At 70.0% G+C, this 53,857-nt stretch carries 56 protein-coding genes, 2 tRNA genes and 1 pseudogene; 33 read left to right on the plus strand and 26 right to left on the minus strand.

Features of this window, described 5'->3' with window-relative positions; genetic code table 11:
• Positions 1-1,088, minus strand: a 1,088-nt coding sequence (locus ASG40_RS17350; RefSeq protein ID WP_056410454.1) for a polysaccharide biosynthesis/export family protein, incomplete at both ends; no start/stop codon positions are given.
• Between the two features lie 363 nt (positions 1,089-1,451).
• On the opposite strand from ASG40_RS17350, the gene ASG40_RS17355 reads away from it, so the two are divergent.
• The 6 genes from ASG40_RS17355 to ASG40_RS17380 all read left to right on the plus strand — a co-directional run bounded on the left by ASG40_RS17355 (position 1,452) and on the right by ASG40_RS17380 (position 6,376).
• A complete protein-coding gene (locus ASG40_RS17355; protein WP_055888547.1) occupies positions 1,452-1,985 on the plus strand; it encodes a gluconokinase in 534 nt (177 codons plus the stop codon).
• Positions 1,986-2,225: 240 nt separating this feature from the next.
• On the plus strand, positions 2,226-3,086 hold the full coding sequence (locus ASG40_RS17360) for a transglycosylase SLT domain-containing protein (RefSeq protein ID WP_055888549.1): 861 nt from the start codon (positions 2,226-2,228) through the stop codon (positions 3,084-3,086).
• Positions 3,087-3,504: 418 nt separating this feature from the next.
• Complete coding sequence (locus ASG40_RS17365; protein ID WP_055888551.1) at positions 3,505-4,389, plus strand: helix-turn-helix transcriptional regulator; 885 nt, start codon at positions 3,505-3,507, stop codon at positions 4,387-4,389.
• A gap of 230 nt (positions 4,390-4,619) precedes the next feature.
• Positions 4,620-5,465, plus strand: coding sequence for a serine O-acetyltransferase (gene cysE / locus ASG40_RS17370; RefSeq protein ID WP_055888553.1), 846 nt, complete (start codon positions 4,620-4,622; stop codon positions 5,463-5,465).
• Between the two features lie 246 nt (positions 5,466-5,711).
• Positions 5,712-5,924, plus strand: coding sequence for a DUF3126 family protein (locus tag ASG40_RS17375; protein ID WP_055888555.1), 213 nt, complete (start codon positions 5,712-5,714; stop codon positions 5,922-5,924).
• Between the two features lie 122 nt (positions 5,925-6,046).
• On the plus strand, positions 6,047-6,376 hold the full coding sequence (locus ASG40_RS17380; protein ID WP_055888556.1) for a DUF6949 family protein: 330 nt from the start codon (positions 6,047-6,049) through the stop codon (positions 6,374-6,376).
• Positions 6,377-6,394: 18 nt separating this feature from the next.
• On the opposite strand, the gene ASG40_RS17385 is transcribed toward ASG40_RS17380, so the two are convergent.
• The 4 genes from ASG40_RS17385 to ASG40_RS17400 all read right to left on the minus strand — a co-directional run bounded on the left by ASG40_RS17385 (position 6,395) and on the right by ASG40_RS17400 (position 9,699).
• On the minus strand, positions 6,395-7,090 hold the full coding sequence (locus ASG40_RS17385; RefSeq protein WP_055888558.1) for a transglutaminase-like cysteine peptidase: 696 nt from the start codon (positions 7,088-7,090) through the stop codon (positions 6,395-6,397).
• Positions 7,091-7,274: 184 nt separating this feature from the next.
• A complete protein-coding gene (locus tag ASG40_RS17390; protein ID WP_055888560.1) occupies positions 7,275-7,913 on the minus strand; it encodes a transglutaminase-like cysteine peptidase in 639 nt (212 codons plus the stop codon).
• 250 nt (positions 7,914-8,163) lie between these two features.
• On the minus strand, positions 8,164-8,790 hold the full coding sequence (locus tag ASG40_RS17395) for a PilZ domain-containing protein (protein ID WP_055888562.1): 627 nt from the start codon (positions 8,788-8,790) through the stop codon (positions 8,164-8,166).
• Positions 8,791-9,093: 303 nt separating this feature from the next.
• Entirely contained in the window at positions 9,094-9,699 is a 606-nt protein-coding gene (locus ASG40_RS17400; protein ID WP_055888564.1) for a PAS domain-containing protein, read from the minus strand.
• A gap of 233 nt (positions 9,700-9,932) precedes the next feature.
• Here ASG40_RS17400 and ASG40_RS17405 point away from each other — a divergent pair, with 233 nt between their 5' ends.
• From ASG40_RS17405 to ASG40_RS17420, 4 genes are all read left to right on the plus strand, one after another.
• Complete coding sequence (locus ASG40_RS17405) at positions 9,933-10,760, plus strand: rhomboid family intramembrane serine protease (protein ID WP_055888566.1); 828 nt, start codon at positions 9,933-9,935, stop codon at positions 10,758-10,760.
• Positions 10,761-10,947: 187 nt separating this feature from the next.
• A complete protein-coding gene (locus ASG40_RS17410; RefSeq protein ID WP_055888568.1) occupies positions 10,948-11,379 on the plus strand; it encodes a CBS domain-containing protein in 432 nt (143 codons plus the stop codon).
• 165 nt (positions 11,380-11,544) lie between these two features.
• Entirely contained in the window at positions 11,545-13,083 is a 1,539-nt protein-coding gene (locus ASG40_RS17415) for a phytoene desaturase (protein WP_055888570.1), read from the plus strand.
• Between the two features lie 67 nt (positions 13,084-13,150).
• Positions 13,151-14,224, plus strand: a complete 1,074-nt coding sequence (locus ASG40_RS17420) for a phytoene/squalene synthase family protein (RefSeq protein WP_055888952.1) — start codon at positions 13,151-13,153, stop codon at positions 14,222-14,224.
• Positions 14,225-14,508: 284 nt separating this feature from the next.
• On the opposite strand, the gene ASG40_RS17430 is transcribed toward ASG40_RS17420, so the two are convergent.
• Positions 14,509-15,720 carry an NADP-dependent isocitrate dehydrogenase gene (locus ASG40_RS17430; protein ID WP_055888574.1) on the minus strand — a complete coding sequence of 404 codons (1,212 nt, stop codon included), beginning with the start codon at positions 15,718-15,720 and terminating at the stop codon, positions 14,509-14,511.
• A gap of 207 nt (positions 15,721-15,927) precedes the next feature.
• On the opposite strand from ASG40_RS17430, the gene ASG40_RS17435 reads away from it, so the two are divergent.
• The 3 genes from ASG40_RS17435 to ASG40_RS17445 all read left to right on the plus strand — a co-directional run bounded on the left by ASG40_RS17435 (position 15,928) and on the right by ASG40_RS17445 (position 19,653).
• Complete coding sequence (locus tag ASG40_RS17435; protein ID WP_055888954.1) at positions 15,928-16,476, plus strand: formaldehyde-activating enzyme; 549 nt, start codon at positions 15,928-15,930, stop codon at positions 16,474-16,476.
• Positions 16,477-16,495: 19 nt separating this feature from the next.
• The gene (locus ASG40_RS17440) at positions 16,496-17,251 is read left to right on the plus strand and encodes an RNA methyltransferase (protein ID WP_055888576.1); all 756 of its coding nucleotides are present in this window, start codon (positions 16,496-16,498) and stop codon (positions 17,249-17,251) included.
• A gap of 65 nt (positions 17,252-17,316) precedes the next feature.
• On the plus strand, positions 17,317-19,653 hold the full coding sequence (locus ASG40_RS17445) for a putative bifunctional diguanylate cyclase/phosphodiesterase (RefSeq protein ID WP_055888578.1): 2,337 nt from the start codon (positions 17,317-17,319) through the stop codon (positions 19,651-19,653).
• A 21-nt stretch (positions 19,654-19,674) separates the two neighbouring features.
• Here ASG40_RS17445 and ASG40_RS17450 read toward each other — a convergent pair whose 3' ends face one another.
• The 4 genes from ASG40_RS17450 to ASG40_RS17460 all read right to left on the minus strand — a co-directional run bounded on the left by ASG40_RS17450 (position 19,675) and on the right by ASG40_RS17460 (position 22,953).
• Entirely contained in the window at positions 19,675-20,970 is a 1,296-nt protein-coding gene (locus ASG40_RS17450; protein ID WP_055888580.1) for an O-acetylhomoserine aminocarboxypropyltransferase/cysteine synthase family protein, read from the minus strand.
• A gap of 24 nt (positions 20,971-20,994) precedes the next feature.
• The gene (locus ASG40_RS17455) at positions 20,995-21,381 is read right to left on the minus strand and encodes a response regulator (protein ID WP_055888582.1); all 387 of its coding nucleotides are present in this window, start codon (positions 21,379-21,381) and stop codon (positions 20,995-20,997) included.
• Positions 21,382-21,442: 61 nt separating this feature from the next.
• The gene (locus ASG40_RS21365) at positions 21,443-21,619 is read right to left on the minus strand and encodes a hypothetical protein (protein WP_156387794.1); all 177 of its coding nucleotides are present in this window, start codon (positions 21,617-21,619) and stop codon (positions 21,443-21,445) included.
• A 53-nt stretch (positions 21,620-21,672) separates the two neighbouring features.
• Positions 21,673-22,953 carry an O-acetylhomoserine aminocarboxypropyltransferase gene (locus tag ASG40_RS17460; protein ID WP_055888584.1) on the minus strand — a complete coding sequence of 427 codons (1,281 nt, stop codon included), beginning with the start codon at positions 22,951-22,953 and terminating at the stop codon, positions 21,673-21,675.
• A 127-nt stretch (positions 22,954-23,080) separates the two neighbouring features.
• Between ASG40_RS17460 and ASG40_RS17465 the strand changes: the two genes are divergently transcribed.
• Both ASG40_RS17465 and ASG40_RS17470 read left to right on the plus strand, forming a co-directional pair.
• The gene (locus ASG40_RS17465) at positions 23,081-23,425 is read left to right on the plus strand and encodes a DUF3140 domain-containing protein (RefSeq protein ID WP_055888586.1); all 345 of its coding nucleotides are present in this window, start codon (positions 23,081-23,083) and stop codon (positions 23,423-23,425) included.
• 109 nt (positions 23,426-23,534) lie between these two features.
• Entirely contained in the window at positions 23,535-24,830 is a 1,296-nt protein-coding gene (locus ASG40_RS17470; RefSeq protein ID WP_055888956.1) for an MFS transporter, read from the plus strand.
• Here the strand turns inward: ASG40_RS17470 and ASG40_RS17475 are convergent.
• The 3 genes from ASG40_RS17475 to ASG40_RS17485 all read right to left on the minus strand — a co-directional run bounded on the left by ASG40_RS17475 (position 24,811) and on the right by ASG40_RS17485 (position 27,339).
• Positions 24,811-25,350 carry a hypothetical protein gene (locus tag ASG40_RS17475; protein WP_055888588.1) on the minus strand — a complete coding sequence of 180 codons (540 nt, stop codon included), beginning with the start codon at positions 25,348-25,350 and terminating at the stop codon, positions 24,811-24,813. The two genes, ASG40_RS17470 and ASG40_RS17475, sit on opposite strands and share 20 nt — an antisense overlap.
• A 71-nt stretch (positions 25,351-25,421) precedes the next feature.
• A complete protein-coding gene (locus ASG40_RS17480; RefSeq protein WP_055888590.1) occupies positions 25,422-26,594 on the minus strand; it encodes a zinc-dependent alcohol dehydrogenase in 1,173 nt (390 codons plus the stop codon).
• Positions 26,595-26,793: 199 nt separating this feature from the next.
• On the minus strand, positions 26,794-27,339 hold the full coding sequence (locus tag ASG40_RS17485) for a CoA-binding protein (protein ID WP_055888591.1): 546 nt from the start codon (positions 27,337-27,339) through the stop codon (positions 26,794-26,796).
• A 46-nt stretch (positions 27,340-27,385) separates the two neighbouring features.
• On the opposite strand from ASG40_RS17485, the gene ASG40_RS17490 reads away from it, so the two are divergent.
• From ASG40_RS17490 to ASG40_RS17510, 5 genes are all read left to right on the plus strand, one after another.
• Complete coding sequence (locus tag ASG40_RS17490) at positions 27,386-27,844, plus strand: PaaI family thioesterase (RefSeq protein WP_055888594.1); 459 nt, start codon at positions 27,386-27,388, stop codon at positions 27,842-27,844.
• 179 nt (positions 27,845-28,023) lie between these two features.
• A complete protein-coding gene (rsgA, locus tag ASG40_RS17495; RefSeq protein WP_055888595.1) occupies positions 28,024-29,031 on the plus strand; it encodes a ribosome small subunit-dependent GTPase A in 1,008 nt (335 codons plus the stop codon).
• Positions 29,032-29,232: 201 nt separating this feature from the next.
• Positions 29,233-29,694, plus strand: a complete 462-nt coding sequence (rplM, locus tag ASG40_RS17500; protein WP_055888960.1) for a 50S ribosomal protein L13 — start codon at positions 29,233-29,235, stop codon at positions 29,692-29,694.
• Between the two features lie 2 nt (positions 29,695-29,696).
• Complete coding sequence (rpsI, locus tag ASG40_RS17505) at positions 29,697-30,176, plus strand: 30S ribosomal protein S9 (RefSeq protein ID WP_055888597.1); 480 nt, start codon at positions 29,697-29,699, stop codon at positions 30,174-30,176.
• 83 nt (positions 30,177-30,259) lie between these two features.
• Positions 30,260-30,511, plus strand: coding sequence for a hypothetical protein (locus tag ASG40_RS17510; RefSeq protein WP_055888599.1), 252 nt, complete (start codon positions 30,260-30,262; stop codon positions 30,509-30,511).
• A 64-nt stretch (positions 30,512-30,575) separates the two neighbouring features.
• On the opposite strand, the gene ASG40_RS17515 is transcribed toward ASG40_RS17510, so the two are convergent.
• Entirely contained in the window at positions 30,576-30,773 is a 198-nt protein-coding gene (locus tag ASG40_RS17515) for a hypothetical protein (RefSeq protein WP_055888602.1), read from the minus strand.
• Positions 30,774-31,049: 276 nt separating this feature from the next.
• Entirely contained in the window at positions 31,050-32,267 is a 1,218-nt protein-coding gene (oxlT, locus tag ASG40_RS17520) for an oxalate/formate MFS antiporter (RefSeq protein WP_244472450.1), read from the minus strand.
• 788 nt (positions 32,268-33,055) lie between these two features.
• On the opposite strand from oxlT, the gene ASG40_RS21370 reads away from it, so the two are divergent.
• Positions 33,056-33,223 carry a hypothetical protein gene (locus ASG40_RS21370; protein WP_156387795.1) on the plus strand — a complete coding sequence of 56 codons (168 nt, stop codon included), beginning with the start codon at positions 33,056-33,058 and terminating at the stop codon, positions 33,221-33,223.
• Between the two features lie 92 nt (positions 33,224-33,315).
• Here ASG40_RS21370 and ASG40_RS17525 read toward each other — a convergent pair whose 3' ends face one another.
• Complete coding sequence (locus tag ASG40_RS17525) at positions 33,316-34,638, minus strand: methyltransferase (RefSeq protein WP_156387796.1); 1,323 nt, start codon at positions 34,636-34,638, stop codon at positions 33,316-33,318.
• On the minus strand, positions 34,635-35,393 hold the full coding sequence (locus ASG40_RS17530; RefSeq protein WP_055888607.1) for a TlyA family RNA methyltransferase: 759 nt from the start codon (positions 35,391-35,393) through the stop codon (positions 34,635-34,637). Before ASG40_RS17530 ends, ASG40_RS17525 begins: the two co-directional genes overlap by 4 nt.
• A gap of 237 nt (positions 35,394-35,630) precedes the next feature.
• Here ASG40_RS17530 and ASG40_RS17535 point away from each other — a divergent pair, with 237 nt between their 5' ends.
• A complete protein-coding gene (locus tag ASG40_RS17535; protein ID WP_055888609.1) occupies positions 35,631-37,157 on the plus strand; it encodes a CYTH and CHAD domain-containing protein in 1,527 nt (508 codons plus the stop codon).
• 136 nt (positions 37,158-37,293) lie between these two features.
• On the opposite strand, the gene rlmB is transcribed toward ASG40_RS17535, so the two are convergent.
• Complete coding sequence (gene rlmB, locus ASG40_RS17540; RefSeq protein WP_082494641.1) at positions 37,294-38,130, minus strand: 23S rRNA (guanosine(2251)-2'-O)-methyltransferase RlmB; 837 nt, start codon at positions 38,128-38,130, stop codon at positions 37,294-37,296.
• Positions 38,131-38,323: 193 nt separating this feature from the next.
• On the opposite strand from rlmB, the gene ASG40_RS17545 reads away from it, so the two are divergent.
• Positions 38,324-38,399: transfer RNA gene (locus tag ASG40_RS17545), tRNA-Glu, on the plus strand.
• Positions 38,400-38,780: 381 nt separating this feature from the next.
• Here ASG40_RS17545 and ASG40_RS17550 read toward each other — a convergent pair.
• Positions 38,781-39,392, minus strand: coding sequence for a PepSY domain-containing protein (locus ASG40_RS17550; RefSeq protein ID WP_082494620.1), 612 nt, complete (start codon positions 39,390-39,392; stop codon positions 38,781-38,783).
• A gap of 244 nt (positions 39,393-39,636) precedes the next feature.
• Here ASG40_RS17550 and ASG40_RS21375 point away from each other — a divergent pair.
• A pseudogene (locus ASG40_RS21375) lies at positions 39,637-39,750 on the plus strand (IS5/IS1182 family transposase); the annotation flags it as partial.
• A gap of 451 nt (positions 39,751-40,201) precedes the next feature.
• Here the strand turns inward: ASG40_RS21375 and ASG40_RS17555 are convergent.
• Positions 40,202-41,056 carry a glycoside hydrolase family 25 protein gene (locus ASG40_RS17555; protein WP_055888965.1) on the minus strand — a complete coding sequence of 285 codons (855 nt, stop codon included), beginning with the start codon at positions 41,054-41,056 and terminating at the stop codon, positions 40,202-40,204.
• Between the two features lie 166 nt (positions 41,057-41,222).
• Between ASG40_RS17555 and ASG40_RS17560 the strand changes: the two genes are divergently transcribed.
• The 3 genes from ASG40_RS17560 (at position 41,223) to ASG40_RS17570 (ending at position 43,747) form a co-directional block, all read left to right on the plus strand.
• Positions 41,223-41,666: a DUF488 domain-containing protein gene (locus ASG40_RS17560; protein WP_055888967.1), complete on the plus strand. Its 444-nt coding sequence runs from the start codon at positions 41,223-41,225 to the stop codon at positions 41,664-41,666.
• 148 nt (positions 41,667-41,814) lie between these two features.
• Complete coding sequence (locus ASG40_RS17565) at positions 41,815-42,543, plus strand: LuxR family transcriptional regulator (protein ID WP_055888613.1); 729 nt, start codon at positions 41,815-41,817, stop codon at positions 42,541-42,543.
• A gap of 73 nt (positions 42,544-42,616) precedes the next feature.
• A complete protein-coding gene (locus ASG40_RS17570; RefSeq protein WP_055888615.1) occupies positions 42,617-43,747 on the plus strand; it encodes a hypothetical protein in 1,131 nt (376 codons plus the stop codon).
• A 13-nt stretch (positions 43,748-43,760) separates the two neighbouring features.
• Here the strand turns inward: ASG40_RS17570 and tgt are convergent, their stop codons facing one another.
• Both tgt and queA read right to left on the minus strand, forming a co-directional pair.
• A complete protein-coding gene (tgt, locus tag ASG40_RS17575; RefSeq protein ID WP_443136632.1) occupies positions 43,761-44,897 on the minus strand; it encodes a tRNA guanosine(34) transglycosylase Tgt in 1,137 nt (378 codons plus the stop codon).
• Positions 44,898-44,958: 61 nt separating this feature from the next.
• Positions 44,959-46,029, minus strand: coding sequence for a tRNA preQ1(34) S-adenosylmethionine ribosyltransferase-isomerase QueA (queA, locus tag ASG40_RS17580; RefSeq protein ID WP_055888619.1), 1,071 nt, complete (start codon positions 46,027-46,029; stop codon positions 44,959-44,961).
• Positions 46,030-46,280: 251 nt separating this feature from the next.
• On the opposite strand from queA, the gene ASG40_RS17585 reads away from it, so the two are divergent.
• The 3 genes from ASG40_RS17585 (at position 46,281) to ASG40_RS17595 (ending at position 47,830) form a co-directional block, all read left to right on the plus strand.
• A complete protein-coding gene (locus ASG40_RS17585; protein ID WP_055888622.1) occupies positions 46,281-46,529 on the plus strand; it encodes a hypothetical protein in 249 nt (82 codons plus the stop codon).
• Positions 46,526-46,807: a hypothetical protein gene (locus ASG40_RS17590; protein WP_443136633.1), complete on the plus strand. Its 282-nt coding sequence runs from the start codon at positions 46,526-46,528 to the stop codon at positions 46,805-46,807. The genes ASG40_RS17585 and ASG40_RS17590 overlap by 4 nt, the downstream gene beginning before the upstream one ends.
• Positions 46,808-46,942: 135 nt before the next feature.
• The gene (locus ASG40_RS17595) at positions 46,943-47,830 is read left to right on the plus strand and encodes a cation diffusion facilitator family transporter (protein WP_055888624.1); all 888 of its coding nucleotides are present in this window, start codon (positions 46,943-46,945) and stop codon (positions 47,828-47,830) included.
• 75 nt (positions 47,831-47,905) lie between these two features.
• Here the strand turns inward: ASG40_RS17595 and ASG40_RS17600 are convergent, their stop codons facing one another.
• Both ASG40_RS17600 and lipB read right to left on the minus strand, forming a co-directional pair.
• A complete protein-coding gene (locus ASG40_RS17600) occupies positions 47,906-49,891 on the minus strand; it encodes a calcium-binding protein (RefSeq protein WP_055888626.1) in 1,986 nt (661 codons plus the stop codon).
• Between the two features lie 331 nt (positions 49,892-50,222).
• Positions 50,223-50,924 carry a lipoyl(octanoyl) transferase LipB gene (gene lipB / locus ASG40_RS17605; protein WP_244475601.1) on the minus strand — a complete coding sequence of 234 codons (702 nt, stop codon included), beginning with the start codon at positions 50,922-50,924 and terminating at the stop codon, positions 50,223-50,225.
• Between the two features lie 93 nt (positions 50,925-51,017).
• Between lipB and ASG40_RS17610 the strand changes: the two genes are divergently transcribed.
• Both ASG40_RS17610 and ASG40_RS17615 read left to right on the plus strand, forming a co-directional pair.
• Positions 51,018-51,323 carry a FliM/FliN family flagellar motor switch protein gene (locus ASG40_RS17610; RefSeq protein WP_055888628.1) on the plus strand — a complete coding sequence of 102 codons (306 nt, stop codon included), beginning with the start codon at positions 51,018-51,020 and terminating at the stop codon, positions 51,321-51,323.
• Between the two features lie 231 nt (positions 51,324-51,554).
• Positions 51,555-51,639 (plus strand) — tRNA-Leu (locus ASG40_RS17615).
• An 88-nt stretch (positions 51,640-51,727) separates the two neighbouring features.
• On the opposite strand, the gene ASG40_RS17620 is transcribed toward ASG40_RS17615, so the two are convergent.
• Entirely contained in the window at positions 51,728-52,762 is a 1,035-nt protein-coding gene (locus ASG40_RS17620; protein WP_055888631.1) for a tyrosine-type recombinase/integrase, read from the minus strand.
• Positions 52,763-53,019: 257 nt separating this feature from the next.
• Positions 53,020-53,337, minus strand: coding sequence for a hypothetical protein (locus ASG40_RS17630; RefSeq protein ID WP_055888636.1), 318 nt, complete (start codon positions 53,335-53,337; stop codon positions 53,020-53,022).
• A gap of 107 nt (positions 53,338-53,444) precedes the next feature.
• Between ASG40_RS17630 and ASG40_RS20795 the strand changes: the two genes are divergently transcribed.
• Positions 53,445-53,657: a hypothetical protein gene (locus ASG40_RS20795; RefSeq protein WP_082494621.1), complete on the plus strand. Its 213-nt coding sequence runs from the start codon at positions 53,445-53,447 to the stop codon at positions 53,655-53,657.
• Positions 53,658-53,857: the final 200 nt, after the last annotated feature.

Raw genomic sequence — 53,857 nt, forward strand, 5'->3', positions numbered from 1 at the left:
GGGCTCGCGACGGTGGAGAACACGGAGAGGACCTTCTGGACCTCGGAGAAGGGTGCGTTGGAGACGTAGATGAGGTCGCGGTTTCTCATGCGGAAGGCCTGGGTGAGGAACAGGCTGTTGGGGTCGCGCATGTTGATGCGGTAGACGACGGGCACGAGGTTGGTGGCCAGCAGCGGGCTGTCGGGCTTGAGGCGGCGCACGGCGCTGGCGGGCTCGAAGCGGAAGATGAAGGCGCCGGCGGGGTCGGCGAGGTTGTCGGACAGGCCGCGCGACTTGGCGAGCGCCTGGGCCAGCGTGATGCCCTCGGCCGAGAACGGGATCTCGGTGGCGTTGCCGAGCGCGCCGACGGCGAGGAAGGTCTGGGGGTCGCGCACCAGGGTGAGGACGTCGTTGGGGCGCAGGAAGATGTTCTCGCGCGGGTTCGAGACGATGGTGGTCATCGGCACGGTGGCGGTGAGGTTGCCGCGCGAGAGGCGCACGAAGGTCTCGTTGACCGGCGCCTTGACGCCGCCGGCGCCGGCGACGACGTCGAGGATGCGGTCGCCCTTGCCCGAGAGCGGCACGCGGGCGCCGGCGGCGACCTCGCCGGTGACGGTGACCGACTGCGAGATCGGCCGGGTGACCGAGACGAGCACCTGGGGCTGGATGGCCTTGCCGGCGAGTTCGCTCTCGATGAGGGACTGGACGTCCTGGGTGCGGCGGCCGGCGACCTGGATGCGCCCGGCGTAGGGCACCGAGATGGCGCCGTCGCGCGAGACCACCTGCTCGGGGATCATCGCCGACTTGGAGCCGGCCGAGAAGCGGTCGGCCACCAGCGGCCCCGAGAACAGGCCGCCCGAGCCCGCCTCCCACACCGAGACCGCGACGTAGTCGCCGACCCCGATCACCGGTTCGAGCGCGGGCCGCCGGTCCCCGAACGAGGCCAGCAGGCTGTCGAGCGCCCGGCCCCGCATCGCCTCGATCACGGCTGCGTCGAGGTCGACGATCTCGTAGCGCGCGAACGTCCCCTGCGCCGTCGTCACGTCCGCCCCCTCCAGAACGGCGCTCGTCGTCGGACCCGCCGCAGGCAGGATCGACGAGCAGCCCGANTAGCGCGCGAACGTCCCCTGCGCCGTCGTCACGTCCGCCCCCTCCAGAACGGCGCTCGTCGTCGGACCCGCCGCAGGCAGGATCGACGAGCAGCCCGACACCGCCAGCGCGGTGAAGAGAAGGTAGGGAAGGGTACGCATCCAGGGCAGCCTGTCGGTTTCGCCAGCCTGCTGCCTAGACCATCGGCACTGCGAAGTCCGTGGCGGGTGGGTCACAGTCACACCGCGAGCGGCGCCCGCCCCCGCCATCCCCGTTGCCCACACGCCCCGCACCGTGTCCCACCATCAGCGCGCGAATCGTTCACCCCGCTTTAACCGATCCCCCGGTCCGTTGGACCGCAGTCGTCCACGACGGAAGCACGGATGCCATCGACGCCACCGCCCGCCGCACCCGCCCGCGTCCTCGTCGTGATGGGGGTGTCGGGCTGTGGAAAGAGCACGATCGCGGCCCTGCTGGCCCAGACGCTCGGCTGGCGCTTCGCGGACGGCGATGCGTTCCACAGCGACGGGAACATCGCCAGGATGCGGTCGGGCCTGGGTTTGGGCGACGCCGAGCGCGCCCCCTGGCTGGCGGCCATCGCAGCCTGGATCGACCGGTGCCTGGCGGAGGGCCGCTCGGGCGTGATCGCCTGCTCGGCCCTGCGGCGCGCCTATCGCGACGCCCTCGTGCGCGGGCGCGACTCCGTCCTGATCGTCCATCTCTCCGGCGACCGCGCGCTGATCGCCGCCCGGCTCGGCGCGCGGCGCGGCCACTTCATGCCGCCCGCCCTCCTCGAGAGCCAGTTCGCCGACTTCGAGCCGCCGGGCCCGGACGAGAACCCGATCGTGGCGGCCGTCACCGAATCACCCGACGCCATGGTGGAGGCCATCCTGCGCGAGCTCGCGTCCCGCGCCTGAGCCCCCGGCACCGTCCCGGCCGCCGCAGCCGGCATCGGAGGGCTCCAACACCCTGACAACATGCGTGGATCTCCGGAGCGCGGGTCGGCCGGAGCCGCCGAGCGCCTGTGTCATGTGCGCCACAACACACAGGCAAACGGCCGTGCTTGCACCCCGCAACGGCGCCCGAGCCGCTTTCCGGCCGCATTTGGGCTCGACCGATGACCGGACGGCTCAACGCCACACCGGGTCCCGACCAGCATGAACCAGCGCCTCCTGCTCCTCGCCGCCGCCACGTTGTGGTCCGCGCCGGCCCTCGCGCAGCAGGCAGCGGTCCCCCGCGACAACATCAACGCGTTGATCGAGGCCCAGGCGAAGGCGGCCGGCGTGCCGTCGAGCTTCGTCCACCAGGTGGTCAAGCGCGAAAGCAACTACAATCCCAAGGCCAAGGGCGGATCGGCCCTGGGCCTGATGCAGATCAAGCACGCCACCGCCCGGGGCATGGGCTACGGCGGCGATGCCGCCGGCCTCTACGATCCCGAGACCAACCTGCGCTATGGCATCGCCTATCTCGCCGGAGCCTATCGCGCCGCCAAGGGCGACATCATCCAGGCCTACAGCTACTACAGCCGCGGCTACTACTACGCCGCCAAGCGCCTGGGCATCAGCACCAGCGTTGCCGCGCTCGATCCGGCTCCGGCCGCGAAATCGGGTGCCGCCTTCGGCAGCCTGTTCGGCCTGCGTCCGGCCACGGACCCCAACCTGACCGCCGCCAGCACGGCACTCGCCTACGCGCCGTCCGCCGCCACCGATCCGGCCCCGACGGAGGTCGTGGAGGTTCCGCTGCCGCCGCGCCGGCCGGCCGCCTTCCTCGTCGACGTCGCGACCGCGTCCGTCGCGTCCGTCCCGGCAACGGCAGCCGCCGTGTCCCCGGAGGCCGCCGTGGTTGCGGGCCCGGCGACGACGGCCGATGCCACGATCGTCGAGACCGTGGCGGTTCCGCTGCCGCCCCGGCGTCCCTCCCTCGTGCAATTGGCCTCGGTCGGGCGACCGATCGTCGCGAAGAAGCCCGCCGCCGCCGCTCCGGTGCTGGAGGCCTCGGCGCTCCCGTCGGTGCAATAGACCCGCGCCGAGGCCGGGGATCACGCGGAATCGTCGGGCCGGATCGCCATATCGGCCGTCTGCGGCGGGCGCGGCGGCACGGAACGCCGGTCGGGTGGCCGATCACCGGCCAAGAGCGCGAAACACGGATGACCCCGGCGGACCACCGAGCGGCGGTCGTGTCATCACGGCATGCACAAACCATATGTTGCGATGCGAAGTGGAACATAGCATGCAGGCGGGATGCAGGCGCTCCGGCCACCGGTGACGCTCCAACCTGTCGACTCGGAACGATGTTTTACGGCAACGCCTTATCAACAGGCCCTCGAACCGTCCCGCGCCTCGCCGCCGGGCCGGGGCAGGGCGCACCCGACGCCCCTGTGGTCCGACCGCCACGCGGCCGGTGCATCGTCACGTCGGTTCAGGGACGCGCGACCTCATGACCGAGGCGGTGGAACAGGAATCGCTCTTCCTGGCCGAGCTCGGCCGCCGGGTCCGGCATGCCAGGACCGTCCGTGGCCTGTCGCGCAAGCTCCTGTCGCAGACCTCGGGCCTGTCCGAGCGCTACATCGCCCAGCTGGAGGGCGGGCAGGGCAACGTCTCGATCATCCTGCTGCGGCGGGTCGCCAACGCCATGGGCGTGCGGCTCGACGACCTCATCGCCGGCCAGGACATCGCGTCGGAGTGGCAGGTGGTGCGCGATCTTCTCGCCACCGCGTCGGGGGAGCAGATCGCCCTGGCCAAGGGCATCCTATCGGGCAAGGCGGGGGCGGCCGGCGAGGTCCTGCAGCCGCGGGTCGCCGTCGTGGGCCTGCGCGGGGCCGGCAAGTCCACCCTCGGGCGCATGGTGGCCGAGCGCCTCGGCTGGACCTTCGTCGAGCTCAACGCCGAGATCGAGCGCGAGAACGCCCTGTCCGTGAAGGAGATCTTCGCGATCTACGGACAGGAGGGCTATCGCCGCCTCGAGCAGGGGGCCCTGCGCCGCCTCACCGAGCGTCCCGGACCGTTCGTGCTGGCCACAAGCGGCGGCATCGTCGCCGAGCCGCTGACCTACGACCTCCTGCTGCAGGCCTTCTTCACGATCTGGCTGCGGGCCAAGCCGGAGGAGCACATGCAGCGGGTGCGCGAACAGGGCGAGTTGCCGACCACCGGCGACCACGCCTCGGCGATGCAGGAGCTGCGGGCGGTGCTGCTGAGCCGCGAACCCCTCTATGCGCGCGCCTCGGCGGTGGTCGACACCTCCGACGTCGGCATCGACGTGATGGTCGACCGCCTCGCCGGTGCGATCGAGGCCCGGTTCGGGCAGGTCGGCACGACGGGCTGAGCACGACGGGCCGAGGGAGGGCGCTCGTCGCTCACTCGCGCATCGTCGGAGCATCGGATGTCTCCGAAGGCCGGCAGCGACCGTCCGGTCCGATGCGATAGAAGCGCGACGACCTTGATCGCAGGGGTGCCGCGCACCACGCTATGGCTCGACCGGCGGCGTCGATGCGCGATCGCATCGGGGCGAGGCCCGGCCGAGCGTCACCCGCGTCCTCCTCGAGGAGCCCACCGATGTCCGCCAGCCCGTCCATCAGCCCCAGCGAGCCGGCGATCCTCGATCCGGTCTGGAGCCGCCTGCGCGCCGAGGCCGAGACGGTGGTGCGCGAGGAGCCGCAGCTCGCCTCCTTCATCGTCGCCACCGTCCTCAACCACGCCAGCCTCGAATCGGCCGTCTCGCATCGTGTGGCGGCGCGGCTCGGGCACGCCTCCCTGTCGAGCGAGCTCGTCGCCCACGGCTTCCACGAGGCCATCGCCGACGATCCCCGCATCGGCCAGAGCTTTCGCGCCGACATCGTCGCGGTGCTCGACCGCGATCCGGCGGCGAGCCGGGCGCTCGAGCCTGTCCTGTACTTCAAGGGCTTCCACGCGATCCAGGCCCATCGCCTGGCGCATTGGTACTGGACGCACGGCCGGCGCGATCTCGCCCTCTACCTCCAGAGCCGATCCTCGGAGGTGTTCCAGACCGACATCCATCCCGCCGCCCGGGTGGGGCGCGGCATCTTCCTCGACCACGCCACCGGCCTCGTGGTCGGCTCCACCGCGGTGATCGAGGACGACGTCTCGATGCTGCACGCGGTGACGCTCGGCGGCACCGGCAAGCAGGGCAGCGACCGCCATCCCAAGATCCGGCGCGGCGTCATGATCGGGGCGGGCGCCAAGATTCTCGGCAACATCGAGGTCGGGGCCTGCGCCCGGGTGGCGGCGGGCTCGGTGGTGCTGCGGCCGGTGCCGCCCAACACCACCGTGGTCGGGGTGCCCGCCCGCGTGGTCGGCACCGCCGGATGCGCCGAGCCCTCGCGCGCGATGGACCAGTTCGTGAGCCTCGATCAATTCATCCACATGGCCGACGGCATCTGACCGGCCTCGGCAGGCAGTCGCGGGTTGCCCTGCGAAGGCCAGCCGAGGTCTCTTCGATGGCGCATCATGGTCTCCCGCGAACCGCGGACCACGTCGCGGAATGATGCTTGGGATGCAGCCGCTGCGGGTTGCCCCCTCACGGCGGCCATGGCAAGCGAAGCCCCGAACCCATCCCATCGCGATGGCGGGCGCTCCCCGACCGGGGACGCGGACACCCGCCATCGGCCACCGCCCAGAGGTCGCCGCGTGAACAAGACAGACATCGTGAAGGTCCAGGATTACCTGCGCCGCACCTTCTCCAACACCAACATCCGCCTCGTTCCCCGTCCCAAGAAGGACGATTCGGCCGAGGTCTACATCGGCGAGGAATTCCTCGGTGTGGTCTCGGTGGACGACGAGGACGGCGACCGCTCGTTCAATTTCGCCATGGCGATCCTCGACATCGACCTCGAGGATTGAGCGCGGGCCGACCAATCGCCTGTGGTCGGCGTTTACCCTAACGCGAGGTGATCCTTAACACTTCGTAAACGCTCGGGCAGAGTGCGCTCCATCGTCCCTCTAGGGTGGAGCCCGCCTCAGCCATGGATATCAGCCCGTCGGCCGTCGAATCGATCCAGACGCTCTGCCTCGGCCTCGCCCTCTCCGGCCTCCTCGCCACGGCGTTCGAACTGTTCACCGAGCGGCGGGCGAGCTTCAGCCTGCTCGATCGCGGCGGCGTCGCCGCCGCGGCCGTCCTGCCGGTGCTGGTCTTCGGCGCCCCCTTCATCATCCTGCGCAACACGGTGCGCGGCCGCCGGATCGAGGGACGGCCGATCCCGTTCGTGATGATCGCCACGATGATCGCCTGCGGCTGGAGCCTGCTGTCGGGACGGCTGGTCCTCGATGCGGCCCACTTCATCGCCGGCATCTGAAAGCGGGGCTCGACAGCCTCAGCGATTCGCGGTGGTGACCGGTGAGGCGATGCCGTTGAGTGCCACCCACGCCATCCCGTCCTGCCCCTCGCGCTTCACGAAGGTGTAGCCGGTCCGCAGTCCCGGCAGGATCGCGTTGGTCTTGTTGTCGAGGATGAGGTCGCCGCGATCGGTGCGGACCATCAGGACCGCATGCCCTTCGCCGATGTCGTCGATCACCACCGTCATGCGCAGGGCCCGGCGCGGCAGGCCGCGCTCGATCAGCATCTTTCGCTTGAGCAGCTGGAAATCCTCGCAATCGCCGAAGCCGTCGTCGGGATAGTCCCAGCGGTCGACGACCCCCCAATGGGCGATGTCGGTGATCGGCCTGATCCGGGCATTGACGCGCCGGTTGACGCTGGAGAGCGTACGCCAGATCGCCGGGTTGAGGGCGATGGTGGCCGGCTGGGAGGTGTCGACGGCGCATTCCGCCGGAAGCCTGGCGCAGAGCGCGGTCCAGGCCGCCACCGGCTTGGCGCCGCCGCCCTCTTCGATGACCGGCACGTCGGGCAGGGAGGCCACGGCGTCGGGCTCCGCGCTGGCCCCTCCCAGCATCAGGATCGACCCGGCCAGGGCGAGCTGGACAGCCTTGGCGAGGCGACCGGCCAGAGGGACGGCGAGGGGGATTGTCCGTATGGACCCCGTCCCGATATCGTGCAGACCGGTATGCCGCATCACGATCGCCTCGCCATCCTGGGGCTGAGGCACGAGGTTTGCACGGTCCAGGCCGTCACTCAATCGGAAAAATGAAGGCGGTGTTAACTTCCCAAACCGGCATCGGTTCCGAAAAAATACGGCTTTCGGTCACGGGGGCGGGAGAACCATCCTCTCGTCCTTGACCCGTCGCCGATCGGATCTTTCAGCGGTTGGCGGTGGTGGCCGGCGAGGTGACGCCGCCCAGGGACACCCAGGCGACGGCGGCCTGGCTCTCCCGCTTGATGAAGACGTAGCCGGTCCGATACCAGGGCAGGATCTCGCTGGTCTTGTTGTCGAGGACGTAGTCGCCCCGGTCGGTGATCAGGGTGAGGACGGCATGGCCCTCGCCTTTTTCGTCGATGACCACGGTCATCCGCATGGCGCGGCGCGGCAGGCCGGCGGCGGCCAGCATCCTGCGCTTGCGCAGCTGGAAGTCTTCGCAATCGCCGGCGCCGTCCTCGGCGAGGTCCCAGCGGTCGGGCACGCCCCAATGGTCCTGGTCGGTGACGGCGCGGAGCGACGTGTTCACCCGCCGGTTGACCGACACGACGGTGCTCCAGACCGCGGGCGAGAGCGCCACGGCGGCCGGCTCGGCGGGGTCGAGCGCGCATTCGGCCGGATAGGCCTGGCAGAAGGTGACCCAGGCGGCGATCGGCCGGGCGTCGCCCACGGCCATCGCCGCCACCGACACCGGCGGGAGCGGCGCGGACGGCTGAGCGAGAACGGCCGCCGGCCAGAAAGCCAGGGCGGTCACCACCGCCAACACCGCCAGTCTCGTCACGTTTGCGCCGCGCATCGCCATCACCTCGTCTTCGAGGTGAGGATGGGGCGACGGCCCCTCCGCGGCGCTGAAGCCGATCCGCGCAATTTTACGCAATCACGCCGCCGGCCGGTCCGCCTGCGGACAGCCCGAATTCCGGGCTGCCGGGGTCACGACAATGATCGGGATCGGATTAGCGGATGGGCAACCTTGACGGGGCGCGCACGCAGGCTGCGCCCCGGCGTCGCAGACGCGCGGCGGCCACGGGCCCGGTCCGCGAATGCCGCATCGGCTAGAGCGTCAGGCCTTCGTGGAAGCGGTCGGGCGAGATCGGCAGCATGAACTGGACGCCGATGCCGCCCTCGAAATAGCGCACCACCCGTGCCGGCGTGCGTCCCAGGGTGACGCTCGCGCCGAGCTGGGGGACCGTCACGGTGGAGAGCGCGGCGCCGGACATCGACAGATCGATGATGCGCGCGGCGATCTCGCGTCCGCTTTCCAGGCGCATCACGATGCCGGGCTGGATCGGCACCAGCCGCTCGTGGGTCCGGCCCTCGGGCAGGCCGAGGGTCTCGCGGTTGGCGAGCCAGGTGAGCTGCGAGGCGATCTTGTCGCGCTTGCGCAGGGTGGCCGACAGCTTCACCGCGATGCCGCCGGCCGTCATCCGGGCGATGGTGCCCTCGATGCGGCCGATCTGTTCGAGATAGAGCACGATCCGCTCACCGACCTGTCCGAGCACGGCACAGGTCAGGCGAACGCCGCCGGGGGACATGTCGACGGTCTGGCAGGGGTATTCCTGGCGGTCGGAAAGCATGTAGCGCCCGAGCAGCGCCACCTTCACGCGCTGGTGGCGGCGCATGTCGGCGTGGCGCACGACGTGCGGCCGCGGCGTGTCCGATGAGATGGCGGTCTCGATCATGGCAATCGCGCGACGGCTCCAGCCCTGCCTGCCGTCGCGGCGGGACCCGCGGCGGGCAGACGGGAACGACGGGGTCCGCCCGGCGGTGGACAGCGACGGGTCACCCCCGCGCCATGCCGGACATGCCGGGACCATCGCCGGATTTGGTTACGAAAGACTTTTTCCCCGGCCGATCGCGTGCTCTCGCCACCGATTCTACAACCTGCCCGACAGCCGATGATCGGTCGGTCGCGTCCGGGTGCGGATGTCACCGCGGCGCCGGCTCGCCGGCCCCGTGCCCGCGCGAATCGGGCGACGGTGCGATCAGGCCCGCCCGCCCGGATGGACGAAAAGATGGCCGCGACGGCGCGGCATCCGGTCGTTGGCGGGTTCGGGCACGGCATCGAGGACGTCGTCGGCGGGTGCGGCGGGGAGGGCATCCGGGCCGAGCACCCGCAGGGAGGTGGTGCTGAGGTGGACGAGGGGACGCAGGCCGAGCCAATGCGGGATCACCTGGGGGCTCAGCGCGCCGAGGATGCGCGACTGGGTCTGCCCGCGGTGGCGCAGGGGCAACAGCAGGAGTTCGAGGTCGACCGCCTCGCCCTCGGAGGTCTCGCCGCGCAGGCCCGCCACCATCCCGACCGTATCGACGGCCACGGCCTCGACGAGGCGCCAGGGATCGGCGGTGGGTTCGCCCCAGAGGCGGGCGAAGTCGGCGCCCCGCAGTTCGCGGCGGAACAGCGCGCAGACGCGGGTGCCGGCGAGGCGGAAGGCGGCGTTGCCCGCCGGCACGTCGACGGAGAGGATGAGCGCATCGGAGAGGAGGTTGCGGATCGCTCCGGGCTCGATCTCCCGACGTTCGGGCGCGGCACGATCGCGCCGGACCCGGTCCCAATAGGCATGGAGGAGGCGGCTGGTCGGATGCTTCATGGTGTCCCGCGCTGGCAAGCCCGTCGCCGGGCCTGTATGATTCTGGATCAGGTGATCCGGTCCGGCACCGGCGCACCGGGCCTTTCGCCTCCACTGCGCACAGCCTATGCCCGCTCGAATCGGCGCGCCGCATTAAGCTTTCATCAGGGTTAACGCCGGCGGGGCGGGGCGAATGCCTTTTTGCCTCCGCGAGGGGTTGCCGCTCGGCGGCGAGCGGACGACATGGTGAGACCATGGATGCCAGCCCCGATCTGCCGCGACAGAGCCGCGTTCCCGTCTTCAACATGCCGGGCGTCGTCTCCGCCGCCATCGGCATCCTGGTGGCGATCCACGCCCTGCGCGAGTTCGTGCTGCCCGATACCTGGGACCTCGCCGTCCTCCTCGACCTCGCCCTGATCCCCGGCCGCTGGACGGTGGCGATGGATCCCTCGCAGGCGGAGGCCCTCGTGGCGGCGGCCTCGGCCAGGGTCTCGGACGCGAGCACCCTCGACGCCTACGTGTCCTTCGCGCGCTACATCGCGGCCGATCCCGCGGCGATGCCGTGGACCTTCGCCACCTATGCGCTCCTGCACGGGTCGTGGATGCATCTCGTCTTCAACAGCGTATGGCTGGCCGCCTTCGGCTCGCCGGTGGCGCGGCGCTGCGGCACCCTGCGCTTCTGCCTGCTGGCGCTGGCCGGGGCGGTGGCGGGCGCCGTGCTGCATCTCCTCCTCGATCCCATGAGCCTGGCGCCGCTGATCGGAGCCTCGGCCTCGGTCTCGGCCCTGATGGCGGCGGCGGCCCGCTTCGTGTTCCAGCCGCCGCCGCTGATCAGCCCCGCAGCCCCGCCCTGGCAGATCCCGGTGCCGCCGCCGTTGCAGACGATCCCCGAACTGCTGCGCAACCGTACCGCCGTGGTGTTCCTCGTCGTCTGGCTGGCCACGAACCTCCTGTTCGGCGTCATCGCGCTGCCGCTGGGAGCCGACGGCTCGTCGATCGCCTGGGACGCGCATCTGGGCGGCTTCGTGGTCGGGTTCTTCCTGCTGCCGCTGATCGACCGGCGCCGACGCCCGATCCGTTGACCGATCTCGCGCTCGACGAGAAATAGCCCCGCATCTCACGACACTTGGCCGGCGCCCGCGCTTGCCAGATCGCCGCAGCGGCGACACACTCGTCCCCTGCCGAGCGCGGGAGCCAACCCGCGCCGCACGTCTTCGTGCCCCATCCTCGGGTGCACGCCACCGCTCATCCCGCAGGGAGGGAGACCCTATGACCGTCGCGCGCATCCTGGCCGATAAGGGCCGCACCGTCGTCACCATCCAGCCGAACCGCAATCTCGACGACGCCATCCACCTGCTGGCCGAGAAGCGCATCGGCGCCCTGGTGGTCGCGGAGGACGACGGCGTGGTGTTGGGTATCCTGTCGGAGCGCGACATCCTGCGCGCCCTGGCCGACCGTGGCGCCACCGCCTTCGACGCGCGGGTGGCCGACCACATGACCGCCGAGGTGGTGACCTGCGCACGCAGCGCCAGCGTCGAGGACCTGATGCAGATCATGACCAACGGCCGTTTCCGGCACGTTCCCGTGGTCGAGGACGGCCAGCTCGCCGGGCTCGTCTCCATCGGCGACGTGGTCAAGCTGCGGATCGCCTCCGTGGAGGCCGAGCATCAGGCGATGCGCGACTACATCACCATGGCCTGACGCCACCGCGGTAGCGCGTCCGACCTTACCCCCGAGGCCCTTGCGGGGCGCCCCGGCCGCGCCCGCACGTCCCAGAGGGCCGCGAGCGCGGACCGTGCCGGCCCATGGCCGCCTCGCGAAAAACACCGCTTGCGTCAGAGAATTTGACACTGCTAGTGTCACTCCATGTTGACACTCGCCGACATCCCCAGCGCCGAGACCGCCCCGCTCCAGCGGCCTCACGTCGTGGTGATCGGCAGCGGATTCGGCGGCCTCGCCGCCGCGATCCGCCTCGGGGCGCGGGGCTACCGCGTCACCGTGCTGGAGCGGCTGGAACAGCCCGGCGGCCGGGCCCGGGTCCATCGGCAGGACGGGTTCACCTTCGACGCCGGCCCCACCATCGTCACCGCGCCGTTCCTGTTCGAGGAACTCTGGACGCTGTGCGGACGGCGGATGGAGGACGACGTCACCCTGGCGCCGATGCTGCCGTTCTACCGCATCCGCTTCGAGGACGGCGCCACCTTCGACTACAGCGGCGACGCGCAAGCCATGCGCGCCGAGGTGGCGCGGTTCTCCGCCAGCGACGTGCCCGGCTACGAACGCTTCATGGAACGCTCGCGCGAGATCTGCGAACTCGGCTTCGAGCAACTCGGCCACGTGCCGTTCGGCTCGGTCACCGACATGCTGCGCATCGCCCCGGCGCTCCTGCGCCTGAGTGGCCATCGCAGCGTCTACGACGTGGTGGCCGGCTACATCCGCGACGAGCGCCTGCGCACCATCTTCAGCTTCCATCCGCTCCTCATCGGCGGCAGCCCGTTCCGGGCGAGCGCGATCTACTGCCTCATCGCCCATCTCGAACGGCGCTGGGGCGTCCACTTCGCCATGGGCGGCACCGGGCGCCTCGTCGACGGCCTGGCGAGCCTGATCCGGGGGCAGGGCGGGACCCTGCGCTGCGGCGCCGACGTGGCGCAGATCCGGGTGGAGACGCACGACGGCAAGGACGCCGCCCGCGGCGTGATCCTCCAGGGCGGCGAGCGGATCGATGCCGACATCGTCGTCTCCAACGCCGATTCCGCCTTCACCTACGGCCGGCTGCTGCCGCAGAAGCGCCGGCGCTGGAGCGCGGCCAAGCTGAAGCGGGCGTCCTCCTCCATGGGCCTGTTCGTCTGGTACTTCGGCACGAACAGGAAGTTTCCGCAGGTCGCCCACCACACCATCCTGATGGGGCCGCGCTACCGCGGACTGATCGACGACATCTTTTCCAAGAAGCACCTGTCGAAGGACTTCAGCCTCTACCTGCACCGGCCCACCGCCACCGACCCGCTGCTGGCGCCCGCCGGCTGCGACGCCTTCTACGTGCTCTCGCCGGTGCCCAACCTCGACGGCGGGCAGGACTGGCGGGTCGAGGCCGAGCCGTATCGCCAGGCGATCGAACGCCACCTCGACGCCACCGTGATGCCGGGCCTGTCCGAATCCATCGTCACCTCGAAGGTGACGACGCCGCAGGACTTCGCCACGGATTTCCTCAGCGTCCGCGGCTCCGGCTTCGGCCTCGAACCCGTGTTGACGCAATCGGCCTGGTTCCGGCCGCACAACGCGTCCGAAGACGTAGCCAACCTCTACCTCGTCGGCGCCGGCACCCATCCCGGTGCCGGGCTTCCCGGGGTCCTTTCCTCCGCCAGGGTTCTCGATCGCGTGGTGCCGGATGCTCGTGTCTTTGCGTGATCAAGCCGACTGGCGCGACCAAGCCGATTGGCGCGACCAAACCGAATGGCGCGAGGACGTTCTGGTCGTGCCGGCGGGCCATGCCGATGCGGCGGGTCATGCCGATGCGACGGATCACGCCGCCTGCCGGGCGGCGATCAGGACGGGATCGCGCAGCTTCTTTGCCGCCTCCGCGCTGCTGCCGGCCTCGGTGCGGCGGCCCGCCTACGGCCTTTATGCCTTCTGCCGCCTCTCCGACGACGCCGTCGACGACGTGGCGCAGGCCGGCAAGGCGGCGGCGGTGGCGCGGCTCTCGAACCGGCTCGTCCGGGTCTACGCCGGCCAGCCGATGGACGGCCCGGCCGACCGCGCGCTCGCCGACATCGTCGCCGACTACGCCATTCCCCATGCGCTGCCCGCCGCCCTGATCGAGGGGCTGGCCTGGGACGCGCAGGGCCGGCGCTACGAGACGCTTTCGGATCTCACCGCCTATGCCGCCAGGGTGGCGGCGAGCGTGGGCGCCATGATGACGCTGATCATGGGCCGACGCGACCCGGACGTGCTGGCCCGCGCCTGCGACCTCGGGCTCGCCATGCAGTTCACCAACATCGCCCGCGACGTCGGCGAGGACGCCCGCGCCGGGCGCCTCTACCTGCCGCTGGCCTGGCTGCGCGAGGCCGGGATCGATCCGGAGGCGTTCCTCGCCCATCCCGTGGCGACGCCCGAACTCCGGGGCGTAATCGCGCGGCTGCTGGCCGTGGCCGACGGGCTCTACGAGCGTTCCGAGGCGGGGATCGGCGGCCTGCCGCCCGGCTGCCGTCCGGCGATCCGGGCGGCGCGGCTGATCTATGCCGAGATCGGACGCGACCTCGAACGGGAGGGCCATGATTCGGTCGGTCGCCGCGCCCGCGTGCCGGGCCGGCGCAAGGCGGTGCTGATGGCGCGCGCCCTGCTGCCGCTGGGCGGCACGACCCTCCTGCGGGAGCCGCCCGTGCCGGAGATCGCCGGCATCATCGAGGCGGTCGTCCAGCGCCCGTCCGAGGCGGTGCGCAGCCCAGCCTGGTGGAACCTGCCGGGCCAATTCGTGCGCGTTCTAGACCTCATCGAGGTCCTGCGCGAGCGCGAGGCCTTCCGCGAGGGGGCCGCGCCCGTCTCGCCGTGACCCACCCGATCGCCGCGGTCCTCGATATCGGCCTCGTCTTTTCGATCCCGCTCGGGCTGGCGATCTGGCAGCTCGTGGTGCTCAAGCGCAGCATCCGGCGCGACCGGGAGGCGGCGGAGCGACGAACGGACGACGCGGTTTCCCCGCCCCCTCGTGGGGTGGGGCCGGGGGTGGGGGTGGCGCCGCATGGTCAGCGGCAGGGCCACCCAGCCGCCCCCACTTCCCCCCACAAGGGGGAGGAGAGCGCGGGCGGTCATGCCGGATCGCAGGGTCCCTGACGCCCCTTACGCCATCGCGGCTTTCAGGTGCTCGTCGACCTTGTCGAGGAAGCCCGTGGTCGAGAGCCACTTCTGGTCGGGGCCGACGAGGAGGGCGAGATCCTTCGTCATGAAGCCCTTCTCCACCGTGTCGACGCAGACCGTCTCCAGGGTGGTGGCAAACTTGGCCAGTTCCGCGTTGTCGTCGAGCTTGGCCCGGTGCGCCAATCCACGGCTCCACGCGAAGATCGAGGCGATGGAGTTGGTCGAGGTCTCCTTACCCTTCTGGTGCTCGCGGAAGTGGCGCGTCACGGTGCCGTGGGCGGCTTCCGCCTCCACGGTCCGGCCGTCCGGGGTGAGCAGCACCGAGGTCATCAGGCCGAGCGATCCGAACCCCTGTGCCACGGTGTCCGACTGGACGTCGCCGTCGTAGTTCTTGCAGGCCCAGACGTAGCCGCCCGACCACTTGAGCGCCGAGGCGACCATGTCGTCGATGAGGCGGTGCTCGTAGGTGATGCCGAGCGCCGTGAAGCGCGACTTGAACTCGGCCTCGTAGACCTCCTCGAACAGGTCCTTGAAACGCCCGTCGTAGGCCTTGAGGATGGTATTCTTGGTGGACAGATAGACCGGGTACTTCCGGTTCAGGCCATAGTTGAGCGAGGCGCGGGCGAAGTCGCGGATCGAATCGTCGAGGTTGTACATCGCCTGGGCGATGCCGGGGGAGGGGAACCTGAACACCTCCTTCTCGATCACCGTGCCGTCGTCGCCCTCGAACTTGATGGTGAGCCGGCCCTTGCCGGGCACCTTGAAGTCGGTGGCCTTGTACTGGTCGCCGTAGGCGTGGCGCCCGACCACGATCGGCTGGGTCCAGCCCGGCACGAGCCGCGGCACGTTCCTGCAGATGATCGGCTCGCGGAAGATGACGCCGCCGAGGATGTTGCGGATGGTGCCGTTGGGCGACTTCCACATCTCCTTGAGCTTGAACTCCTTCACCCGGGCCTCGTCGGGGGTGATGGTGGCGCATTTGACGCCCACGCCATGGCGCTTGATCGCCTCGGCGGCATCCACCGTGACCTTGTCGGAGGTGGCGTCGCGATGCTCGACGCCCAGGTCGTAATAATCGAGGTCGAGGTCGAGATAAGGGTGGATCAGCTTGGTCTTGATCTCGCTCCAGATGATGCGGGTCATCTCGTCGCCGTCGAGTTCGACGACCGGGTTCGCGACCTTGATCTTCGACATGATCCTCAGTGCCTTTCTCTTCACGCGGCCGGGTGGGCCGCGCTCCCGCGTGGCGCGGTCATAGCGTGCGCCACGGGTACGCGAAACCCGTGCCCGTGACAGATGCGCCGCGCCGTACGGAGCGAGAAATTCCGGGCCGCCCCCTGGACATCGGCCGCCCCGCCGGGAATGTGCGATCCCATCGAAGACCGTCGAGAGGACGACATCATGAGCGAGCGCATCATCCTGCGCGCCGGCGAGGCCCTGGTGGCCGGCGGCCCGCCCAACACCGCGGCCGAGCCCGAGGTGATCATCGGCGAGCTCGACGGGCCGGTGGGCACGGCGCTGGCCACGCTCACGGGCGACCAGGTGGTGGGCCACAGCCGCGTCTTCGCGCTCCTCAACACCGACATCATGGTGCGGCCGGTGACGCTGTGCGTCTCCAAGGTCAGCGTCGAGACCTCGAAGTACACCTCGATCCTGATGGGCACCGTGCAGTTCGCCATCGCCAACGGCGTCCTCGACGCGGTGCGGGCCGGCTACATCCCGAAGGAGAAGGCCAACGATCTCGGCATCATCTGCTCGGTTTGGCTGAGCCCCGGCGTGATCGAGGCCGAGACCGTCGACCACAAGGCGCTGTTCGAGATCCAGCGCAAGGGCATGACCGAGGCGATCCGCAAGGCGATGGCCAACGAGCCGTCCATCGACTGGCTCCTCGAGAACCAGGACAAGATCGTCCACAAGTATTACCAGATGGGGCTGGACGGGAAGATCTGAGGCCGGACCCGCACCGGGGATGTCGGACACGGCAGAGGAGGGCGGGGCGTCGCCGCGTCCCCCCGCGATCGTCCTCGTCGCCCCCCAGCTCGCCGAGAACGTCGGCATGGTCGCCCGGGCCATGGCCAATTTCGGCCTGACCGAGCTGCGCCTGGTGGCCCCCAAGAACGGCTGGCCGATGAAGGGCGTGCGCGAGGCCGCCTCCGGGGCCACCGCCGCCCTCGACGGGGCGAGGGTCTACGCGACGCTGCCCGAGGCCATCGCCGATCTCCATTGCGTGCTCGCCACCACCGCGCGCGAGCGCGGCCAGATGAAGCGGGTGCTCGGCCCCGATGCGGCGATGGCCGAGGTCGCGGCGAGAGCCGGGCAGCGGGTCGGCATCCTGTTCGGCCGCGAGCGGGTCGGGCTCCTCAACGAGGAGGTGTCCCTGGCCGATGCCATCGTCACCTTCCCGGTGGCCCCCGATTTCTCCTCCCTCAACCTCGCCCAGGCCGTGCTGCTCGTCGGCTACGAATGGCGCCGCGCCGCGGGCCTGGCGCGGCTTCCGTTCGCGGGCGAGATGCTGTCGCCTCCCGCGACCCGGGAGGCGCTGCTGTCGCTGTTCGCGAGCCTGGAGGGCGCGCTGGACGGGGCCGGATTCTATCCGCCCGAGAAGCGCGAGATCGTGGTGCGCAACATGCGCGACATGCTCCACCGCATGGCGATGACCGAGCAGGACGTGCGCACCGTCCGCGGTGCCCTGCGCGCGCTCCTGCGGAAGGGCACCGGGGGCTGAGATCGCCGGCGACGCGCGCGCGGCCTTAACCTCGTCTGCAGGGTTGGCGTGCGACCCTGCTGCGCATGGCGACGACTCACTTCAGCGCGATCGGCGGCGAGTTCGCATCCGCTTCCAGGGAAGCGGCCTTCCGGGCCGACCGGCTCCCTGAGACCCTGCGGACCGCCCGCCTCATCCTCGGCATCTCGGCCGCGATCAACGCGCTCGCCCTGATCATCGATTGGCGCTTCCTCGGCCACCCCCACTTCTGGATCGCGGTGCCGGCGCGCCTGGGCATCGTCGCGATCTCGGTCCTGTGCCTCGTCGCCATCTGGCAGGCGACACGGTTCTCCGTCGTCCAGCGCGGCCTCGTCGTCTGGGAGATCGTCACCGCCGTCTGCCTCGGCGTGTTGTGCTCCCTGCGGTCCGAGATCGCGCCGCTGGTCCTCATCGTCCTGCCGGCGATCTACTTCCTCGTCGTGCCCACGAGTTTCCGCTGGACGCTGGCCTGCGGCAGCGTCGCCATGGCGGCACTGGCGACCGGCTACCTCTGGCACGAGCCGGAGGCGACGGCGGCGACGGGTTTCCTCGTCACGACGGTGATGGGCGAGGTCGTCCTCGTGCTGTTCGTCATCCGCTGGAACCGGCTGCGCCGCCTCGAATGGGCGGCGACCCAGGCCGAACGCCACGCGAATTCCGAACTGGCCGAGAGCCGCCACCTGTTCGAGGCGCTGTTTCGCGCCGTCCCGATCCCGATCGTGGTCTCGCTGGCCGACGGCGGCCGGATCGTCAGCGCCAACGACGCCGCCCTGGCCTTCTTCGACGTGCCCGACACCCGCGCCTTCGGCGACTACACGATCCGCCGTCACCTCAGCGGCGACGACCGCCGCCGCATCGCCTCCGGCCTCAGCCGCAGCGCCGCACAGCAGGGGTTCGAAGTCGGCCTCACCGGACGGGACGGGCGGCGCCACGACATCCTCCTCTCGGTGGCGGCCGTGAACATCGACGGGCAGGCCTGCACCATCTCGAGCCTCGTGGACATCACCAGCCGCAAGGCGGCCGAGGAACGTATCCGGATCGCCGCCCACCACGACGCCCTCACCGGTCTACCGAACCGGGCACTGTTCCAGACCAGCCTGGAGGCGGCGATCGCGGGCGGACATGCGACGGGAGCCGAGGTCGGCCTGATCCTGCTCGACCTCGACGGTTTCAAGGAGGTCAACGACACCCTGGGCCACGAGGCGGGCGATGCGCTGCTCAAGGAAGTCGCGGGCCGGCTCGGCCGGGTCGCCGGACCCGGCGACCTCGTCGCCCGGCTCGGCGGCGACGAGTTCGTCGTGCTGGCAGCCATCCCCGGCGACGGGCAGGCCACGGTGCACCTGCACCGGCTCGCCGAGGACATCCTCGACGTCCTCAACCCGGCCATGCCGATCGGCGGGCGGATCGTAGCGCCCAGGGCCAGCCTCGGCCTGGCGGTGTTTCCCGCCCATGCCGGCGGCGGCGGCGACCTCTTCACCAACGCCGACCTCGCGCTCTACGCCGCCAAGGCGGCCGGGCGGAACCAGGCCGTCCTGTTCACGCCCTCGCTGCGGGTGCAGATCGAGACGCGGGTCAGGATCGCGGGCGAGATGCGCACCGCCCTGGACGAAGGGCAGCTCGTCCCGTTCTATCAACCCAATGTCGGACTGCAGGGCCGGGGGATCGTCGGGTTCGAGGCCCTGGCCCGCTGGCAGCATCCCAGCCGCGGCCTTCTTGTTCCGGCCGACTTCTCCACCGTGTTCGACGATCCCGACATCGGCAACGCGGTCGGCCTGTGCCTCATGCGGCGGATCTGCGCGGACGTGGCAGGATGGGTGGCGCTGGGCCTCGACCCAGGCCGCGTCTTCCTGAACCTCTCGGCGACACAGTTCGCGCAGGACAACCTCGCCAGGACCCTGCTCGGCGAGATCGACCGCGCCGGGCTGGCCCGGGATCGCATCGGCATCGAGGTCACGGAGACGGTGCTCCTGGGCGGCCACGGCGACCGCGTCGCCAGCGTCCTCGACGCGCTGCATTCGGCCGGCATCGGCGTCGCGCTGGACGACTTCGGGACCGGCTACGCCTCGCTGACGCACCTCAAGCAATACCCCGTCGACGAGATCAAGATCGACCGCAGCTTCGTGCGCGACCTCGAACGGGACGCCAACGACGCGGCCATCGTGGTGGCCGTCCTGCATCTCGGCCGCAGCCTCGGCCTGCGCGTCACCGCCGAAGGGGTCGAGACCGAGGCCCAGGCCGCGTTCCTCGACGCCAACGGGTGCGACACGGCGCAGGGCTACCTCTACGCCAAGCCGATGTCGGCGAGCCGGGTGCCGTGGTTCCTCAGGAACCGCCCCGACATCCTCGGCGACGACGACGGGTCGCGCCCGCGCCTGGCGGGATGACCCCCTTCGGACCGGAGTCGTTCAGGACAGCTTGGCGAGCGCCTGGTCGATGTCGGCGATGAGGTCCTCGACGTTCTCCAGACCGATCGAGAGGCGCACCGTCTCCGGCCCGACCATGGCCGCCGCCTTGTCGGCATCGCCGAGCTGGCGGTGCGTGGTAGTGGCCGGATGGATCGCCAGGGACTTGATCTCGCCGATGTTCACGAGGTGCGAGATCAGCTCGAGGGACGTGATGAAGGTCTTGGCCGCCGCCTCGCCGCCCTTGAGGGCGAAGGTGAAGATCGATCCGGGGCCCTGCGGCACGTAGCAGGCGGCCATGGACTCGCCCGGCTGGCCGGGGAGGGCGGGATAGCTCACCCATTCCACCGCCGGATGGTCCTTGAGGTGGGCGGCGACGGTGCGGGCGTTCGAACAATGCCGCGCCATGCGCAACGGCAGGGTCTCGATGCCGGTGAGCGTCAGGAACGCGTTCATCGGCGACAGGCCGGGACCGAGGTCGCGCAGGCCGAACAGGCGGCAGGCCACCGCGAAGCTGATCTCGGGGAACCGCTCGGTGATGACGAGGCCGTCGTAGTCCGACCAGGGTTCGGTGATGAGGTTGTAGCGCCCGCCCGTCGCCGTCCAGTCGAACCGGCCGGCGTCGCAGATGATGCCGCCGATGGTCTGGCCGGAGCCGCCGAGGAACTTCGAGGTCGAATGGACCACGATGTCGGCGCCGTATGCGATGGGGCGGATCAGCGCCGGCGAGGCCAGGGTGTTGTCGACCACCAGCGGCAGGTTGTGGCGCCGGGCGACCTCACTGATGCCGACGAGGTCCATCACCGTGGCGCAGGGGTTGACGATCGACTCGCAGACGATCGCCTTCGTCTGCGGCGTGATCTGCGCCTCGAAATCGGCCGGGGTCAGTCCCTTGGCGAACTGCGGCTTCAGGTCGTAGCGCCCGTCGAGGCGGCGCATCAGGCCGAGGGAACCGCCGAACAGGCGCGGGGAGGCGACGTAGGCGTCGCCGCTCTGCATCAGGGTCATCAGCACGAGCAGCACGGCCGACTGTCCGGAGGAGACCGCCACGGCGGCCTTGGCGCCCTCCAAAGCCGCCACCCGACGCTCGAGGGCGGCCACGGTGGGGTTCGAACCGCGCGAATAGGAGAAGCCGGTCTTGCGCATCGCGAAGATGTCGGCCGCCTGCTCCGTGGAATCGAACACGAAGCCGTTCGTGAAGTAGATCGGCTGCACCCGCGCGCCGGTGGACGGATCGGGGGAGGCCCCGGCGTGGACCGACTGCGTGGCGAAGCGATGGGTACGGGTCTCGGTGGCCATGGGGCCTCCGTTTCGAGGATCGGGTCAGGCGGCGCGCTGCACGAAGGCCCGCAGGGTCCGCACCAGGGTGGCGGGCTCGTAGGGCTTCGGGATGAAGCGGGCGCCATCGGGCAGGTCGTGAGGGCCGGGCGTCCCCATGCCCGACACGACCAGGACGGGGATGGAGGGCCAGCGCCGCGCGACCAGGCGGGCGAGCGCGAACCCGTCCATCGAGCCCTGGGGCATGTCGACGTCGGTCATCAGGACGCCGACGTCGTCGTGGTCCTGCAGCAGCTTCAAGGCCTTGTCCGCATGCGACGCTTCGAGCACCCGGAATCCCGCATCCGACAGGGTGTCGGCGGCCTCCATCAGGAGGAGGCCGTCGTCTTCCACCAGGAGCACGACGGGAAGGTCGGAGGAATCGTCTGTCATCAGGTCTCGGCTGGTCCCGCTGTGACCGTTGGCCGGGGCCTAGTCCCCGCGCCCACGCCCGTCAAGAACGCGGCGAGCCGCCGGTTCCGTTCCGCCGGACCGCCCGAACGGGCACCGGCTCGGCCTCCGGCGCATGGCAGCGGCGCCAGAAAAAGGCGGCGAGACCCGCCAGACCGAGGAGGACGGCACTCGAGGCGACGCCGCCGTGAAACCCGCCCGCGATCGTCGTGACCGTCATGCCCGCCTCCCCGTGACGACCGCGATCGTGCCGGGGACAGGGTTAACCGAACCTTAAGCCGACAGGGCGGCATCGAGATCCTCGATCAGGTCGGCGGGGTCCTCGATGCCCACCGACAGGCGCACCACCTCCGGCCCGGCGCCGGCGGCGGTCTTCTGCGCATCGCTGAGCTGGCGGTGGGTGGTGGAAGCCGGATGGATCACGAGCGAGCGGGTGTCGCCGATGTTGGCCACATGCGAGAACAGCTGCAGGTTGGCCACGAGCTTGACGCCGGCGTCGTAGCCGCCCTTGAGCCCGATGGTGAACACCGCGCCGGACCCCAGCGGCGTGTAGCGCCGGGCGAGCTGATGGTACTTGTCGGTCTCGAGGCCCGGATAGCTGACCCAGGCGACGGCCGGATGGCCGTGGAGGTGGGTCGCCACCTCCAGCGCGTTGTCGCAATGGCGCTGCATGCGCAGGGGCAGGGTCTCGATGCCGTTCAGGATGAGGAAGGCGTTGAACGGCGACAGCGCCGGCCCGAGGTCGCGCAGGCCCAGCACCCGGATCGCGATGGCGAAGCCGAAGTTGCCGAAGGTCTCGGCCAGCACCATCCCCGAGTATTCGGGCCGCGGCTGGGAGAGCATCGGATAGCGGTCGTCGCCGGCCCAGGGGAAGGTGCCGCCGTCGACGACGAGGCCGCCGATGGAATTGCCGTGCCCCCCCAGGAACTTGGTGGCCGAATGCACCACGATGTCGGCCCCGTGTTCGAACGGCCGGATCAGGTACGGCGTCGCCATGGTGTTGTCGACGATGAGCGGGATGTTGTGCCGCCGGGCGATCGCCGACAACGCGGCGATGTCCGTGATCACCCCGCCGGGGTTGGCGATCGATTCGCAGAAGATCGCCTTGGTGCGCGGCGTGATGGCGCGCTCGAACGAGGACGGATCGTCGGTGTCGGCCCAGACCACGGTCCAGCCGAAGTTCTTGTAGGAATGGTTGAACTGGTTGATCGAGCCGCCGTAGAGCTTGTTGGCGGCGATGAACTCGTCGCCCGGCTGCATCAGCGCGTGCATCACCAGGAACTCGGCGGCATGGCCCGAGGCCACCGCCACGGCGGCGGTGCCGCCCTCCAGCGCCGCGATGCGCTCTTCCAGCACCGCGTTGGTCGGGTTGGTGATGCGCGAATAGATGTTGCCGAACGCCTGCAGCCCGAACAGCGAGGCGGCGTGGTCGACGTCGTCGAACACGAACGAGGTGGTCTGGTAGATCGGCGTCGCCCGCGCGCCCGTGGTCGCGTCGGGGGCGGCACCGGCATGGATCGCCAGGGTGTTGAAGCCGGGCAGGCGGTCGGTCATGCAATCCTCCTCGCGCGTTCGCGTTAACGAACGCTAGTTCTTTATGCCGGACGCACCGACCCGGTCAAGGCGGGCGGAACCGCGGCCGACCTCTCCGATTGACCGGCATGGGCAAGGGAGACCCCGCATGGCCGACGATCACGAGACGACGTGGACCGAGTTCGGGCAGGCCGTCAACATGACCGCCTCGGCGCTGGAAACGTTCCTGGAGACGGATGAAAGCCGCTCCGTCGGCCAGAAGGCGTCGCAAGGCGCCGAATCGAAGGGGCATGCGGAAGGCCGGCGCATCGTCGCCATCCTTCGCAAGAAGAAGGGCGACCTCGACGACGAAGATTACGCCCACATGCGCAAGGTCGTCGGCTACGTGAACCGGCACCTCGAGCAGGGCGGCCCCGAGGACGAGGCCAAGGTGAAGGACTCGCCCTGGCGGATGTCCCTGATGAACTGGGGACACGACCCGTTGAAGGGATAGCGTCCTCCCGTTCCCTTGCGGGGCGGGATCGTGGGTGGGGTCGGCCTCCGCAGCCGGGCGCCCGGGCGCCGACTATGCCGATGGGCGTCGCTCGGCTATGGCCGCCGCCATGACCGCGCCCGTGCCCACCTCTCGCATCCTCGTCGCCAGCTTCGTCGGCACCGCGATCGAGTTCTACGACTTCTACATCTACGCCACCGCGGTGGCGCTGGTGATCGGCCCGATCTTCTTTCCCTCCGGCGATCCGGCGGTGCAGACGCTCTCGGCCTTCGCCACCTTCGCCATCGCCTTCGTCGCGCGGCCCTTGGGCGCGGCCTTCTTCGGGCATTTCGGCGACAGGGTCGGGCGCAAGGCGACGCTGGTGGCCTCGCTGATGATCATGGGCGTGTCCACCGTGCTGATCGGCTGCCTGCCTTCCTACGAGGCGATCGGCTGGTGGGCGCCGGCCCTCCTGTGCGTCCTGCGGTTCGGGCAGGGGCTGGGGTTCGGCGGGGAATGGGGCGGTGCGGCGCTGCTGGCGGTCGAGAACGCGCCACCGGGCAAGCGGGCGCTCTACGGCATCTTCCCGCAGCTCGGGGCGCCGATCGGCTTCATCGCGGCCAACCTCGGCTTCCTCGGGCTGGCGCTGACGCTCAGCCCCGAGGCGTTCCAGTCCTGGGGCTGGCGGGTGCCGTTCCTGGCCTCGGCCCTGCTGGTCGGCGTCGGGCTCTACGTCCGGCTCAAGCTCACCGAGACGCCGGTGTTCCAGGCGGCCCTCGCCAGGGCCGCGCCCGAGCGGGTGCCGCTGGCGCTGATCTTCACCCGCCACCTACGCGCCACGGTGCTGGGCACCCTGGCGATGGTCTCGTGCTACGCGGTGTTCTACCTCTCGACGGTGTTCGCGCTCAGCTACGGCACCACGACGCTGGGCTTCACGCGGCCGACCTTCCTCCTGTTCGAATGCATCGCCGTGGTCTTCATGGCGCTGGCGATCCCGGTTTCGGGTTGGGCGGCCGACGCCTACGGCCGCCGCCCGGTCCTGCTCACGGGCCTGGCCTTCACCGCCGGCCTCGGCGTGCTGCTTGGCCCGATGCTCGGCAGCGGCGAGGGCCCCCTGGTGCTCGGCTTCCTCTGCCTGGGGCTGCTCGCCATGGGCTGGCTGTTCGGCCCGATGGGCGCGCTGCTGCCCGAGCTGTTTCCGACGCGGGTGCGCTACACCGGCGCCTCGGTGAGCTACAACCTCGCGGGCATCCTCGGGGCCTCGGCCGCCCCCTACCTCGCCCAGCAGCTCGTCGCCCGGGGCGGGATCGGCTGGGTGGGGCTGTATCTCGCCATCGCCGCCGCGATCAGCTTTGTGGCGGTGTGGATGATGCAGGAGACGGGGCGCGGCGAGATCGACGCGGATCTCACGCCGCCCAGGGCTTGAGGAGGGCCGGGGTCAGCATGCCCTCGCTGCCCTCGACGTCGGTGGCCGCACCGCGCGATTCCCGGATGCCACGCGGATAGCCGGTGCGTGTCCGGTAGTTACCGATGTGGGGCATCGGCACGGCCGTCGAGCGGGTCAGGCGGTCGGCACAGATCGCGTCCAGCGCCGTGACGCCGGCCACCGCCGCGGCGGCGATCAGGAGGTTGTCCTTCCGGCCGTTGCCATCGTAGGCGGCGGCCAGGGTGGCGAGGTCGAGGGCGTCCCCGGCGATGCGGCCCCAGATCCACGGGGTCGGATCCTCGGCGGTGACGATGCCGACGCCGGTGGCGACCTCGCGCACGCCGTAGGCGCGCACCAGCCCCTCCTGGCCGCGCATTCCCAGCGCCCGGGCGATGGCGCCGCCGGCCAGGATCTCGGCGAGCCCGAGGCCGATGGAGAACCAGCCGAGCCCGCGCGCGAGGGCGTCGGTGGCGGTGTCGGGATGCCCGCGGCGGGGGGAACGGGGACCTTCGTAGCGCATGGGGTTTCTCCTCCGGGAGGGGGCATCTCACCTCTCCCCGTCCATGGGGAGAGGGGTCGGGCGACGAGCCCCTACGGCTTGATCACCACCTTGATGCAGCCGTCCTTCTTGTCGCGGAACGTCTTGTACATCTCCGGCCCGTCCTCGAGCCCGACGCGGTGGGTGATGACGAAGGAGGGGTCGATCTCACCGGCCTCGATCCGGCGCACGAGGTCGTCGGTCCAGCGGTTCACGTGGGTCTGGCCGGTGCGGATGGTCAGGCCCTTGTTCATGATCATGCCCATCGGAAACTTGTCGACGAGGCCGCCGTAGACGCCGGGGATCGAGAGGACGCCGGCCCCGCGGCAGACGTAGGCCATCTCGCGCAGGACGTGCGGGCGGTCGCTCTCCAGCATCACCGCCTGCTTGGCGCGGTCCACCATGGAGTCGATGGTGGCGGTGGCGTGCGCCTCCATTCCCACCGAATCGATGCACTTCTCCGGCCCCTTGCCGGCGGTCATCTGGTTGAGGCGCTCAATCACGCTCTCGTCGGAGAAGTTGATGGTGGATGCGCCGCCCGCCCGCGCCATCTCGAGGCGCTCGGGTACGTTGTCGATGCAGACGACGTGCTTGGCGCCGAGCAGGATCGCCGAGCGGATCGCCATCTGGCCGACCGGGCCCGCCCCCCAGATCGCCACCGTATCGGTGGGCTGGATGTCGCATTGCACCGCCGCCTGCCAGCCGGTGGGGAAGATGTCGGACAGGAACAGCACCTGCTCGTCGGTGAGGCTGTCGGGCACCTTGATGTGGGTGGCGTCCGCATAGGGCACCCGCAGGTACTCGGCCTGGCCGCCGGCGTAGCCGCCGGTGAGATGCGTATAGCCGAACAGCCCCGCCGTGGTGTGGCCGAACGCCTTGGCGGCGACCTGCTTGTTGCGGTTCGAGCGCTCGCAGACCGAGAAGAAGCCGCGCCTGCACTGGTCGCATTCGCCGCAGATGATCGTGAACGGCACCACGATGCGGTCGCCCTTCTTGAGGGCCCCATTGATGCCCTTGCCGACCTCCACGACCTCGCCCATGGACTCGTGGCCCATGATGTCGCCCTTTTCCATGCCGGGCATGACGTGATCGTAGAGGTGCAGGTCCGAGCCGCAGATGGCGCAGGCGGAGACCTTGATGATGACGTCGCGGTCCTGCTCGATCTCGGGATCGGGGACCGTATCGCAGCGGATGTCCTGCGCGCCGTGCCAGACGAGGGCTCTCATGGTGGTTCTCTCCGGTGCGCCGCGATTGGGCGTGTGAGGAGAAAACCTCGCGAGGAGGCAACAAGTTTCGAGATCGTTCTTCGATTTACTTAAGTTAATACTCGCGCAAGCGCTGCGTGTAATGACTTGCCAAGAACGGACGTCCTAAGAGCGGACTTTCTAAGAACGACCGGCCGCCTATGTGCTGGCGACGATCCTGTCACCTCCGCTCGATCGTCAGCCGCTGCACCCCCTTGCCCCCCAGCACCGGCTTCTTCGCGCTGATGATCCGCGAGTTCACGCCCGACCATCCGATCTCGCCCGACAGGCGGCCGTACTCGATCTTGGGGCAGCGGTTCATCACCACGGTGACGCCCTTCGCCTCGGCGCGGGCGGCGGCCGCGTCGTCGCGCACGCCGAGCTGCATCCAGATCACCTTGGGCAGGACCGGCAGCGCCAGGGCCTCGTCGACGAGGCCGCCGGCGGCGTCGGAGCTGCGGAAGATCTCCACCATGTCGACCGGGTGCGGCAGGTCGGCCAGGCGCGCCACCACCGGCTTGCCGAGCAGCATCTGGCCGCTGAGGCCGGGGTTGACCGGGGTGACGTCGTAGCCGCGGCTGAGGAGGTACTTCAGCACGATCCAGCTCGGGCGGGCGGGGTTGGCCGAGGCGCCCACCAGCGCGATGGTGCGCGTGCCCGTGAGCAGGGCGCGGATCTGCGCGTCGGGATAGGCGATATGGAGGTGGGGACGGGGGGTGTCGGTCATGATGCATCGACTTGTCGGGCATCGCGGCCTGTGCTGCAAGACGAGGATGTCGAGCACGCCCCTCATGAGCCTTGCCGAGACGGTCGCCTTCCTGGAGCGGGAATTCCCGCAGATGCACCACGGCGGGCGCTCCTACCACCTCGAGGCGGTGGGTCCCTTGAGCGCCACCATGCGGATGGACCACCACGACCGCTTCCTGCGCCCGGGCGGCACCGTCTCCGGCCCGGCGATGATGACGCTGGCCGATCTGGCGCTCTATGCCGCCATCCTCGCCAACATCGGCCCGATCGGTCTGGCCGTGACGACCAACCTCAGCTTCAACTTCCTGCGCAAGCCCGGCACTAAGGGGCTGGTGGCGGATGCGCGCCTGTTCAAGCTCGGGCGCCGGCTGGCGGTGGGGGAGGTGCTGATCACCGAGGCGTCGTCCGAAGACCTCGTCTGCCACGCCACCGGCACCTATTCGATCCCGCCGGACAAGGCCGGCAGCGTGACGCCGATCCGCTAAGCAGGTTCGCGTTGGCAGGCCAACGCTTCACCATGCTTAGGTCCTTGGTATGTCGCAGGTTTTCGACGCAAAACCGGTGACCACTTTTGCGAAACCTGCTTAGGCTCGGCTGCTCTCGCGCCTCGCGCGGGGCGCCGCCCCTGTCCCTCCCGGGCCCGGCGTGCGATGGGGCATCCACCGTGACAGATCATCCCGACGCCCCCTCCCTGTTCGACCTCGGCTGGTCCGCCTTCTTCGCGGACCAGGTCCTGCCGGAGGACGCCGGCCTCGTGCCGGCGCGGATCGCCAGCGTCCACCGCGCGCGCCTCACCGCGCTGGGCGAGGCCGGCCCGGTCGCGCCGGTGCTGGCGGTGCATGCGACCACCGGCGACTTCGCCGTGGGGGATTTCGTGCTCGTCGATCCCGCGACCACAACCCTGCGCCGGCGCCTCGACCGCAAGTCCGTGCTGGAGCGGCGCACCGAGGGCAGCCGGGTGGCGCAACTCGCGGCGGCCAACGTCGACACGCTGTTCGTCGTCACCTCCTGCAACGCCGACTTCAACCCGGCCCGCCTCGAACGCTACCTCGCCATGGCCAACGAGGGCGACATCGACCCGGTGATCGTCCTGACCAAGGCCGACACCACCGACGCGGTCGCGCGCTACCAAACCGAGGCCGCGGCCCTGCAGAGCGGGCTCGCGGTGGTGGTCCTCAACCCGCGCGAGCCGGCGGCGGCCGGGGCGCTGGCGCCCTGGTGCGGCCCCGGCCGCACCGTGGCGGTGGTCGGCTCCTCCGGGGTCGGCAAGTCGACCCTGGTCAACACCCTGGCCGGGCCGGGCCAGGCGCTGCCGCAGCAGACCGGCGGCATCCGCGAGCACGACGCCAAGGGCCGCCACACCACCACCGCGCGCTCGCTGCACGCCATGGCCGGGGGCGGCTTCGTCATCGACACGCCGGGCATGCGCACCCTCCACGTCGGCGACGCGGCGGGCGGGATCGAGACCCTGTTCTCCGAGATCACCGAACTCGCGCCCGCCTGTCGGTTCCGCGACTGCACCCATGCCCACGAACCGGGCTGCGCCGTGCAGGCCGCGGTGGCCGCGGGCACCCTCGATCCGGAACGGCTGAACCGGTGGCGCAAGCTCCTGACCGAGAACCGCCACAACACGCCGGTGGTGACCGGCCCGCGCGGCAACAAGCGGCGCTGAGCGCAAGGCTCACGCGGTATCATGATACCGCAAGGCGGAAGTCTCTCTATCGCTTGCGGTTTTCGCCTGTTACGTGCGCCGGAAAGGCTTGACGCGGCCGGCGAACCTGCCTAGAGGACACTCCAACGCCGCCGCGTCTCGCACGCGGCGGCGCATCGTTTTCTAACGGATCACACGGAACGCCACGGGATGAGCAGCGCGATGAAGACCACTTCGCTGAAACCCGCCGACGTCGACAAGAAGTGGATCATCGTCGATGCGGAGGGCCTGGTCGTCGGCCGGCTCGCCACCATCGTCGCGATGCGCCTGCGCGGGAAGCACAAGCCCGCCTACACTCCTCACGTCGACTGCGGCGACAACGTCATCGTCATCAACGCCGAGAAGGTGCAGTTCACCGGCCGCAAGCGCGAGCAGAAGGTGTACTACCACCACACCGGTTACCCGGGCGGCATCAAGGAGCGCACGGCCAAGTACATCCTGGACGGCCGCTTCCCCGAGCGGGTGGTCGAGAAGGCCGTCGAGCGCATGCTGCCGCGCGGCCCGCTGTTCCGCCAGATCATGGGCAACCTGCGTGTCTACAAGGGCACCGAGCATCCCCATACCGCCCAGCAGCCGCAGGCGCTCGACGTCGGCGCCCTCAACCGCAAGAACGTGAGCGCTTGATCATGGCGACCCTCCAGTCCCTCGCCGACCTCAACCGGTCGAACGTCGAGTCGCCCGAGAACGCGGCGCCCGTCCACGTCCAGAAGCTCGATGCCCAGGGCCGCGCCTATGCCACCGGCAAGCGCAAGGACGCGGTCGCCCGCGTCTGGATCAAGCCCGGCACCGGCCAGGTCGTGGTCAACGGCCGCACCATCGAGGTCTATTTCGCCCGGCCCGTGCTGCGCATGATCCTGCGCCAGCCGCTCCAGATCGCCAACCGCGTCGACCAGTACGACATCATGGTCAGCGTCCATGGCGGCGGCCTCTCCGGCCAGGCCGGCGCCGTGCGCCACGGCCTCTCCAAGGCCCTGACCTACTTCGAGCCCGAACTGCGCGGCCCGCTCAAGCGCGAGGGCTTCCTGACCCGCGACAGCCGCGTGGTCGAGCGCAAGAAGTACGGCCGCAAGAAGGCCCGCCGCAGCTTCCAGTTCTCGAAGCGCTGAGCGACCACCTTACATCGAATCGGGAAAGGGCGGCCCTCAGGCCGCCCTTTTCGTTTGTGGCGAGGGCCGAGGACTCATCCGACATGGCGAACACCTTCCGGCGCGTTCACGCCCCCGCGGCTGCGGCCGTCACGCTCTGCCTCGCGAGGAAGGACGGTGCCGTCGCCGCCGAGGTGAAGCTCGCCAACGGCCGCCAGTTCAGCACCACCGGCCTCCTGCCCATCGCCGAGGCCTTCGGGATCGCGGTGCACATCGCCAACGAGGGGGCGATGGAGATGGTGGTGATCGACCCCCAAGGGCTGTGGAAGCCGTCCTGGGGAGACCTTCAGGGGTAGGCCGCCTCACGGGCGATCGCACCGACCCCGTCGGCCAAGCCGCGCAAAGCCCCGGTCCCGCTCCCTAACGGGGAGGCGGGATCTCGAGCATGGGCAAAATCGGGGTCGTGGCGGCGCCGTCCCACAGGACGATCAGCGAGAGAACCAGCCCGAGGGCCGCGGTGTAGGCCACCACGAAGACGTCGCGGTTGCCCGGGTCGGAGGCCAGGACGAGGGCGGCGAAGGGAAGGCTCTGCAACGCAAGGGCGGCGGCGATCATCATCGGGGTGGTGGCATCCGGCGAAGGGTGTGCGTCCTGCCGGGTCTGCCAGCCGGTGACAATCGGCGGCCGTACCGGAGGTTCCGGCACACGGTGCAGGAGTCGCGCCACGGGCAAAGGACCGTCCAGCGCCCCGCCCATCGCGAGCGGGCCCATCCGACAGCGCCACGATCGAGCCGGCGGACGACGCAGCGTCAGGCACATCGGGAAGCAGAAAACGGATCGGCCCGCCTCCCGCGCGAGGCGGGGGCGGGCCGGGTGTTCGGCGTGAGACGGTCTTCAGGCGTGGGCGAGGTTCGCGGCGGGCATCACGGAGCCGTTGGCGGCGTGATGGCGCTTGAGCATCGGCCTCAGGACCGCAATGGCCAGGAAGGCGGCCAGGAGATCCATCGCGGCGACGGTGTAGAGCACCGTGGCCCAGGTACCGGTGGCCTGCATCAGGATGTTGCCCAGCGGCACGAACAGGGCGGCGACACCCTTGGCGCAGTAGAGGACGCCGTAGATCTTGCCGATGTGGGCCGAACCGAACGTGTCGGCCGCCGTTGCGCTGAACAGGGAGTACACTTCACCCCAGGCCAGGAACACGATGCCCGAGAGGATGATGAACGCCCACGGGTTGCTGCCGAAGTAGCCCAGGGCGACGATGCCGATGCCTTCCATCGTGAAGGCGATGAACATCGTCTTCTCGCGGCCGATCCGGTCGGAGATGAAGCCGAACAGGGGGCGGGAGATGCCGTTCAGGATACGGTCGAGCATCAGCGCGAAGGGCAGGGCGGCCATGGCGAAGAAGTACAGGTCGACCTTGAACTCCTTCACGCCGAGGTCCTGCGCGATGACGCCGAGCTGGGCCACGGCCATCAGGCCGCCGGTGACGGTGCAGGTGAACATCAGGAGCATGACGTAGAACACCGGCGTGCGCAGGGCCTCGCCGAGGGTGTAGTCGCGACGGGACTGGAGCACCTTGCTCGAGTAGACGACCTCGCCCTTGCCCGGGCCGCGAAGGCCGATGGAGGCCAGGATGATGATCGCACCCTGGATCAGGCCGAAGACGAAGAACGCCTGGGCGTAGCTGCCCTGCGAGATCATGTTGGCGATCGGGATGATGGTGAGGGCCGAACCGGCGCCGTAGCCGCCCGCGGTGAGGCCGACGGCCAGACCGCGCTTGTCCGGGAACCACTTCAGGGCGTTGTTGATGCAGGTGGCGTAGACGCAGCCGACGCCGATGCCGCCGACCACCGAGCCGAAATAGAAGCCCGAAAGCGTGGTGGCGTAGGAGTTGATGACCCAGGCGAGGCCCGTCATGAGGCCGCCGAACATCACGACCCGGCTCGGGCCGTACTTGTCGATGAAGTAGCCCTCGATCGGCGTCAGCCAGGTCTGCACGATGACGAAGATCGTGAACGCGACCTGGATCGCGGCGCGATCCCAGCCGAAGGTCTTCTGGATCTCGGGTACGAACAGCGTCCAGGCGTACTGGATGTTGGCCGCGGCCACCATGCAGGCGACGCCGAGAATGAGCTGTAGCCATCGATTGCTCGACGTTTTTGCCGCGACGGGCGCAGCGCTAGACAAGGCCATGGCATTTCCCCCTGTGGTTCATGCACCGACGCCCGAATGAGGCGTGGAGCGTGGCATAAGCGCCGATGCGATGCGTTCCTCCGCCGCCGAGGACCTCGGACCGGGATCCTTCGACGAACTGGTATGTAGTATTTGGTATATCAGATGGCGGAGCAAGCAAAATAATTCTGCGGCTTTTCGAAAAATGGCCGGATTATTGCATTCCCGCCATTCGTATCGAGCCGCAGTCGCATCCCCGCCATCCCACCGATCTCCCACCGGAAAGCGGCGAAGGCATCTCCCTCGCCGCCGTCCCGACCGGGACGAACCCGCCATCGGACCCGATCCTCAGGATCGTCTTAAACGGTTCATTACGCTTGCATATCGAATGTTTCGGCGCTGTCGAGACGAGATGGGCTGCATGCACAGCCGACAGGCGCGGGATTCCCGTGAATCGACGGTCAGACCCATGATGCGGCGCACTCGGATCGACACGGGGCGGCCTCTCACGCCTCGGCCAGGGCATTGGCAGGCCAGCAACAAAACTGGCACTATAAATCAGTAATTCGGGCCAAAGCCGGAACGTCGCCCGCGGTAGAACCCTGCCGACAGGCCTCGACAGGCTCATCCATGCATGAATTGCATGCCAGCATTCTGGGATGTGGCATACCAAATGCCGTGGTGCGGTGCGATATGACGGTCATCGACGTTCTTCAGGAGCCACCCCAATGATCGCTCTCTTCATCCTCGGCCTCGCCGCCGCCGCCATCGGTCCCGCCATGACGATCCTCCTGGATCGCGACGACGCGGTCGCCTCCACCACCGACACCGCCTCGGCCGGCATGTTCGTCGCCCTCAACGACAACGCCACCGTCAAGGCCCGCGCCGCCGCCTGATCTCGCGGCACCGGAACGATCGAGCCCGCCCCGGCCCAGGCCGCGGCGGGCTTTTTTCATGGCGAATCGCCGTCCCTGACCGAGGGTCGGGATCAACCGCGCAGGCTGCGCAGGGGAGATCCACGCCGCTTGGGCGCCCGCCGGAACACGCCGAGGAGCTCGACGTGAGCGGAGGACGCGAACTGGTCCACGGGCGTGACCCGCTCCAGCCGGTAGCCGCCCGCGACCAGGGTGGCGGCGTCCCGCGCGAAGGTACCGGCATCGCAGGCGACGCCGATCACCAGGGGGACGGCCGATTCGGCCAGCCGGGCGGCCTGCGCCTGCGCCCCGGCCCTGGGCGGATCGAACACCACGGCGTCGTAGGCGTCGAGCTCGATCGGCAGCAGCGGCCGGCGGAACAGATCGCGCCGCTCGGTGGTGATTCGGCGTAGGCCCGGCGTGGCCCGATAGGCCCGCTCGAGGCTCGCGAGGGCCGCGGCCTCCCCCTCCACCGCATGGACCTCGCAGCGCCGCGCCAGGACGAGGCTGAAGGGCCCGGAGCCGGAGAACAGGTCGGCCACCCGTTTGGTCTTCTTGTCGAGGGCGGCGAGGACGAGGTCGCCGAGCAGGGTCTCGCCGGCCTCGGTCGCCTGCAGGAAGCCGCCCGGTGGCGGCACCCAGGCGTCTGCCTCCCCGTGCAGGAACGGCGCCCGGCGCTCCACCACCACCTCGCCGTGCAGCGACAGGCGCGCGAGGTCGAGGTCGGCGGCCAGACGCACCAGGGCGGCGCGCACGCCCTCGCTCACCGGCCCATGCCCGCGCAGGTCGACATCGAGCCCACCGCCGGTGGCCGTCACCGCGACGTCGAGGGGCTTGCGGCCGTGGCCGAGGGGAGCGCTGAGCGCCAGGGCCACGGCGGGTGCCCGGTGCAGGGCCGGGACGGTGATCGGGCAATGGTCGATGGACACGAGGTCGTGGCTGCGCGCCGCCATCAGGCCGGCCCGGGCGGCGCCGTCGATCGCCCGGACGTGGAGGGTAAGGCGGCGGCGGCCTTCTCCGTGGGCGATGCGGACCGGCTCGGCCGCGACCGCGAGCCCGGCCTGATCCAGGGCCCTGTCGACGAGACCGCGCTTCCAGGCGGCGGCGGGCTCGGTCGCCAGGTGCTGCACGACGCAGCCGCCGCAGGTGCCGTAATAAGGGCAGAAGGGTGCGACCCGGTCGGGGGAGGGGGTCTCCACCGAGACGAGATGGCCGCGTCCGCCCGCGCGGGTGACGGTGACCCGCTCGCCGGGAAGGGCATAGGCGACCGGGAGCCCGTCGGCGGCGATCCCGTCGCCGCGGGCCCCGAGCCGGTCGATGGTCACGATGTCGGTCACGCCGGTTTCCGGCAGCGGGTTCTCGCCTGAAACAGGCGGAGTCGACACAGGGTGTCTCATGCCGGCCGCCCCGCTCGAGGGGCGAGGCGGGCGCCCACCAGAAATTCGCGGTTGCCGTCTCCCCCCGTCACCGGCGAGGGCACGCGGCCCAGGACGTCGAAGCCGAGTTCGACCAGCAGAGCCTCGATCCCGGCGCAGACCTCGTCGTGGACGGCTCCGTCGCGCACGATGCCGCCGCGCCCGACCCGATCGCGACCGGCCTCGAACTGCGGCTTGATCAGCGCGGCCAGGACCGCGCGCGGCGCCAGCAGGGGCACCAGGGCCGGCAGGACCAGGCGCAGGGAGATGAAGCTCACGTCGACGGCCACCAAATCCGGCGCCCGCGCGAACGACGCGGCGTCGAGGGTGCGGGCGTCGGTACCCTCCAGGCTGGTCACCCGCGAATCGGCGCGCAGGGAAGCGTGGAGCTGGTCGCGCCCGACGTCGACCGCATGAACGTGCGCCGCTCCCCTGGCGAGCAGGGCGTCCGTGAAACCGCCGGTGGAGGCGCCGACGTCGAGGCAGTGGCGACCGGCGGGGTCGATCCCGAAGGCATCGAGGGCCGCTGTCAGCTTGAGCCCCCCGCGCGAGACGAAGGGGTGGGGCTGCTCCGCCTCGATCCTGGCGTGCGGGTCGAGACGGTCGGCGGCGCGCAGCACCGGGCGGTCGTCGGCCCGCACGAGGCCGGCGGCGATGGCGGCCTGCGCCCGCGCCCGGCTCTCGAAATGCCCCCGCTCCACCAGAAGGCGATCGGCCCTCGGCCGGTCCTGCGTCATCACGATGTCCCAACGACCTCCGCCCGGCCTCGTCCCGGCGGGGTCCGCGAGGAGCTACGGCATTCGGCCGGCTTGTCAAAGGCCGCGGAGGCGGGGGGAGCGTCCCACCGCAGGCGTCTCACATGCGGTGGCAAGCCATGGTAGGCTGCCCGCGACAAATCCGACCGGGCGACGGCGGAGCGCCGCAGCCCCGGCGGACACCGCCGGAGACGCGGCATCAAGGAGCGAATCGACGCCATGAGTGGCCCACGCGAGATCGAGCTGAAGCTGGAAGCCGGCCTGCACGACATGGCCGCCCTGGCCGAACACCCACTGCTGCGGACCGGCGAGGCGCAGGACACGGCGGTCCTGAGCGCGACGTATTTCGACACGGCCGACCGGGACCTCGCCGCCGCCGGCCTCACTCTGCGCGTGCGCAGGACGCCGACCGGACACGTCCAGACCGTGAAGGCCGCCGCCGCCGGCGCCGGCCTGTTCGATAGGCCCGAGTGGGAATGGCCCGTCGAGGGCCCCGAGCCCGACCTCGCCGCCCTCGCGGCGACGCCCGCGGCCGCGATCCTGGCGGATGCGAAAGGCGCAGGTCTCCACGCGGTGTTCGCCACGGTGGTGGAGCGCACGACCCGTCCCGTCCGCTACGGCGAGTCGCGGATCTCGGTGACCCTGGACCAGGGCCGGGTCGAGACGCCGGACGGCGACGTGCCGCTGTGCGAGGTCGAGCTCGAACTCGTGGAGGGCCGGGCCGCCGACCTGTTCGGCCTCGCCCAGGCGCTCGCCGAGACGGTACCGCTGCGGCTCGGCGCCCTGAGCAAGAGCGAACGGGCCTTCGCTCTCCTCGACGGGACGCTGCGCCGGCCGAGCAAGGCCAGGGCGGTCCGCCTGGAGGAGACGGCCACGGCCGGCGACGCCTTCCTGGCGATCGCCCAGGCGTGCCTGCGCCACCTGCGCCGCAACGAAGACGTCTTCCTGCACGGCCGCGATCCGGAGGCCCTGCACCAGATGCGGGTCGCCCTGCGCCGCCTGCGCTCGGCCTTCACCCTGTTCAAGGCGATGCTGGCCGGCGACGCCACGGCGCAGCACCTGCGCGCCGAGATCAAGCGGGTCTCCGAGCCGTTCGGTCAGGCGCGCAACATCGACGTCTTCCTGAGCGAGACGCTGCCCGCCGAGATCGCCCGCAGGCCGGACGAGGCCAGCCTGACCGCCCTGCGCGAGACCCTGGAGGGCGAGAGGCTGCGCGCCTACGACGTGGTGCTCTCCATCCTCGAGGCGGCCGAGTGGCGCGGCCTCGTCCTCGATCTGGCTGCCTGGATCGAAACCGGCCCGTGGCGGGCACAGGGGGCCAGCGCCGCGCCGGCGCGCGACGTCGCCGCCGCGATCCTGGAGCGGGCGCGCCGCCGGATCAAGAAAGGCGGGCGCCACCTCGACAGGCTCGACGCCGACGCGCGCCACCGGGTGCGGATCGAGGCGAAGAAGCTGCGCTACGGCGCCGAGTTCTTCGGGTCGCTCTACGCGGGCAAGAAGACGGCCAAGCGCCACAAGGCCTTCGTCGCCGCGCTCTCGGACCTGCAGGACCACCTCGGCGCCCTCAACGACCTCGCCACCGCCCACGGCATCGTCTCGGGCCTCCTCGTGACGCAGGCGGACGGCGAGGCCCTGTTCGCGGCCGGGCTGACCGCCGCCGACGGGGACGCCGGCGCCGGCGCCCTGCTCGAGGCGGCCGCCGAGGCGCACGAGGCGCTCATCGACGTGACGCCGTTCTGGCGCTGACGAGCCCGCTCGGGACCAGGCAGGAACCGGATCGTACCATTTCCGGGTGATCACTTCGTGATGCGGAAATCGGCTTCGCTCAGGCGCCGCGCGGGCTCGGTGATACCCTTTCCGCTTGAATCAAGCGGAAAGGGTATCACTCCGCGGGGCGGACGCTCAGGGCATAGAGGGTGATCGCTGCGGCGTTGGAGACGTTCAGGCTGCGTATCTCCCCCGAGAAGGGAATGCGGGCGAGCACGTCGCAGCAATCCCGGGTGCGCTGGCGCAGGCCCTTGCCCTCGGCTCCGAGCACGATCACCGCAGGCCGGCGCGGGCCGACGGCGTCAAGCGTCGTCTGCGCATCGGAATCGAGGCCGATGCGGGTGAACCCGCGCTTCCCCAGGTCGATCAGCGCCTCGGCGAGGTTGCGCACCACCACCAGCGGCACGTGCTCGAGGCCGCCAGAGGCCGATTTGGCCAGTACGCCGGTGGCGTTGGGCGAATGCCGGGCTGTGGTGACGATGGCAGCGACGCCGAAGGCGGCGGCGGTGCGGACGATGGCGCCGACGTTGTGGGGATCGGTGATCTGGTCGAGGGCGAGCAGGAGGGCATCGTCGGGCAGGTCGTCGAGGTCCGGCCCGGGTAGCGGATCGGCTTCGAGGTAGAGCCCCTGGTGCACGGCATCGGGCCCGAGCAGGGCGTTGATGGCGCTGGGCCGGACGAGTTCCGGCTCGATCCGCAGGGTCCCGAGTTCGGCCGTCAGGCGGGCCGCCCCGTTCTCGGTGGCGAGCAGCCGATGCAGCCGCCGCCCGTCGTTGGCGAGCGCCTGGAACACCGGGTGCCAGCCGTAGAGGACGACCCGGTCGCCGCTCGGCCCGGTCGGTCGGAAGCGATCCCGCACCGCGCCGGAGCCGAACCGGCGACCACGCTCCTTGCGATCCCCGCCGGTCGGCCGGGGCTTGTGTGTCGGCGGGTCGTCGCTGTGGCTGGTCATGAGGGCGGTCCGATCCAAACCCGCGACAAACCGGCCCGCACCTCGTTCGTCAAGCCACCCCGGCCCGCGAGCGGCGCCAATGCGCCTCGTCGTTCGGCAACGTCCCGGTCCGCGCCCCCGTCGCCGCACAACAACCGACGAGGAGCGTTGCACAGCGCGACGAACCCCCCTATAGAACCCTCGCCCGACCAAAGCGCCCTTCGTCTAGCGGTCCAGGACGTCGCCCTTTCACGGCGAAAACACGGGTTCGATTCCCGTAGGGCGCGCCAACTAAATCACCGCCTTGGGTCGTGGTTTGGACGTGGTTTCACAGAGACGTCTCACTTAGCACTGTGTGCCAAACGGTGGGCCGGAGGATTTCCCGCAACCCACGATCGCAGACGTTCGTCAGGAACAGACTGAGATTCCCGTTTTGGTGCGACGCCTCCACGACGTACTTGATGCTCGGCTAATTGTCGTCCGACATCACAGTCACGAGCCAAGTTGCGTACCGGCTCACCTGTGAGATTGACGACCCACCCCGCCGGCCCGTGATCAGATCGGGCGGCGGGGAGGCCTTGTTCGTCAGCTTTCGTGGTCTCTGTCGGAGCCCGTGAGCAGGCTCAGAAGAGGGTGGCTTCGCCAGCTAAGGTGAAACCGTCACGACGGGGTCAGTCGACAACCTTGCCGTCCGCGCCAACCTTGACGGTCTGCTCGTTGTCGGCGCCCGCCACCTTGATCTCGTACTGTACCGCAGAGCCGTCCTTGGACACGTCAGCCTCGAAGGCCTTGCCGCCAGGCACCTTCTGCTCGGCGATCGCCAGCGCGTCCTTGAGCGTGGTCTTGGCATTCTGGAAATCGGCAGGCTTTAAACGGGTGAAGTACCGCTCGATCGGCTGGTTCTCGGTCTTGTAAACCTCGCCCGTGTCGGCGTTGATGTAGTGCTCGACGAGCTTGCCGCTCGGGTAGACCACTTTGATCTCGTAATGCGCCGGGTCCTTGCCCTCGACGTTCTCGAAGTCGGCGTCGATGGCACGGCCGCCTTTCTCCTCGCCCTTGCCCTCGGCAGCCATCAGCGCCTTCGTCAGGCTGACCTTGGCCACCTTCGCAGCCTGCCATTCCTTCATGTCACCATTGGTCCGCATGGCAGGTGCGTTGGTGGCTCCTCCAGCAGTCGATGGCGTACCCGGCGTGGGCGCGGGAGCCGGGGCGGTGGTCTGAGCCAGGGCAAGACCGGTGCCGAGTGCGAGTAGACCGGCGGTAGCGGCAAAACGCTTCAACATGCTGGTATCCATCTTCCATGTGATAGTGAGCCGAAGCCCGGGCAAAGAACGCGGTTCTGCGGATTGCGTTCACTGCAAGTGGCGGGGCTTGTCGGAAACGCGAACGTGCCTTCGTTCGCAGATCGCCAGCCATCCCTGATCCAAAAGGCCCTTCGCCGCGCGCTTCCCATGGGGAGGCGGGGGCGATAGCACTCGGAGCGCCGGACAGAATGGCACCGAGCGGAGTTTTGAGTTTTCGTTTGGCATGACCGGACCGCGTCTTCCCGATGATCTCGGGGATGAGATCGCTCCGCTTCTTCCACCGCCTCGGCCCCGTCCGAAGGGTGGGCGTCGTCAGATCGAGAACCGGGCCGCACTTGCGTTGGCCAGACGTCGTAGGTCCTGCGCGATCCGGCTTGGCACGGACCGGTTCCGCCGGGTGATCCCGAAGGACCTCAGGCCACTCCCGCCGCCCCCGTGGACAGACAGGGTAAGAGCGGCCGACGAACTTGCGTGATCGCTCGCGGAGGATGAGGTGGAACGGTCTGCCGGCGAGGGGCGACGTCAGCCCGGTGAGCGTGCCGACGGCAACGGTCGAGAGCCACCCGTCGGCACGATGCGCCACGGCTCGTGCGAGGCCGACGGGATCGCGATTTTCTCAGCGGACAGCCACTGCGCTTCGGCAAGGCAACCGCCTCGCGTTTGAACGCAGGTGCGAGCGCGCTCATAACCATGTCCAGCCGATCACGTCGCGATGCCGACATGGGCTTCGCTCAGGCGCCGTGCGGGCCCGGTGATACAATTCCCGCTTGATTCAAGCGGAAACCGTCTCACTTGTTCGTGCAGAGGCCCTGCGGCGAGAGGCGGTGATGATCGCGCGGATCGCAGTCGGTGGAGAGAAACGACGCCCATTCGGCCGTAGTCCCGTAGAAGGCGTTCCGGTCGACGTCGCCGCGCACGCCCGGCACCCGGCCCGTCGACGTGAACTGCCACAGCATCCACTTGCGCCGGGCATAGCGCTGCTCGGGCTCGGCCGCGGTGGAGCGGACCCAATGGGGATAGTCCGGCAGCTCGTTCTCGAGCACGTCCTTGTGGAAGGTGATGTCGGTGTAGATGATCGGGCGCTTGCCGGTGTACCGCTCCATCTCGTCGAGCATGTACTGCACCATCGCGAGCGCCTGCGCCTTAGGCAGCTTCTTTGGGCAGAGCTGGGAATGGCCGTTCCACTCCACGTCGAGGACGGGGGGGAGGGCGGTGGGGTCGTTGGGCACGTTCTTCTTGAACCACGCCATCTGGTCCTGCGCCGAGCGGCACCAGAACACGAAGTGGTAGGCCCCGCGCGGCACGCCGGCCTGCGCCGCTCCGTCCCAGTTCTCGCGGAACCGCTCGTCGACGTGGTCGCCGCCCTCGGTGGCCTTGATGAAGGCGAACTGGGTGCCGGCCTTGCGCACCGAGGCCCAATCGACCCGGCCCTGCCACTTCGAGATGTCGATGCCCTGGATCGGGTGGCTCTTGGCGCGGGCGACGCCGGGGTGGGGCTTCACGTCGCCCTTGTCGGGATAGAAGTCCGTGGTGCCGCCCGCGCAGGCCGCCAGCCCCGCCATCAGCGCGATGGCGGCGGTCCGGCGCATCCAGGCGCCAGGGCGGCGACCCGTCGTCGAGGGGCGCTCGTTCGTCAGAGACATCGAACCCACGTCCATCACCCTACGCGCCACGCACTTCGATCATGCAAACACCTGGATCATGGATGCCCGAGCGCAGTTAACAGACGTTTGCCGAGATTGAGGCAGATTTCCGGAAGCCGTTGTCTGTGAGCAACGTGTGGACACCGCCCCCCGCATGGATCGCACGATGACGCGGACCCTCTTCACGATCGGCTACGAAGGGCTCGACCCCGAGCGCCTGCGCGCCGCCCTCACAGGGGCCGGCGTCACCCGCCTCGCCGACGTCCGGGCGGTGGCCAATTCGCGCAAGCGCGGCTTCGCGAAGACGGCGCTCGCCGCCTTCCTCGAGGACGGCGGCGTCTCCTACGATCACCTCCGGGCACTGGGTACGCCCAAGGCCGGCCGGCAGGCCGCCCGGGCCCACGATGCCGGCCTCATGCGCAGGATCTATTGCGAGGCGGTGCTCGACACCGGCGACGGCGGCCTCGCCCTCGACGCCCTGGCCGACCTGGCGGCACGGGGACCGACCTGCCTCCTGTGCTTCGAGCGCGAGCCGGAGCGCTGCCATCGTCGCATCCTGGCCGAGCGCCTCGCCGAACGGGGCTTCGCGGTGGTCGACCTGTTCGGTTGAAGGACCGGCGACGACCACTTGTATGGCGCTTGCGCAGGCAGGATCGCAGCGGGCGATACCGGTCCGTTTTATCGACCTGAGATCATTGACAATGACTCTACGTCATATCTCTCTGTGACGATTGCGGACGGCGGGCGGAGTGACGGGGATGACGCGCAAATCCCTGGATCACACCCTCAGTTTCCTGCGCTCCCTGGACCGCACGGCCAGCAGCGGCGACGTGGCGGATCTTCTCCTGGCGGAACTGTCCGACCTCGGCGTCACCCACGTGATGGCCGCGACGGTGCCGACACCGGGCACGCCGGCCCGGCAACACCAGAACCACGTCCTGCTCAACACCTTCCCCAGCGAATGGGGCCGGCGTTATCTCTCGCGGGGCTATGCCTTCCACGATCCCACCGTCCGGCGCCTGGGGACGAGCGCGATCCCCTTCGCCTGGGGCGACGTGCGCGCGGCCACCGATGACGCGACCGCCTGTCGCGTGATGGACGAAGCCGCAGAGTTCGACCTTCGCGAAGGCCTGACGATCCCGCTCCAGACCCTGGACGGGGAGATCGCAGGCTTCAGCGTCTCGGGCGAGCGGCTCGGGATCGACCCGATCGACCGGGGCATGCTCCAGCTCGTGGCCACCTATGCCTTCGGGCACCTGCTGCTGCTCAACGGGCAGGGGCTCGCCGCGCCGGTGCGGCTGGCCCCGCGCGAGCGCGAGGCCCTGCAGTGGGCCGCGGAGGGCAAGACGGATTGGGAGATCGGCGAGGTCATGGGCATCTCGACCCACGGCGTCGATTTCCACCTGCGCTCGGCCCGCAGCAAGCTCGGGACCACCAACCGCACCCAGGCCGTCGCCATGGCCCTGCGCCGCGGCCTCATCATCTGACGGCCGGCGGGACAGCGCGCGACGAGGGCGGCCGCCCCGCCGTCGCCATCATCTCGTGGGAGCGGCGGGCCCGATGAGGCTCGATCACGACCCGACGGCGCGGGACAGCGCCTGGCGCCGCTTCGCCGTCGCCTTCGCGCTCGGCAGCCTCGTGCTCGGCGCCGGCGCCATCGGCTTCGTCGCGGCGACCGATCCCTACGGCCTGCGCGCCGCACCCGGGCGGGCGCCCGGCTCGCTCATGGATTCCAACCAGCGCTACCTCTATCCGCAGATCGTGCGCGGAGGGGCCTACGACTCGGCCGTCATCGGCACCTCCACCGCCCGCCTCCTCGATCCGCGCGACCTCGACCGGGCGCTCGGCGGACGCTTCGCGAACCTCGCGATGAATGCCGCGACACCCTTCGAGCAGCGCGCGATGGCCCGCCTCGTCCTGGCGCAGGGGGCGCCGAGGACGATGCTGCTCGCCCTCGATTCGACCTGGTGCGAGGCCGATGCCGACACCCGCCTCGTGACGCCGCGCCCGTTTCCGAACTGGCTCTACGAGCCCGATCCGTCCCCCATGATGCGGCACCTCTCCGTTCTGCGGCAGGTGAACTGGCAGAGCCTCGTCACCGGGGCGGACGTGGTGCTGCACCGCATCGGCCAACGGCCCGCGCGCATCCGCAGCGACGGCTACGCCGTCTTCACCCCACCGGACGAGCACTACGACGCCGCCCGCGCCGCCCGGCACATCCACGGCGGCACCACGGCGGTGGAGGGAGCAGAGGGGGCAGAGGAACCCGGCCGGGCGCCCGAGGTCTCGCAGGCGATGCCCGCCCTCGACTGGCTCGATGCCCTCGTCGCCGCGATGCCGGCCGCGACCACCAAGCTCCTGGCCTTCATGCCCGTCCATGTGGCGGTCCAGGGCCGCCCCGGCACGGCCAGGGGCGCCCGGGAGGCGGCCTGCAAGGCGCATGTGGCCGCCATCGGCCGGCGCCGCGGCGCCACGGTGGTGGATTTCCGGATGCCGTCCCCCGTCACCACGCAGGACCGCAACTATTGGGACCCGCTGCACTACCGGCTGCCGGTGGCGGCCCGGATCGTCGAGGCCCTGGCCCGGGCCCGCACCACGGGCGCGGACGATGAGGCGGGATTCTTCCGGGTGCTCGCCCATGCTCCGGCCGAGGCGGCACCGGCCGAGCCTGCCCCAGACGGAGCCGAGTGAGGGTCGTCTCGGTTCAGGCCGCGGCCCGCTCGGCCTCGGCCCTGGCCCAGCCCTCGCGGGTCTCGGCGGCGAAATCCTGGAACCGGCCCGCGGCGACGGCGGCGCGGATGCCCGCCATCAGCTCCTGGTAGTAGGCGAGGTTGTTCCAGGTCAGCAGCATCATGCCCAGGATCTCCTCGGTGCGCACGAGGTGGTGGAGATAGGCGCGGCCGTAGTCCCGCGCCGCCGGGCAGGCGGAGGCCTCGTCCAGCGGCCGGGTGTCCTCGCCATGGCGGGCGTTGCGCAGGTTGATGCGGCCGTGGCGGGTGTAGGCGAGGCCGTGGCGCCCGGCCCGGGTCGGCATCACGCAGTCGAACATGTCGATGCCCCGCTCCACCGAGCGCAGGATGTCGTCGGGGGTGCCGACCCCCATGAGGTAGCGCGGCTTGTCCCGCGGCAGGTGCGGCTCCACCGTCTCGATCATCGCCAGCATCACGGCCTGGGGCTCGCCCACCGCCAGCCCGCCCACCGCGTAGCCCTTGAGGTCGAGGTCGACCAGCGCCCGCGCGCTCTCGACGCGCAGGGCCGGCACGTCGCCGCCCTGCACGATGCCGAACATCGCCTTGCCCTGCTGCTCGCCGAAGGCCACCCGGCAACGCTCGGCCCAGCGCAGGGACAGGTGCATGGCCTTGGCGATGGTGGCCTCGTCGGCGGGCAGGCGCACGCATTCGTCGAGCTGCATCTGGATGTCGGAGCCGAGCAGCCCCTGGATCTCGATGGAGCGTTCCGGGCTCATGTGGTGGGAGGAGCCGTCCACATGCGAGCGGAAGGTGACGCCGTGCTCGTCGAGCTTCCTGAGCGCCGACAGCGACATCACCTGGAAGCCGCCGGAATCGGTGAGGATCGGGTGCGGCCAGTTCATGAACCGGTGCAGCCCGCCCAGCCGCGCCATGCGCTCGGGGCCCGGCCGCAGCATCAGGTGGTAGGTGTTGCCGAGCACCACGTCGGCCCCAAGGTCGCGGACCTGGCCCGGGTACATCGCCTTGACGGTGGCCGCCGTGCCCACCGGCATGAAGGCCGGCGTGCGGATGGTGCCGCGCGGCATGGCGATGGCACCGGTGCGGGCGGCACCGTCGGTGGCGTCGACGCGGAAGGTGAAATGTTGCGACATCGGCGGTGTCATACGGGCAACGCGCCGACACGGGCAACGTCGGCGAGCGCAATGCCGCCCGCTATCGGGGCGCGGCGGGAAACAGCAGGCTCGAATCCCCATACGAGTAGAAGCGGTACCCGCCCGCGATGGCATGGGCGTAGGCCGCGCGCATGGTCTCCAGGCCGGAGAAGGCGCTGACCAGCATGAACAGGGTCGAGCGCGGCAGGTGGAAGTTGGTCATCAGGGCGTCCACCGCCCGGATCGGCGTGCCCGGCGTGATGAAGATGTCGGTGGGCCCCGAAAAGGCGTGGAGCACGCCCTCGGCATCGGCGGCGCTTTCCAGGAGGCGCAGGGCGGTGGTGCCCACCGCGACGACGCGGCCGCCGCCCGCGCGCACGGCGTTCAGGGCCTCCGCCGTGGCCGCGTCGAGCACGCCGATCTCGGCATGCATCCGGTGGTCGGCGGTATCCTCCGCCTTCACGGGCAGGAAGGTGCCGGCCCCGACGTGGAGCGTCACGCTGTGGCGGGCGATGCCGGCGGCATCGATCGCGGCCAGGAGCGACTGCGAGAAATGCAGGCCGGCGGTGGGTGCGGCCACCGCGCCGGGCTCGCGGGCGTAGACCGTCTGGTAGTCCACGGCGTCGCGCGCGTCGGCCGGGCGCTTGCCCGCGATGTAGGGGGGCAGCGGCAGGGTGCCGGCCAGGGCGATGGCCGCGTCGAGGTCCGGGCCGGAGGCCTCGAAGCGCAGCACCACCTCGCCGCCCTCGCCCTTCTCGACGATGCGCGCGGTCAGCGGCTCGGACGCATCGGCCCCCAAGACGAGGCGGTCGCCCACCGCCAGTCGCTTGCCCGGCCGCGCGAAGGCGCGCCAGCGGTCGGGCGCCTCACGCAGGTGGAGCATCGCCTCCATGCGCAATCCGGCCGCGTTCTCGCGGTGGCGGATGCCGTGGAGCCGGGCGGGAATCACCCGGGTGTCGTTGAAGACGAGGGCGTCGCGGGGGCTGAGCAGGCTCGCCAGGTCGCGCACGACCCGGTCCTCCGGCGGTGCCCCGGGACGCACCACGAGGAGCCGCCCCGCATCGCGTGGCTCGGGTGGCCGCAGGGCGATGCTCGCCTCCGGCAGGTCGAAATCGAACAGGTCGACGCGCATGGCGCGCCAACAGCATGGTTTGCGTGCCGGGATCAATGGCGCCCGGTTGTCGGGCGAGGCCCGACCGGGCGGTCCGCCCGTTCGGGCGGCGATCGAACAATCGGTGCCGTCCGGGAGGCATCGGGCGGGTTCGAAACCTGCGTCCAACCTTGACGTGTGGGTATTCCCATGGAACCACCGGCCCGGCCTCCTGTTCTTGCCGAGGCGTTCCGGTGCCGAATTCTTCGCCCGGCGCACGCGAGAGGACCTTCATGCCCTGGTACGCGATCCGCCCGCGCGATGCCGCCGACCCGCGCTGGCCGCTGCCGCAGAGCCCGGTGATCACGCTGAAGGCGGCCGACCCCGACGAGGCCAGGGCCCGGTTCCTCGAAGCCTATCCGAGCCGGCCGTTCGGAACGCCGGGGTCACCCGTGGCCGATGCGGGAGAGGCCGGGCTCCACGAGGACGATTCCCTCGTCATCGAACCCTGTGACGCACCCGCCGCCCCGGATCAGCCATGACGGACGCTACCATGACGGACGATCCGATGGGGCGCGAGAGGACGGCGCCCGCGCGACGGCCCAGGCCCGTCGTCAAGCGCGTGACCCTGGACGGGCAGCTCCTGTCCTATTGGGAACGCGAGGCCTTGCGCCTCGACCAGCTCGCCGCAAAGGCGAGCTGGGGCTGGATCGCGCGCGGCTACGCCCGAAAGGCGGCCCGGGCTCGGGCACAGGCCGAGCGCAGCCGTGCGCGCGAGGCCGAGCGTGCGCCGCGCGTGCCCGACGACGCGCCGTCCTGACCCACCCCATCGGATCGGGCCCTCGATAGCCCGGGCTAAACCCTGTGGGCGGCGGTTCAACCTGTGCCGTGGCCTTGGCGCGCCGGCCTGCCGTATGACGCCCCTCGTCGGCGGTTCGCCGCCCCGGAGGTTTCGTTGGACCGCACCCAAAAGGCCGCCCTGGCCAGCGCCGGCATCGGCGCGGTGGTCACGGCCCTCAAGTTCGGCGCCTTCTGGCTCACCGGCAGCCTCGCGCTCTATTCCGACGCGCTCGAGAGCATCATCAACGTGGTCGCGGCGGCGTTCGCCTTCGTCGCCCTGCGCGTGGCGGCCCGGCCGGCGGACGAGGAGCATCCGTTCGGTCACCACAAGGCCGAGTTCTTCTCGGCGGTGGTCGAAGGCGCCCTGATCATCGTCGCCGCGCTCCTGATCTTTCGCGAGGCGGTCCATGGCATCCTGGCCCCGACGCCCCTCGACGCTCCGCTCGCGGGCCTGGCGATCAATGCGCTCGCCACCGCCGTCAACCTCGTCTGGGCCACGATCCTGCTCGGCCGCGGCCGGGCCTGGCGTTCGCCCGCCCTGGTGGCCGATGCCCGCCACGTGATGGCCGACGTCGTCACCTCCGGCGGCGTGCTCCTGGGGGTCGCCCTCGTGACGGTGACGGGAGTGTTCGTCCTCGACCCGATCATCGCCGGCCTCGTCGCTCTCAACATCCTGTGGTCGGGCTGGGGCATGGTGCGCGAGTCGGTGAGCGGGCTGATGGACAAGGCGGCCCCCCCCGAGATGGTGGGCGAGATCCGCCGCCTCATCTCCGACCACGGCGCGGGCGCCCTGGAGGCGCACGACGTACGCACCCGGCACGCGGGCCAGGCCACCTTCATCGACTTCCACCTCGTGGTACCCGGCGAGATGACGGTGCAGGAGAGCCACGAGATCTGCGACCGGCTCGAGACGGTCATCGAAGGGGCGGTGCCCGGCGCGGTGGTGGTGATCCACGTCGAACCCGGCGAGCACGCCAAGGCGCGCGGGCTGCCGGTGATCTGAGCCCGAGATCCGAATCGGCCGGCGGCCGTCCTCGATCCGTCGCGGCGGAGGACGGCCGCCGGCCGGAGGATCGTCTCAGGCGAGCAGGTCGATGGCGGAAAATCCCGTGAGGAGGTTGAGGCCGTCGAGGCGCAGGACACCGGTGGCGCCGTCCGTGGCGATGCCGTTGGCATCGAGGATGAGGTAGCCGTCGCTGGCCCCGGCGACGAAGGTGTAGGACGCGCCGCCGGCGGCCGGGTTGTCGTGCGTCGTGTTGGCGTAGACCAGCAGCGCCATCTCGGCGCTGGTGACGCGGACGTCGGCGAACTCGCGGTAGTTCGCATCGTTGCCGGCGCCGTTGCCGGTCAGGATGAAGTCGAACCCGGTCTGGAAATCGGTGATCGCGTCGGCAGTGGCCGTGGTCTTGCCGGTGACGAAGGTGCCCGACAGCTCGCTGCCGAACTTGAAGCCGTCGGCCCCGGCGCCGCCGCCCAACCGGTCGATGCCCTGGCCGGCCGCGATGTAGTCGACGCCGCCGCCGCCGCGGATGACGTCGTTGCCGGCGCCGCCGTTCAGGTCGTTGAAGCCGCCGCTCGCGCGGTAGTCGATGGTGTCGTCGCCGTCGCCGCCCTTGACGATGTCCGAGCCGGCGCTGCCGGTGATGGTGTCGTTGCCCTCGTCCCCGAAGATCCGGTCGTTGCCGGCGCCACCGTCGATGATGTCGGCGCCGTCGGGGAGAAGCGGGCCGAATGCGGGGGTGGGGGAGCTCGTCCCGACATCGATCTGGGTGGCGCCATAGAGCATCGTCGACCCTCCGTAGATCGTGTCGTTGCCCGCCCCGCCCAGGATCGCGTCCATGCCGGACCCGCCCACCAGGACCTGGGCGAGGGTGGCCTGGTGGTAGTCGAGGCTGTCGCGGCCCTGGCCGCCCAGAACCGTATCGCTGCCGGCGCTGCCGGTGATGGTGTCGTCGCCCCAGTTTCCGTAGATGCGGTCGTTGCCGCCACCGCCGTCGATGACGTCGGCCCCGTCGCCGTCGTCGACGTCCTCGACGATGATGTAGCCCTGCGACGTCGTGTGGATCGATCCGCCGAAGATGAAGTTGGACCCCGCCCCGCCCAGGATGGCGTCCGCCCCCTGGTCGCCGCTGATGCGGGTTGTCCCCAACGATGCCGCATAGTCGATCGTGTCGTCCCCGGAACGGCCGTAGACCGACCCGCCGTAGGCGACCGTGCCGCCGGACTTCGCATTGCCGGTGATGGTGTCGTTGCCGTCGCCGCCGTCGACGAGGCTGGCCGAGCCGCTCAGGATGACGTCGTCGCCGGCGTCTCCGTAGAGATCGGCCCGCACGGTGGTGCTGCCGGTGTAGTCGATCCGGTCGTTGCCGTCGCCGCCGTGGACGGTATCGAGGCCGTTGGCGCCGAGGATGGTGTCGTCGCCCTGGTCGCCGTCGATGGTATTGTTTCCGGTGCCGCCGGTGACGACGTCGCCCTCGCTGCCGCCCTTCAGCACGTCGTTGCCGGCGCCGCCGTCGAGGCGGTCCGCTCCCGCGCTGCCCTCCAGGGTGTCGTTGCCGTCGCGGCCTTCGAGGATGTCGTTGCCGGCCATGCCGTAGAAGGTGTTGGCGGTGGCGTCGCCCTTGATCGTGTCGCCGCCGATGCTGCCGACGATCCGCTCGATCCCGACGAAGCGGTCGCCCGCCGCGAGGCCGGCGTTCTGCTCCTGGCGGACGAGGTCGATCACGGCGCCGGTCTTCACGGCGGCATTGGCGAAGCTGACGGTGTCGACCTCGGGCGCCGGGAACGGGAAGACCGGCGTCCCGCCGGATTTGGGCAGCTGGCCGCCGACGTAGACGTCGGCGCCGTCGGAATGGAGGAAGAGATCGTTGCCGGTGCCGCCCACGAGGCTGTCGTCGCCGGAGCCGCCCTGGAGCGTGTCGTTGCCCGCGCCCCCGTCGATGCTCACCGGGCGCGTGCCGGTGTAGCGCAAGTCGTCGTTGCGGGCGGTGCCCTGGACGACGAGCGGCGCCTTGCCCGTGAGGACGGGAGTCTTGATCGGCGTGATGGCGACTGTGGTCTTCATCGATCCCTCCTGAAGAATAGCACGCGTCGAAGACCCATTCCCACACTTGCGAGGTCGTCGTTTTTCGTGACGACAGGTCTTGATCGAATGTCTTCAGCAGTGATGTCGTCTCGGAATCTGCAAAGATGTGTCTCGACGCACGCGAACCGAGCGTCCGCCATCGAGGGTCAGGTCTGGACGGCGGCGGGACCGATCGAGACCACTGCGGGCGGTGTGGGTGAGCACATCGGTTCGAGATCGTGGGCGGCCGAACCGGCCCTCGTCGGGCACGATCGATGATTCGGGGCTCGACGGGGGGTGGGCGGGAGGGTGCTGCGATCCCCGCCTCCGGTCACCCGTCGTCGACCGTCGGCCCGAACACCGTCTCGAAGGCGGCGCGCAGGGCCATGTCGACCTCCTCCATGCTGACGAGGTGGCCGAGGTCGACGAGGCTGGTGACGCCGTGCCCGGTGATGCCGCAGGGGACGATGCCGGAGAAATGCGAGAGGTCGGGCTCCACGTTGAGGCTGATGCCGTGGAAGCTCACCCAGCGCCGGACCCGGATGCCGATGGCCGCGATCTTGTCCTCGACGCCTGCGCCCTTCTCGGGCCGCCGCACCCAGACGCCGACGCGGTCCTCGCGGACCTCGCCGCGGATGGCGAAGGCGTCGAGGGTGGCGACGATCCAGGCCTCGAGCGCCGCCACATAGGCCCTCAGGTCGGGTCGTCGCCGGTTGAGGTCGAGCATCACGTAGGCCACTCGCTGGCCAGGCCCGTGGTAGGTGTATTGCCCACCCCGCCCGGTCGTGTGGACGGGAAAGCGGCCAGGCGCGACGAGGTCGGCCTCGCGGGCCGAGGTCCCCGCCGTGTAGAGCGGCGGATGCTCGAGAAGCCACACCAGTTCCGGAGCCTCGCCCGCCGCGATGGCCGCGGCCCGGGCTTCCATGCCCGCCACGGCCTCCTCGTAGGGCACCGGCGCGTCGCCGATCCGCCACGCCACCGGGCTACCCGGGCGGGTCGGGGTGAAATCGCCGGCGCGCCGGGCCGATCGCAAGGTTTCGTTTACCAAGGCTTCACCATCGGGCGTGGACAGTCGGCGCGAAGAGCCCGCCGTTGTCCGGCCGCTCGGGCGACGGGAGACGGGCGCGTGTCGGTTCTGGAAGACCTCAAGGTCGATCTGACGGTGGTGCTCGGGCGCAGCCACATGCCGCTGCACATGCTGCTGCGCATGGGCCGGGGCGCGGTGATCGAACTCGAATCCACCGAGAGCGATATGGTCGAGATCCTGGCCAACGACCACCCGATCGCGCGAGGCCAGATCGTGGTGACCGGCAACCGCATCTCCGTCGAGATCACGCAGCTCATCCGCAAGGCCGAAGTGGTGCGGCTGCCCGGCGTCACCATCGGCGAGGGCGCCGTGCCGATCCTGGAGAGCGGCGTCGACTTTCTCTGAGGCCCGTCGCATCGTGGGCGCACCTATTCTTCGCCGTTCGTCGGTCGGGGGCCAAACGTCTGCGCCGCCAAAGGCTTGAGACCGGGCACGGCCTGATCCGGGCGTCGTTTCCGGGCCGGTCGCGAAACGGGGTGCTTGTCGGGGCGGAATCGATCTGTTATCCGCTGCGCCGCTCCACACGGAACCGCCGACGTCCTCCGGGACACAGGGACGGACCTTCGTGGCGACGATGCGGCCATGGCGGAATTGGTAGACGCGCTAGCTTGAGGTGCTAGTCCTGCAAGGGGTGGAGGTTCGAGTCCTCTTGGCCGCACCAACTTGTTTTTGTTGGTGTTTTCCCTTCGATGATCTGAAGTCGGCATGCGTGCCGACCTATGTTTTGCAAAACTTTTTGCGGACGATGTTCACTTAGCGTTTCGCCGGTGGGCATCCAGCTTGATGATGGCGCTCTGCGCCAGGGCCCGTGTTCGGGCGAGGTACACCTCCAGGATCTTATTCACGGACGCGAGGGTGTGACCCGTGATGGTCGCAATTTCCTGCGGCGTGCACCCTGCCTCTGACAGCATCGTGACCGCTGTTCCGCGCAGGTCGTGGAAGTGGAGATCCTCGGCGATCTTGGCCTTCTCGTAGGCGGACTTCCACGCGTTGTGGAAGGCGTTCTTCGTCCAGGTCTTCCCGTCCGCCTTCGTCAGTACCGTCACGGCCCGCCTGGGCGCCGCCTCGAGCGCCGTGCGCAGCGCCACCGTGCACGGGATCCACACCTTGCGCCCCGACTTGCCCTGCCGAAGCGCGATGGCCTCGCCATCGAACGCCGACCACGGCAATCTTAGAAGATCGCCCTGGCGCTGGCCGGTGTGGAGCGCCAGGAGCAGCGACAGCCTGAGCTCCGGCGTCGCTACTCCATCGAAGGCTGCGACGTGTTCGGGGAGCCAGATCAGCTCGGCCCGGTTGCTGCCGTAGGCGCGCTCGAACGTCGCAATCGGGTTATGGGTGAGGTGGCCGCGGTTGTAGCCCCACAAGAAGACCCGGGCGAGCGCGGCGAGCTTATTGTCGGCCGCACGCGGCTGCGTGCGGGCGAGCTCGTCGTGCCAGCGCAGGAAGATCGCTCGGCTCTTTGGGTTCTCGACGTGCTTGAGCGGGGTCGCCCCCCATTTTGCCTCGACGGCGTTGAGGTTGAGGCGCCCGATCGCGCGCGTGGAATCGGCGAGCTTCTCCCACTGCCGGGAGCCGCAGTACTGGCGGATCAACCACATCACCGTGCCGGTGCCACGCGCCTGGGCGACGGACCGGCCGGCCTCCTCGAACGAGGCAATGAACTCGGCGGTCCCCGGCACGCCGGTGAGGCGCTTGCCGCTGGCGCGGTGGTAGAAGTACTTCGTCGTCGAGCCATCGGCGGCTGTATGGCTCACGGTGTTGATGCCCTTGAGCTTAACCCGCATGGCCCGCCGCCCACTCCTCGAAGGATGCATCGGCACTCTCGAGAAGGCCCGAGCGGCGATCAAGGGCCCTATCGATCGCCTTGCGATCCCACCTGGTCGTCCCGGCCATGGCTCTGGGCACGATGCCTCGGCGGACCCAATCGTCGAAGGCCGCGAGGGATTCGCAGCCGCAATACTCCGCAGCCTGGTCGCGGGCGAGCCCGCGCGGAACGAGGCCGATCGGCAACGTGGTCACCCGTGCCTCCCGTTGGCCAACATCACCCGCACCCCGTCGTGGATCCGCAGGCCTGGCAGGTTAGACAGGTGCCGGCCCTGCGCATCGCGAAGCTGCCGCATGTCCCGCACGCGTCACCGGTAAAGCCGCGTGATCGTGCGATCTCGTGGGCCGGAGGCGTGCCCGCAGCCGGTGCTTGCACCGCGGGAACCGGATCTGCCTGCGCGCTCTCGAACAGGTGGGTGCGCAGGATGCGCTCGATCTCCGCAGCGGCCGACCCGAGCGCGGCCGGGTGGATGGTGCGCAGGACGGCGCCGTCGGTCACGACGATGGTCCAGGCGATGGGGGTGTCCGTAGTCATGCACGCACCTTGGGCATGCTGTTGAAGGGTCGATTGAAACCGACCGATTTCCGATACTTCCCGGTCATGGTTCTCGTGCTCCTCTCATCGGAGAGGAGATCCGAGCCATGTCGATCACGACCTCGATTACATCCGTGGGGCTGCTGAAAGCGACGGAACTGATCCAAGCGGCACGCACCGATGCGGCAATTGACCGTGAGGCTGGCCCGCGGCTCGTCTCGGTCGATATCGGGCGATCGGTGGATGCCGAGGCGCGCGAGCAAGACTCCCCTCGGCCTCTTCCAGCATCGCAGAGCCGGGTGGTCGACATTTTGGTTTGAGACGGCGCCGGTCGCGCGAACAGACCTTTCCGTCAAAGCGTTTCCTGCAAAACAGGAGCGCAGCGCATGTCGAACGAACGGAAGACTGATCCCGGATCCTTGGCGGAATCGAGCTACGATCAGAGCAAGGGTCGGCTGTCCCGTCGCCCAGAGGAAGGCCTCGCTTCCGGTCCGCAGGATTCGGTCAGCGGCGAGGTGCA

Source organism: Methylobacterium sp. Leaf399, from assembly GCF_001424525.1.
GTDB lineage: Bacteria > Pseudomonadota > Alphaproteobacteria > Rhizobiales > Beijerinckiaceae > Methylobacterium.

Excerpts from the sequence above, each read along its gene's own strand:
- ASG40_RS17355 (WP_055888547.1), top strand. The coding sequence starts at position 1,452 with ATGCCATCGACGCCACCGCCCGCCGCACCCGCCCGCGTCCTCGTCGTG.
- ASG40_RS17360 (WP_055888549.1), top strand. The coding sequence starts at position 2,226 with ATGAACCAGCGCCTCCTGCTCCTCGCCGCCGCCACGTTGTGGTCCGCG.
- ASG40_RS17365 (WP_055888551.1), top strand. The coding sequence starts at position 3,505 with ATGACCGAGGCGGTGGAACAGGAATCGCTCTTCCTGGCCGAGCTCGGC.
- cysE (WP_055888553.1), top strand. The coding sequence starts at position 4,620 with ATGTCCGCCAGCCCGTCCATCAGCCCCAGCGAGCCGGCGATCCTCGAT.
- ASG40_RS17380 (WP_055888556.1), top strand. The coding sequence starts at position 6,047 with ATGGATATCAGCCCGTCGGCCGTCGAATCGATCCAGACGCTCTGCCTC.
- ASG40_RS17385 (WP_055888558.1), bottom strand. The coding sequence starts at position 7,090 with ATGCGGCATACCGGTCTGCACGATATCGGGACGGGGTCCATACGGACA.
- ASG40_RS17390 (WP_055888560.1), bottom strand. The coding sequence starts at position 7,913 with ATGGCGATGCGCGGCGCAAACGTGACGAGACTGGCGGTGTTGGCGGTG.
- ASG40_RS17395 (WP_055888562.1), bottom strand. The coding sequence starts at position 8,790 with ATGATCGAGACCGCCATCTCATCGGACACGCCGCGGCCGCACGTCGTG.
- ASG40_RS17400 (WP_055888564.1), bottom strand. The coding sequence starts at position 9,699 with ATGAAGCATCCGACCAGCCGCCTCCTCCATGCCTATTGGGACCGGGTC.
- ASG40_RS17405 (WP_055888566.1), top strand. The coding sequence starts at position 9,933 with ATGGATGCCAGCCCCGATCTGCCGCGACAGAGCCGCGTTCCCGTCTTC.
- ASG40_RS17410 (WP_055888568.1), top strand. The coding sequence starts at position 10,948 with ATGACCGTCGCGCGCATCCTGGCCGATAAGGGCCGCACCGTCGTCACC.
- ASG40_RS17415 (WP_055888570.1), top strand. The coding sequence starts at position 11,545 with ATGTTGACACTCGCCGACATCCCCAGCGCCGAGACCGCCCCGCTCCAG.
- ASG40_RS17430 (WP_055888574.1), bottom strand. The coding sequence starts at position 15,720 with ATGTCGAAGATCAAGGTCGCGAACCCGGTCGTCGAACTCGACGGCGAC.
- ASG40_RS17435 (WP_055888954.1), top strand. The coding sequence starts at position 15,928 with ATGAGCGAGCGCATCATCCTGCGCGCCGGCGAGGCCCTGGTGGCCGGC.
- ASG40_RS17440 (WP_055888576.1), top strand. The coding sequence starts at position 16,496 with ATGTCGGACACGGCAGAGGAGGGCGGGGCGTCGCCGCGTCCCCCCGCG.
- ASG40_RS17445 (WP_055888578.1), top strand. The coding sequence starts at position 17,317 with ATGGCGACGACTCACTTCAGCGCGATCGGCGGCGAGTTCGCATCCGCT.
- ASG40_RS17450 (WP_055888580.1), bottom strand. The coding sequence starts at position 20,970 with ATGGCCACCGAGACCCGTACCCATCGCTTCGCCACGCAGTCGGTCCAC.
- ASG40_RS17455 (WP_055888582.1), bottom strand. The coding sequence starts at position 21,381 with ATGACAGACGATTCCTCCGACCTTCCCGTCGTGCTCCTGGTGGAAGAC.
- ASG40_RS21365 (WP_156387794.1), bottom strand. The coding sequence starts at position 21,619 with ATGACGGTCACGACGATCGCGGGCGGGTTTCACGGCGGCGTCGCCTCG.
- ASG40_RS17460 (WP_055888584.1), bottom strand. The coding sequence starts at position 22,953 with ATGACCGACCGCCTGCCCGGCTTCAACACCCTGGCGATCCATGCCGGT.
- ASG40_RS17465 (WP_055888586.1), top strand. The coding sequence starts at position 23,081 with ATGGCCGACGATCACGAGACGACGTGGACCGAGTTCGGGCAGGCCGTC.
- ASG40_RS17470 (WP_055888956.1), top strand. The coding sequence starts at position 23,535 with ATGACCGCGCCCGTGCCCACCTCTCGCATCCTCGTCGCCAGCTTCGTC.
- ASG40_RS17475 (WP_055888588.1), bottom strand. The coding sequence starts at position 25,350 with ATGCGCTACGAAGGTCCCCGTTCCCCCCGCCGCGGGCATCCCGACACC.
- ASG40_RS17480 (WP_055888590.1), bottom strand. The coding sequence starts at position 26,594 with ATGAGAGCCCTCGTCTGGCACGGCGCGCAGGACATCCGCTGCGATACG.
- ASG40_RS17485 (WP_055888591.1), bottom strand. The coding sequence starts at position 27,339 with ATGACCGACACCCCCCGTCCCCACCTCCATATCGCCTATCCCGACGCG.
- ASG40_RS17490 (WP_055888594.1), top strand. The coding sequence starts at position 27,386 with ATGTCGAGCACGCCCCTCATGAGCCTTGCCGAGACGGTCGCCTTCCTG.
- rplM (WP_055888960.1), top strand. The coding sequence starts at position 29,233 with ATGAAGACCACTTCGCTGAAACCCGCCGACGTCGACAAGAAGTGGATC.
- rpsI (WP_055888597.1), top strand. The coding sequence starts at position 29,697 with ATGGCGACCCTCCAGTCCCTCGCCGACCTCAACCGGTCGAACGTCGAG.
- ASG40_RS17510 (WP_055888599.1), top strand. The coding sequence starts at position 30,260 with ATGGCGAACACCTTCCGGCGCGTTCACGCCCCCGCGGCTGCGGCCGTC.
- ASG40_RS17515 (WP_055888602.1), bottom strand. The coding sequence starts at position 30,773 with ATGATGATCGCCGCCGCCCTTGCGTTGCAGAGCCTTCCCTTCGCCGCC.
- oxlT (WP_244472450.1), bottom strand. The coding sequence starts at position 32,267 with ATGGTGGCCGCGGCCAACATCCAGTACGCCTGGACGCTGTTCGTACCC.
- ASG40_RS21370 (WP_156387795.1), top strand. The coding sequence starts at position 33,056 with ATGATCGCTCTCTTCATCCTCGGCCTCGCCGCCGCCGCCATCGGTCCC.
- ASG40_RS17525 (WP_156387796.1), bottom strand. The coding sequence starts at position 34,638 with ATGAGACACCCTGTGTCGACTCCGCCTGTTTCAGGCGAGAACCCGCTG.
- ASG40_RS17530 (WP_055888607.1), bottom strand. The coding sequence starts at position 35,393 with ATGACGCAGGACCGGCCGAGGGCCGATCGCCTTCTGGTGGAGCGGGGG.
- ASG40_RS17535 (WP_055888609.1), top strand. The coding sequence starts at position 35,631 with ATGAGTGGCCCACGCGAGATCGAGCTGAAGCTGGAAGCCGGCCTGCAC.
- rlmB (WP_082494641.1), bottom strand. The coding sequence starts at position 38,130 with ATGACCAGCCACAGCGACGACCCGCCGACACACAAGCCCCGGCCGACC.
- ASG40_RS17550 (WP_082494620.1), bottom strand. The coding sequence starts at position 39,392 with ATGTTGAAGCGTTTTGCCGCTACCGCCGGTCTACTCGCACTCGGCACC.
- ASG40_RS17555 (WP_055888965.1), bottom strand. The coding sequence starts at position 41,056 with ATGTCTCTGACGAACGAGCGCCCCTCGACGACGGGTCGCCGCCCTGGC.
- ASG40_RS17560 (WP_055888967.1), top strand. The coding sequence starts at position 41,223 with ATGACGCGGACCCTCTTCACGATCGGCTACGAAGGGCTCGACCCCGAG.
- ASG40_RS17565 (WP_055888613.1), top strand. The coding sequence starts at position 41,815 with ATGACGCGCAAATCCCTGGATCACACCCTCAGTTTCCTGCGCTCCCTG.
- ASG40_RS17570 (WP_055888615.1), top strand. The coding sequence starts at position 42,617 with ATGAGGCTCGATCACGACCCGACGGCGCGGGACAGCGCCTGGCGCCGC.
- tgt (WP_443136632.1), bottom strand. The coding sequence starts at position 44,897 with ATGTCGCAACATTTCACCTTCCGCGTCGACGCCACCGACGGTGCCGCC.
- queA (WP_055888619.1), bottom strand. The coding sequence starts at position 46,029 with ATGCGCGTCGACCTGTTCGATTTCGACCTGCCGGAGGCGAGCATCGCC.
- ASG40_RS17585 (WP_055888622.1), top strand. The coding sequence starts at position 46,281 with ATGCCCTGGTACGCGATCCGCCCGCGCGATGCCGCCGACCCGCGCTGG.
- ASG40_RS17590 (WP_443136633.1), top strand. The coding sequence starts at position 46,526 with ATGACGGACGCTACCATGACGGACGATCCGATGGGGCGCGAGAGGACG.
- ASG40_RS17600 (WP_055888626.1), bottom strand. The coding sequence starts at position 49,891 with ATGAAGACCACAGTCGCCATCACGCCGATCAAGACTCCCGTCCTCACG.
- ASG40_RS17620 (WP_055888631.1), bottom strand. The coding sequence starts at position 52,762 with ATGCGGGTTAAGCTCAAGGGCATCAACACCGTGAGCCATACAGCCGCC.
- ASG40_RS17630 (WP_055888636.1), bottom strand. The coding sequence starts at position 53,337 with ATGACTACGGACACCCCCATCGCCTGGACCATCGTCGTGACCGACGGC.
- ASG40_RS20795 (WP_082494621.1), top strand. The coding sequence starts at position 53,445 with ATGTCGATCACGACCTCGATTACATCCGTGGGGCTGCTGAAAGCGACG.